Source organism: Thermococcus atlanticus, assembly GCF_054657855.1.
The window spans coordinates 502,827-560,497 of the sequence record NZ_BAAHXX010000001.1 but is presented as its reverse complement, the minus strand read 5'-3'; the positions used below and the strand labels follow the sequence as shown (position 1 = coordinate 560,497).

45 protein-coding genes and 1 tRNA gene (2 of these 46 cut by a window edge) are annotated in these 57,671 nt (G+C 51.5%); 30 read left to right on the top strand and 16 right to left on the bottom strand.

Going from position 1 to position 57,671, the window contains the following annotated elements; genetic code table 11:
- On the bottom strand, positions 1 to 2,030 hold the 5' portion of the coding sequence (locus tag ACYQ27_RS02905; protein ID WP_460040970.1) for a tRNA(Met) cytidine acetyltransferase TmcA. Its footprint begins 403 nt before the window's first position; 2,030 of the gene's 2,433 nt are visible here — the first part of the coding sequence; the start codon lies at positions 2,028 to 2,030; its stop codon lies beyond the left edge, outside the window.
- A 126-nt stretch (positions 2,031 to 2,156) separates the two neighbouring features.
- Between ACYQ27_RS02905 and ACYQ27_RS02900 the strand changes: the two genes are divergently transcribed.
- Complete coding sequence (locus tag ACYQ27_RS02900) at positions 2,157 to 4,052, top strand: dipeptidyl-peptidase 5 (RefSeq protein ID WP_460041772.1); 1,896 nt, start codon at positions 2,157 to 2,159, stop codon at positions 4,050 to 4,052.
- 69 nt (positions 4,053 to 4,121) lie between these two features.
- Positions 4,122 to 5,285 carry a hypothetical protein gene (locus ACYQ27_RS02895; protein WP_460040969.1) on the top strand — a complete coding sequence of 388 codons (1,164 nt, stop codon included), beginning with the start codon at positions 4,122 to 4,124 and terminating at the stop codon, positions 5,283 to 5,285.
- Positions 5,286 to 5,422: 137 nt separating this feature from the next.
- Here the strand turns inward: ACYQ27_RS02895 and ACYQ27_RS02890 are convergent, their stop codons facing one another.
- From ACYQ27_RS02890 to ACYQ27_RS02880, 3 genes are all read right to left on the bottom strand, one after another.
- On the bottom strand, positions 5,423 to 5,746 hold the full coding sequence (locus ACYQ27_RS02890; protein ID WP_460040968.1) for a hypothetical protein: 324 nt from the start codon (positions 5,744 to 5,746) through the stop codon (positions 5,423 to 5,425).
- Positions 5,747 to 5,793: 47 nt separating this feature from the next.
- Positions 5,794 to 7,224 carry a phosphoenolpyruvate carboxylase gene (ppcA, locus tag ACYQ27_RS02885; protein ID WP_460040967.1) on the bottom strand — a complete coding sequence of 477 codons (1,431 nt, stop codon included), beginning with the start codon at positions 7,222 to 7,224 and terminating at the stop codon, positions 5,794 to 5,796.
- A gap of 113 nt (positions 7,225 to 7,337) precedes the next feature.
- Positions 7,338 to 19,760: a PKD domain-containing protein gene (locus tag ACYQ27_RS02880; protein ID WP_460040966.1), complete on the bottom strand. Its 12,423-nt coding sequence runs from the start codon at positions 19,758 to 19,760 to the stop codon at positions 7,338 to 7,340.
- Between the two features lie 471 nt (positions 19,761 to 20,231).
- Between ACYQ27_RS02880 and mobA the strand changes: the two genes are divergently transcribed.
- A complete protein-coding gene (gene mobA / locus ACYQ27_RS02875) occupies positions 20,232 to 20,822 on the top strand; it encodes a molybdenum cofactor guanylyltransferase (protein ID WP_456452058.1) in 591 nt (196 codons plus the stop codon).
- On the opposite strand, the gene ACYQ27_RS02870 is transcribed toward mobA, so the two are convergent.
- Positions 20,815 to 21,336, bottom strand: a complete 522-nt coding sequence (locus ACYQ27_RS02870; protein WP_456452056.1) for a biotin transporter BioY — start codon at positions 21,334 to 21,336, stop codon at positions 20,815 to 20,817. The two genes, mobA and ACYQ27_RS02870, sit on opposite strands and share 8 nt — an antisense overlap.
- 65 nt (positions 21,337 to 21,401) lie before the next feature.
- Here ACYQ27_RS02870 and ACYQ27_RS02865 point away from each other — a divergent pair, with 65 nt between their 5' ends.
- Genes ACYQ27_RS02865 through ACYQ27_RS02855 form a run of 3 tightly spaced genes read left to right on the top strand, consistent with a single transcriptional unit; the run spans position 21,402 to position 23,687 of the window.
- The gene (locus ACYQ27_RS02865) at positions 21,402 to 22,184 is read left to right on the top strand and encodes a biotin--[acetyl-CoA-carboxylase] ligase (protein WP_456452072.1); all 783 of its coding nucleotides are present in this window, start codon (positions 21,402 to 21,404) and stop codon (positions 22,182 to 22,184) included.
- Entirely contained in the window at positions 22,150 to 22,932 is a 783-nt protein-coding gene (locus ACYQ27_RS02860) for an energy-coupling factor ABC transporter ATP-binding protein (protein WP_456452054.1), read from the top strand. The genes ACYQ27_RS02865 and ACYQ27_RS02860 overlap by 35 nt, the downstream gene beginning before the upstream one ends.
- Positions 22,929 to 23,687, top strand: a complete 759-nt coding sequence (locus ACYQ27_RS02855; RefSeq protein WP_456394422.1) for an energy-coupling factor transporter transmembrane component T family protein — start codon at positions 22,929 to 22,931, stop codon at positions 23,685 to 23,687. Before ACYQ27_RS02860 ends, ACYQ27_RS02855 begins: the two co-directional genes overlap by 4 nt.
- A 6-nt stretch (positions 23,688 to 23,693) precedes the next feature.
- Here the strand turns inward: ACYQ27_RS02855 and ACYQ27_RS02850 are convergent, their stop codons facing one another.
- Positions 23,694 to 24,341, bottom strand: coding sequence for a hypothetical protein (locus ACYQ27_RS02850; RefSeq protein ID WP_456452052.1), 648 nt, complete (start codon positions 24,339 to 24,341; stop codon positions 23,694 to 23,696).
- Between the two features lie 245 nt (positions 24,342 to 24,586).
- Here ACYQ27_RS02850 and ACYQ27_RS02845 point away from each other — a divergent pair.
- A tRNA-Arg gene (locus ACYQ27_RS02845) sits at positions 24,587 to 24,663 on the top strand.
- A 1,028-nt stretch (positions 24,664 to 25,691) separates the two neighbouring features.
- On the opposite strand, the gene asnS is transcribed toward ACYQ27_RS02845, so the two are convergent.
- Complete coding sequence (asnS, locus tag ACYQ27_RS02840; protein WP_460040965.1) at positions 25,692 to 26,984, bottom strand: asparagine--tRNA ligase; 1,293 nt, start codon at positions 26,982 to 26,984, stop codon at positions 25,692 to 25,694.
- Between the two features lie 227 nt (positions 26,985 to 27,211).
- On the opposite strand from asnS, the gene ACYQ27_RS02835 reads away from it, so the two are divergent.
- From ACYQ27_RS02835 to ndk, 21 genes are all read left to right on the top strand, one after another.
- Positions 27,212 to 28,441 carry an amidohydrolase gene (locus ACYQ27_RS02835; protein WP_460041771.1) on the top strand — a complete coding sequence of 410 codons (1,230 nt, stop codon included), beginning with the start codon at positions 27,212 to 27,214 and terminating at the stop codon, positions 28,439 to 28,441.
- 113 nt (positions 28,442 to 28,554) lie between these two features.
- The gene (locus ACYQ27_RS02830; protein ID WP_456453598.1) at positions 28,555 to 28,875 is read left to right on the top strand and encodes a helix-turn-helix domain-containing protein; all 321 of its coding nucleotides are present in this window, start codon (positions 28,555 to 28,557) and stop codon (positions 28,873 to 28,875) included.
- Positions 28,876 to 28,884: 9 nt separating this feature from the next.
- On the top strand, positions 28,885 to 29,844 hold the full coding sequence (locus ACYQ27_RS02825; RefSeq protein ID WP_456453599.1) for a class I SAM-dependent methyltransferase: 960 nt from the start codon (positions 28,885 to 28,887) through the stop codon (positions 29,842 to 29,844).
- A 152-nt stretch (positions 29,845 to 29,996) separates the two neighbouring features.
- On the top strand, positions 29,997 to 30,653 hold the full coding sequence (locus ACYQ27_RS02820; protein ID WP_456453600.1) for a flagellin: 657 nt from the start codon (positions 29,997 to 29,999) through the stop codon (positions 30,651 to 30,653).
- Positions 30,654 to 30,716: 63 nt separating this feature from the next.
- The gene (locus tag ACYQ27_RS02815) at positions 30,717 to 31,223 is read left to right on the top strand and encodes a flagella accessory protein C (protein ID WP_456396414.1); all 507 of its coding nucleotides are present in this window, start codon (positions 30,717 to 30,719) and stop codon (positions 31,221 to 31,223) included.
- Positions 31,220 to 31,996, top strand: coding sequence for a FlaD/FlaE family flagellar protein (locus tag ACYQ27_RS02810; RefSeq protein WP_460040964.1), 777 nt, complete (start codon positions 31,220 to 31,222; stop codon positions 31,994 to 31,996). Before ACYQ27_RS02815 ends, ACYQ27_RS02810 begins: the two co-directional genes overlap by 4 nt.
- An 18-nt stretch (positions 31,997 to 32,014) precedes the next feature.
- Complete coding sequence (locus ACYQ27_RS02805) at positions 32,015 to 32,527, top strand: hypothetical protein (RefSeq protein ID WP_456396418.1); 513 nt, start codon at positions 32,015 to 32,017, stop codon at positions 32,525 to 32,527.
- Between the two features lie 2 nt (positions 32,528 to 32,529).
- Positions 32,530 to 32,988, top strand: a complete 459-nt coding sequence (gene arlG / locus ACYQ27_RS02800; protein WP_456453602.1) for an archaellum stator protein ArlG — start codon at positions 32,530 to 32,532, stop codon at positions 32,986 to 32,988.
- Positions 32,989 to 32,993: 5 nt separating this feature from the next.
- Positions 32,994 to 33,689 carry an archaellum protein ArlH gene (gene arlH, locus ACYQ27_RS02795; RefSeq protein ID WP_456453603.1) on the top strand — a complete coding sequence of 232 codons (696 nt, stop codon included), beginning with the start codon at positions 32,994 to 32,996 and terminating at the stop codon, positions 33,687 to 33,689.
- 1 nt (position 33,690) lies between these two features.
- Positions 33,691 to 35,313, top strand: coding sequence for a type II/IV secretion system ATPase subunit (locus ACYQ27_RS02790; protein WP_456453604.1), 1,623 nt, complete (start codon positions 33,691 to 33,693; stop codon positions 35,311 to 35,313).
- 9 nt (positions 35,314 to 35,322) lie between these two features.
- Entirely contained in the window at positions 35,323 to 37,032 is a 1,710-nt protein-coding gene (flaJ, locus tag ACYQ27_RS02785; RefSeq protein ID WP_456453605.1) for an archaellar assembly protein FlaJ, read from the top strand.
- Positions 37,029 to 38,948: a COG1470 family protein gene (locus ACYQ27_RS02780; RefSeq protein ID WP_456453606.1), complete on the top strand. Its 1,920-nt coding sequence runs from the start codon at positions 37,029 to 37,031 to the stop codon at positions 38,946 to 38,948. Before flaJ ends, ACYQ27_RS02780 begins: the two co-directional genes overlap by 4 nt.
- 116 nt (positions 38,949 to 39,064) lie before the next feature.
- A complete protein-coding gene (locus ACYQ27_RS02775; RefSeq protein ID WP_456453607.1) occupies positions 39,065 to 40,951 on the top strand; it encodes a phosphoadenosine phosphosulfate reductase domain-containing protein in 1,887 nt (628 codons plus the stop codon).
- Between the two features lie 14 nt (positions 40,952 to 40,965).
- Positions 40,966 to 41,862: a helix-turn-helix transcriptional regulator gene (locus ACYQ27_RS02770; RefSeq protein ID WP_456453608.1), complete on the top strand. Its 897-nt coding sequence runs from the start codon at positions 40,966 to 40,968 to the stop codon at positions 41,860 to 41,862.
- 134 nt (positions 41,863 to 41,996) lie between these two features.
- Complete coding sequence (locus tag ACYQ27_RS02765) at positions 41,997 to 42,599, top strand: HVO_0476 family zinc finger protein (RefSeq protein WP_456453615.1); 603 nt, start codon at positions 41,997 to 41,999, stop codon at positions 42,597 to 42,599.
- A gap of 199 nt (positions 42,600 to 42,798) precedes the next feature.
- On the top strand, positions 42,799 to 43,170 hold the full coding sequence (gene rpl7ae, locus ACYQ27_RS02760) for a 50S ribosomal protein L7Ae (RefSeq protein ID WP_456396438.1): 372 nt from the start codon (positions 42,799 to 42,801) through the stop codon (positions 43,168 to 43,170).
- A 70-nt stretch (positions 43,171 to 43,240) separates the two neighbouring features.
- Positions 43,241 to 43,456, top strand: a complete 216-nt coding sequence (locus ACYQ27_RS02755; protein WP_456396440.1) for a 30S ribosomal protein S28e — start codon at positions 43,241 to 43,243, stop codon at positions 43,454 to 43,456.
- 5 nt (positions 43,457 to 43,461) lie between these two features.
- Complete coding sequence (locus ACYQ27_RS02750) at positions 43,462 to 43,668, top strand: 50S ribosomal protein L24e (protein WP_456396442.1); 207 nt, start codon at positions 43,462 to 43,464, stop codon at positions 43,666 to 43,668.
- A gap of 129 nt (positions 43,669 to 43,797) precedes the next feature.
- Entirely contained in the window at positions 43,798 to 44,223 is a 426-nt protein-coding gene (locus ACYQ27_RS02745; RefSeq protein WP_456453609.1) for a hypothetical protein, read from the top strand.
- Positions 44,223 to 44,942 (top strand): hypothetical protein, encoded by a 720-nt coding sequence (locus tag ACYQ27_RS02740; RefSeq protein WP_456453610.1) that lies wholly within the window; start codon positions 44,223 to 44,225, stop codon positions 44,940 to 44,942. The genes ACYQ27_RS02745 and ACYQ27_RS02740 overlap by 1 nt, the downstream gene beginning before the upstream one ends.
- A 101-nt stretch (positions 44,943 to 45,043) precedes the next feature.
- Complete coding sequence (gene ndk / locus ACYQ27_RS02735) at positions 45,044 to 45,556, top strand: nucleoside-diphosphate kinase (RefSeq protein WP_460041770.1); 513 nt, start codon at positions 45,044 to 45,046, stop codon at positions 45,554 to 45,556.
- 3 nt (positions 45,557 to 45,559) lie between these two features.
- Here ndk and ACYQ27_RS02730 read toward each other — a convergent pair whose 3' ends face one another.
- Positions 45,560 to 46,390: a hypothetical protein gene (locus ACYQ27_RS02730; RefSeq protein WP_456453612.1), complete on the bottom strand. Its 831-nt coding sequence runs from the start codon at positions 46,388 to 46,390 to the stop codon at positions 45,560 to 45,562.
- Between the two features lie 93 nt (positions 46,391 to 46,483).
- On the opposite strand from ACYQ27_RS02730, the gene infB reads away from it, so the two are divergent.
- Positions 46,484 to 48,277, top strand: coding sequence for a translation initiation factor IF-2 (infB, locus tag ACYQ27_RS02725; RefSeq protein ID WP_456453613.1), 1,794 nt, complete (start codon positions 46,484 to 46,486; stop codon positions 48,275 to 48,277).
- Here infB and ACYQ27_RS02720 read toward each other — a convergent pair.
- The 3 genes from ACYQ27_RS02720 to ACYQ27_RS02710 form a co-directional block, all read right to left on the bottom strand.
- Complete coding sequence (locus ACYQ27_RS02720) at positions 48,240 to 49,664, bottom strand: ATP-binding protein (RefSeq protein ID WP_460040963.1); 1,425 nt, start codon at positions 49,662 to 49,664, stop codon at positions 48,240 to 48,242. The two genes, infB and ACYQ27_RS02720, sit on opposite strands and share 38 nt — an antisense overlap.
- 26 nt (positions 49,665 to 49,690) lie before the next feature.
- The gene (rlmD, locus tag ACYQ27_RS02715; RefSeq protein ID WP_460040962.1) at positions 49,691 to 50,950 is read right to left on the bottom strand and encodes a 23S rRNA (uracil(1939)-C(5))-methyltransferase RlmD; all 1,260 of its coding nucleotides are present in this window, start codon (positions 50,948 to 50,950) and stop codon (positions 49,691 to 49,693) included.
- A gap of 71 nt (positions 50,951 to 51,021) precedes the next feature.
- On the bottom strand, positions 51,022 to 52,236 hold the full coding sequence (locus ACYQ27_RS02710; protein ID WP_460040961.1) for an aminotransferase-like domain-containing protein: 1,215 nt from the start codon (positions 52,234 to 52,236) through the stop codon (positions 51,022 to 51,024).
- 74 nt (positions 52,237 to 52,310) lie between these two features.
- Here ACYQ27_RS02710 and gyaR point away from each other — a divergent pair, with 74 nt between their 5' ends.
- The gene (gene gyaR / locus ACYQ27_RS02705) at positions 52,311 to 53,315 is read left to right on the top strand and encodes a glyoxylate reductase (RefSeq protein WP_460040960.1); all 1,005 of its coding nucleotides are present in this window, start codon (positions 52,311 to 52,313) and stop codon (positions 53,313 to 53,315) included.
- Here the strand turns inward: gyaR and ACYQ27_RS02700 are convergent.
- From ACYQ27_RS02700 to ACYQ27_RS02680, 5 genes are all read right to left on the bottom strand, one after another.
- On the bottom strand, positions 53,312 to 53,725 hold the full coding sequence (locus ACYQ27_RS02700; protein ID WP_460040959.1) for a type II toxin-antitoxin system VapC family toxin: 414 nt from the start codon (positions 53,723 to 53,725) through the stop codon (positions 53,312 to 53,314). The genes gyaR and ACYQ27_RS02700 overlap by 4 nt on opposite strands.
- The gene (vapB, locus tag ACYQ27_RS02695) at positions 53,712 to 53,939 is read right to left on the bottom strand and encodes a type II toxin-antitoxin system VapB family antitoxin (RefSeq protein WP_460041769.1); all 228 of its coding nucleotides are present in this window, start codon (positions 53,937 to 53,939) and stop codon (positions 53,712 to 53,714) included. The genes ACYQ27_RS02700 and vapB overlap by 14 nt, the downstream gene beginning before the upstream one ends.
- Positions 53,940 to 54,011: 72 nt before the next feature.
- The gene (locus tag ACYQ27_RS02690) at positions 54,012 to 54,740 is read right to left on the bottom strand and encodes a hypothetical protein (protein ID WP_460040958.1); all 729 of its coding nucleotides are present in this window, start codon (positions 54,738 to 54,740) and stop codon (positions 54,012 to 54,014) included.
- A 4-nt stretch (positions 54,741 to 54,744) separates the two neighbouring features.
- The gene (locus tag ACYQ27_RS02685) at positions 54,745 to 56,772 is read right to left on the bottom strand and encodes a hypothetical protein (protein WP_460040957.1); all 2,028 of its coding nucleotides are present in this window, start codon (positions 56,770 to 56,772) and stop codon (positions 54,745 to 54,747) included.
- On the bottom strand, positions 56,769 to 57,671 hold the 3' portion of the coding sequence (locus ACYQ27_RS02680) for a hypothetical protein (RefSeq protein WP_460040956.1). Its footprint extends 498 nt past the window's final position; 903 of the gene's 1,401 nt are visible here — the last part of the coding sequence; the start codon falls outside the window, past its right edge; it ends in the stop codon at positions 56,769 to 56,771. Before ACYQ27_RS02680 ends, ACYQ27_RS02685 begins: the two co-directional genes overlap by 4 nt.

Genomic DNA, 57,671 nt, shown 5'->3' with positions numbered 1-57,671 from the left:
TCGTCGTTGGCCTTCTTGATGATCTTTTTCGCCCTCTCGCTTATCGGCTTGAGGACTATAGCGGTGAATTCGCCGCTAACAGGGTTTCTGGCTGGACTGAGATGAACTACCGCAAAGCCGTTCCTGACCCAGAAGCGCACGAGCTCTTCACTCGCCCCAAAGCCCGAGCCGATCCAGTCGAGGCCTTTCTCCCTCGCTTCCTTCTCAAGGAGCTCCAGCGCCTTGCTTCCAAGTCCCATATCCATCGCGTCCGGGTGCGTCGCTATCCTCACGATGCGGTAGCCTTTCAGCTTCGCGAACTCCTTCGCCATGTGGTGCTTGACCATCATGTCCGGGATTATGTTGCCGCGCGGCTTGTAGCCCTTCGCCATCTTCTCGATTACCTTCTTGGGTATGTTGCCCTCCTCCGCTATCTGAATCGCCGTAACTATCTTGCCGTTCTTCAGGCGAAGGACGCGGGCCCGATGGTGGGGGGCATCTGCCAGCAGGGCAACGTCGCTGGGCCTGTTGCGGTAGTGGGCAAGGATGTAGATGCCGACGAAGTTTCTGAGGTCTTCCCTGTCGTTCTCGAACCAGTCGTCGAGGTCGGGCTCCTCGAAGTAGACCTCCTTGTTCTTTATCAGCTCGAAGTCTTTCTCCCTCAGCTCGACAGGCTCGGCGTCGAGGAGGAGGACGTCAAAGAGCCACTTCTCTATCGGGTCGCCCTCGGCGTAGCGTATCGGCTCCTCCATGTGGAGCTCCTTAAACTGCCTCTTCTCCCTGGCCCTCTTCAGGAACTTGACCGAGAAGCCTCTGCCAGCACCCTCATAGCCGTGGATTGTTGAAGAATAAACGACACGTGGTTTGCTGAGGTATCTGTGGAGTATAGGCACGTGGATTCCAGCTGCTTCATCGAGGATGTACAAATCGGCGCTCTTTTTGAACCCTTCGGCCGGAGGGTAATATCTAAGCCCGATCTTCCTCGCGTAGAGCTCCTTGATGAGGCCCCTCTCCTCGACGACGTGGGGCTTAAAGCCAAGTCTTTCTAAGGCTCTCTTGGCGAAGCGGAATAAGCTTTGGACGTTCTCCGGCTCGGGAGCGGTAACGACTACCCTCGTGCGCTTCTTCAGGGCAAGAGCGAGGCCTATCGCGGCTATTCCAACGGAGACGCTTTTGCCCCTTCCCCTGTCGGCGGTGAGGACGAGCATGCCCTCCTCCTCAACCAGCTCCTCGAAGGCCTTGAGGACCTCAACCTGCCCCTCGGTGAGGGCCATCTCGTAGAGCTCGCGCGGGAAAAGGGTATCTTCTGGAATCTCAACGCCCTTTCTGGATCTAATCTTTGCCTGACTCTTGTTTCTCTTCGGCTTCTTTTTGGCCTTTCCGTTCTCGGTGATTATGTAGATGCCGTCGTGCTCGGTGAACTTCCTGATGAGGCGCCTGTTGAAGCGCTTTTTGACGTCGTCTATGGTGTAGGGCGGCGTGACGAGGCTCTTGTGGAAGCCCGTCCACATGTTCTTCCACTTCTCGAATGGGTGGGCGAGGATGAATATCAGCCCGCCACCCCTTACCGTCTCGATGATTCTACCGAGGTCGTTTGGAGAATAATCGTAGCTCATGTCCAGGACGAGCAGGTCGTACGTCCTGCCAAGAATATCGCGGGTGTGCTTGAAGGTAACCGCCTTAACCTCAGCCCCTCCAGCCAGAAGGTCGAAGTGCTTCCTGAAAGCCTCGTAGCGCTTCCTTCCAAAGGTGTCCTCGCCGAGTGCATCTGTGGCGTAGAGAACCTCTATTTTATCCTCACTTTCATCCCTTAACCTTTTCTCTTTAAGCTCTTCTATGACCTCACTCAGAACCTTGGCGGAGGCTCCCGCGAGAATTCCGGCTAATTCCGCCTTCCTCAGCGTGTCCCCTTCTATGATTATCATTCTCCTGTGGAACTTCTCAAGCGCCTGAGCTAAAGCCGTCTCGGTGAGCCTGAGAACCGAGTCCTTAACCTTCTCACCCTTTGCGTAGTCTCTCACTTCCCTGTCAAAACGAATCTTAACGGTCATGGCGACCCCCCCATAGGAGAGAGGTTGGGGGGGCTTAAAAAGGTTAGGCGGTTTTTAAAGCTTCTCGATAACCATCGAAACGCTAAGCTTTTATACGAAATGCATCCAGTTTATTCGGTGATTCTTATGCCTAAGGGATTGGACATTAAAGACCTCGGGAAGTTCAAGTTCGTGGGAAACATTGACGCCTTCAGGAAAAGGCTCGTCTTCCAGGTGACGGAGATAAGCGTTGAGAAGGACGACTACTTCTCAAGGCTCTACATCTACGACGGCAGGAAGGTTAGGCCCTTCACCGCAGGAAAGAAGGACGGAAACCCGAGATTCTCCCCTGACGGGAAGCTCATAGCATTCACATCAAAGCGAGATAAGGAGAGCAAGGAGGCCGAGCTGTACGTAATCCCGACCGACGGCGGCGAGGCGAGGCTTTTAGCGAAGTTCAAGTACGGGATTAAGAACCTCCGCTTCACCGAGGACGGAAAGGGCATAGCGGTCGTCACGCCAGTGGACATCGAGAAGAAGCCGAAGGACGACGTCCACGTCATCAAGGAGATTCCCTTCTGGTTCAACGGTGTCGGCTGGGTCTACGGAAAGAGGAGCGTCGTCTATCTGGTGGACATCGAGACGGGCAGAAAAAGGCGCTTAACCCCCAAGAACCTCGACGTCTCGCAGGTTCGCTTCCACAAGGGCAGGCTCTACTTCATTGCCCAGGAAGACCGCGAGAGGAAGCCGATGGTGAGCGACCTCTATCTCTTGGACGGCAGGAAGGCGAAGCGCCTAACACCCGGAGAGTGGAGCGTTCAGGACTTCATTCCCCTCGACGACGGCACGTTCATCCTCAAGGCAAACACGCGCGAGAGGGGCATTCCAACAAACACCCACATCTACCACTACAACCCGGAGACGGGTGAGATGAGGAAGCTCACAGCTAAGCTTGATCGCTCGGCATACAACTCCCTCAACTGCGACGTCCGCGGAAGCCAGAGGGCCGAGCTGGTTTTCAGAGACGGTTGGGTTTATTACGTGGCAACGGATGGCCCGAGGGCAAACCTCTTCAGGGTAAACCTTGAGGGGAAGATTGAGAGGGTTGTAGGTGGCAATAGGGGCGTCGAGAGCTTTGCCATCGGGGACTACATAGCCTTCACCGCCCAGGACGCGGTCACTCCAACGGAGCTCTACGTTCTCCGTGGCGGGAAGGAAAAGAAGGTCACGGACTTCAACGGCTGGATAAGGGAGTACAAGCTCTCGAAGCCGGAGCACTTCACCGTCAGGGCCAGCGACGGTGCTGAGATAGACGCCTGGATCATGAAGCCCGTTGGTTTTAAGCCGGGCAAAAAGTATCCGGCCGTTCTGGAAATCCACGGCGGGCCTAAGACAGCCTACGGCTACTCCTTCATGCACGAGTTCCACGTTTTAACAGCGAAAGGCTTCGTTGTAATTTTCTCCAACCCACGCGGGAGCGACGGCTACGGCGAGGACTTCGCGGACATAAGAGGGCACTACGGTGAGAGGGACTACCAGGATCTAATGGAAGTCGTCGACAAAGCCGTTAAGCGCTTCGACTTCATCGATGCGGAGGGGATTGGCGTCACCGGCGGCTCCTACGGCGGCTTCATGACCAACTGGATAGTGGGGCACACAAACAGATTTAAGGCCGCTGTAACCCAGCGTTCAATCTCCAACTGGGTGAGCTTCTTTGGTACAACTGACATCGGCTACTTCTTCGCGCCCGATCAGATAGGCGGCGACCCGTGGAGCAACACCGACGGCTACTGGGAGAAGAGCCCGCTGAAGTATGCTCCAAACGTGGAAACTCCGCTCCTCATAATCCACTCGATGGAGGACTACCGCTGCTGGCTTCCCGAGGCTCTCCAGTTCTACACGGCGCTCAAATACCTAGGCAAGACCGTTGAGCTGGCCATCTTCCCCGGCGAGAACCACGACCTCAGCAGGGGCGGAAAGCCGAAGCACAGGGTTAGGAGGCTTGAGCTGATAGCCGGATGGATGGAGAGGTGGCTGAAGTGAGGAACTCCCTCTTTTTATTTTGAGCATTGTTCTGCAAATTTTTTAAACTGAGAGTGCATAATTAGATTTATGAACAACAGCCTGATAAAAACAATAAAAAGTTATGAACCTCTTCCCTCTTATCTCCTTGCTGTTGTAATAAGCATAGAGATTATGTTAGTCTTCCTAAAACTTGGATCATTTCAGGATTTTAACATTGAGGATTTAAGGTACCTTTTAAGCGCATTATCTCAAATAGAAGGAACGATTATGGCTATTTATGTGACTATCACTCTCGTAGCTATTCAACTTACTCCAAAGGAGTATTTTGAAGTTGTATTTGAAGATTTCCGTTCTAAGCGTGAGTTCTGGGCAGTTATTATTTCATATGCTGCCTCGATTATATTTACACTTTTAATGCTTCAAAATGTTAGTTTTATTGTCGAAAGAAACACCTCCAGAAACTTTAGCTGGCCATTCTTAATTTGTATCTTTTGGGGGATATTTAATCTTGTAATTCTTCCGCTTTTTTTATGGAATTCCTTCCTAATGCTAAACCTCAAAAGAAGTGTTATATATAACCTTCTCAGAAGTATTATGAACCCTAGAGAAAGAAAGAAGCTTTTTAACATTGCGTATAACGCTATTCAAATACCAACGGTGCAGACTACAACGTATATCTTAAGCGAAATCTGGATCTATATGATATCCGATTTCTTGGAGAAGCTAAAGGAGCTAAAAGACAATGTCAAAAATGCTGTCAGACCACACCTGACAGAAAAAGATAGCCAAAAGGTTAAGGAGGATATAAGATTTATCAGAGACATAGCTTCCAACTTAAAAGCCATTGCATTAAAAACCATTGATCAAGCTAAGTCAGGAAAGATAACTACAAACAATGCGTTGTGGGTGCTTAATATTATATCCGGTATATTTGAAGCCTTGTTGAGTGCACTTGTTGTATTGTTAGAATTGTTAGATTTCATTAATTCTGTCCCAGACGTTAGAAAAGATCTTGAACAAACATTAAGTAAGTGTATCTCAGAGTTAGAGTCAATAATGGAAGAGCTCAAAAAGAGTCCCAAAGAGATAAGAGAAGTAGAACTGCGGAGATTCGTTAATTCTGTGCCATACAACTTCAGTAACAAATTAGAAAAAATGGGTCATGATGACATCGCAAAGCGGGTCATAAAATTAAAAAATATGGCAGGAGAAGATAAACCCAAAGACTCTGTTAATGCCATTAACTTATAGCTCTTAGATCAAAACTCATCTTGCGTTTAACCCTACCTCACACGTTCCATCCCTCTTGGATATGGTCTTCTATCCAGGGAAATATCGCACAAATCTTTCCTTCTATGGAAGGCAATATTTGTAAGTTTCCATGGGTCTCAGAGAAACAGGATGGCTATGAGGACGACCGCGAAGATGAGCGGGCCAAGGAGGAAGAGAGCCACCAAAGACTCCTCGCTGGGTTTTTCCGGTCCAACTTTCTGGACGAGCCATAGACCAGAAGGAAAGCCCGTGATGAGGCCGAGGAGCCACCCAAAAGGCTCACCAAGGTGCCATTTAAGGTAGTTTATCGCGCCCATAGCGGTGAATAAAAGAAAAACGCCCAGCGACGCTTTCACTATGCTCTTCTGTCGCCCAGTCAAAATAAACAATCCCGCCCACGCGAGGGTGAATGAAAAGCCCAGTATGAACTCCGCGAGCATTAATGCTCACCGTATGCTTTTCCGGTGTGAGGCTATTAAAACCTAACTCAGCCCAGAAACCCCCTCAAGCCCGCTGCCTCCACTATTAAGCCCTCATCAAACTCCCCTCTCAGGATCCTCGTGGTTATCGCCCCGTACTCCCCGACGGGCTCGACTCCAAGCTCCCTTTGAAGGCCGGCTATGGGCTTTAGGAACCTGAACTTCTCCACCGCTCCCGGGTTGAAGTAGCGGAGGGCAAACTCGATATCCCTGTAAAGGCCTTTATAATACTCGCTAATCTGGTCTAATTCACTTTCACTCAAAGCACTCAGTCCAAGGAGCTCAGGCGGGACTCCAAGGGAGTAGAGGGATGCGGTGAACTTTATGGCCCTGGGTAAAGCCATGCCGTTGACCTCCCTTGAGTACCCAAAAAGGCCGATGTGGAGCTTTCTTCTCCTCCTTGAGGGGACGTATTTCGCCACCTCCCTTATAAACGGCGCCAGAGCCCTGAGCTCCGCTGAATAGGCCCTCTCATATTTTGGAAGGAGTTCAAACATCTCCTCCCCTATTGCCTCCGCTTTTCCCCTCTTCGAGGATTTTATCTTCTCCACGGCCTTTATGACATCTTTTGGGGTGTTGTCATACTTAAATGAGCTCTGGACTGTGAATGTCTGGGCGCCTGCATACTCCTCCAGAACCCCTTTAACGTTCCCCGGTGTGAAGTGCCCCCTGAAGGGAGCGCCCCCAACCCCGATTATGGGATATATCTCAACCCCCATCTCCTCTTCGAGCTCCCGGAGCTTGAATAAAGCGTATTTGTCATAAAGGACTGCACTTATCAGACCGTAGTTCATTGCAGGGTCGCTCCTGGCCAGGAAAACGCGCTGGTGTTCAATGTCCTTTCCCGTCATGTACTCCTCAAGGATTTCGTGGGCGTTTAGGATGGCCTCCTTCGTCTCGAATAGGGGAATCACGCTTATCTCTCTGGGGAAAAACTCCCCTATCCATTCGTATATCTTTACGTCGTGGACCCTCTTGTATTGCTTTCCAGCGATGTAGCGCCTGTAGAGCTCATAAACCCGCTCGATCTCCTCGGAGGAAGTGGTCATGGGCAGAATGACCTCAAATATCGGGATTACCTCTTCACCGTAGAATATCTTGGCATAATCGGCTGAACGCGGGATGCTCTCCAGCGTCTCCAGAAGAAGCTTTGCCTCTGTCTTTTCAACACTCGGGTTTGGAACTCTCGGCGTCAGTCTAAACTCCTTCCCCAGCCTGCGTTCCTTAAAAAAGTAGCCGTACCTCTCAAAGAGCTTTTTGATGACGAACTCATCCACCTCTTTGCCCTCAAAGTCCCACATCTGCTCCTCTATTCCGAGGACGCTGAAGGCATAAAAGGCCTCCGTTACCTCATCCTCCCCACCGAGGGTGGGCTCCTGGGCAAAGAAGGGAATAAACACGTTGTCAGGATGTTGGGTGCTCATCGTTCTTGGTATCATTTAACCCGCTTAATACTGAGTTAGCTGGCATGATTTAAGTTTTTTGGATAAATTTTTGAACAAATGACAGCACATTGTTAGAGGATGAAAACCGTGGCAAAAAATAAAGGGGCTTAAAGCCCCAGGAGGTCTTTAAGTCGCTTTACAGCCTCTTTTTCAAGCAGGTAAGCTCTTCTAACTTTTATTATGTTTGGAATCCTGCTTCCAAGGGTCCATATCCTGAGAACCTCAGCCACGTCCTTTGCCCGCCATCCTGCCACAATCAGCATCTCAGCCTCCTCGTGAATCATCATTATCGCCGCCAGGCTCTCGTTGTCGACCTCAAGCTCCCTCGCCCTTGCAATGAGTTCCTCATATTCGGTTCTGTAATAGAGGTACCTGAATGTCCATACCTGAGCCACCATCGTGAGCTTTCTGAACGCCCCTTCCCTTGACACCACCGTCACGTTCCTGGGAGCCCCTGCTGCGGATATCTCAAGCACAATAAGCGCCATATCTGTGCCGCCCTCTCCATCGCTCACGACCAGCGTAACCGTGTAGTTGCCCTCTGCCGTGTATACGTGCGAGACCGTCGGTGATGAAGACGTTAAAGCCGTCCCGTCACCGAAGTCCCATGAATAGGTGAGGGAATCGTTGCCGGGGTCTGTGCTCAGGGATGCATCGAAGAGGAGTGTGGAATTGACGCTCACGTTGCCCCTGACCTCGAAGTAAGCTGACGGGGGCAGGTTGGTCACCTCCACCCTGATCTGCCTTGAGGTCGAGTAGTTGCCCATAAGCAGCTCGGCCACAATTTTGTTGTCAAAGAGCCTCGCAGGCAGGGCCAGGCTTATCTCTTCAGTCCCGTTTATCGTCACGTTCCTCTCCAGCACCTCTTCAATTCCGCTTATCCTTAGCATATAGGTTCCGGGGGTTCCGGTTATCACAAGCGTCAGGTTAATTTTCTCCGCCTCAGTGTATCTCTCCCTGTCAGTTGTCATTGAAGTTATCAGCGCCCCCGTGGTCTGGAGGCTCTGGCTCCCCGAGGCTATAACCGTCGAGTTAAGGCCGCGGTAGAACGCATAGACCAGCGTGTACGTCCCCACGTTCGGAACGGTGATGTCAGTGGTTACGTCTACGCGGTTGTCCCCTGCCGTGAGGTTGAGGGGCTGCGAGTAGTAGTCAACGAGCGACGTCTCCCTGTAGAGCCACACCACAACTTTGCCGACGACGTCCTCCTCCGCATGCACCAGGGCGGAGAAGCTAACGTTCTCACCGGGCTCAAAGAGCTGCTTCTCCAGCTCAAAGGAGAGTATCTTCGCGCCGGGTGAAACGACATCAAACTCCCTCGTAAGGGTCTCGTTGCCGTAGGAGTAGTATATCCTGTAGGTGCCACTCTCAACGTCCGGAACCCTGAAGCTGACGGTCGCGTTCTTCGTCACGTTCACAACCGTCGCGTTGTTGAAGACCGCAAGGCTAACCTGAACCGGCTTCGTGGATGTTATGTATATGGTCATCTCGTCCCCGACGTGGTAGCGCTCCTTGTCGGTTATCAGGGTTACCACGGCATCCTTTTCCTTTATCTGGATGAGCCTTGAGTCTATGTGAATCAGCCTGCCCGTGCTCAGCGCGACCTGATAGAAGACCCTTGGACATGCCGGGAACGTGAAGTTCAGCATTTCCATCCCCGTTCCGAGCTCAAAGTCCTCGGCCGTGCTGAATGCCCCGCAGGAGAGTGTGACGTTGCCCCTAAGCGTAACGTTCTCATGGTTTGTCAGCGTTAGGGTCATGGTAACGTTCTCATCCTCGTAGTACCATTCCCTATCCGTGCTCAGCGCGACGCTCAGGTTAACCCCCCTGAGGTAGAACCTCTTTTCTACGGTAACATTTCCGAGAACTGCCTTTAAGCTGAGTCCCATGCTGGGCAAGTCCTCCGGCAGCTCAAAGGTGATGTTGTAAATCTTCTCCCCGTTGAGTCCTATCCTCAGGGGCATCTCTTCCCTGTGTATCCCCGGGACTTCAACAACCAGCAGTGACTCCTCCCCCGCAGTCCCGGTGTTCCTCACCCTAACGGTGGCGTTGAGGGTCTCCCCGATTCTGTACTCATCCTTAACCCCCCCAATGCTGAGCGATATCACCGGCTCGGCTCTTACCTCCAGAATCCTCTCCAGGACTCTCCTGCCGTCCCTCTCGATCTCCGCCCTTATGCTGTAGTTCCCCCTGCGAAGCTCGCCAACCGGGAAGCTTAGGAGTCTCCACGAACTTGCAGGCACTGTGAGGTTGGTGACGTTCGAGATAAGCCGGGATTCAAGTTTCAGCGTTCCGAAGAAGTCAAGGGGAGCGTGGTTGCTTACGTTCAGCGTTAAGTTTTGCCCATCGAACGAATGGGTTATCGATAGCCTCTCCCCGATGACCTCCACCCGGAAGCTCCCGCTGCCGAATTTGGTTTCGTAGGTGTACGTGTAGTTTCCTTCCGTTAGCTCAAGGGGCAGCGTCATGTTTATCTCGGCTCTGGCAGGAACCGATACGTCCATCGAGGAGCTCCAGTTCCCCCGCCTGAATGTGAGCGTAAAGTGCGAGTCGAGTATCCCCGAGTTCCTGACCGTGAAGGGAACCTCAACGAGACCGGGAACCGCGGTTATATTGCTGAACCTCAGCTCGACCCTCTCGCCCATCCTCACATCCTTCTCCAGGGTCACGTTAAGGTCTCCGGATATCCTCGCGATAATCCTCATGTCATCCGTTGTCCTAAGCTCCCTTGCAATGATCACAGAATCGCCCGGCATAACCGTGATGTTTCTGCTTCCCTCAAACTCCACAGAGAGCTCAAGCGGCACCTCCCCAGTGTTGGTTATCCTCAGGGTGGCATTGAACGGCTCATCGTATCCCACGACATCAGGGGCATCAAGGGTAACCTCTCCCTCCGGCTCCACAACGCTTATACTTATACTTTTGGACTCTCCGTTTACCGTCAGCGTTGTGTTGAAGCTCTCCTCTGCCCTCACTGTGAAACTCAGATGAACCTCTTCCGCCGCCCCAACGGAGACGTTTCCTCTGTAAAGCTCATTTCCGAGGGAGAGGACATAACTAACCGTATCGTCGAGTGAAGCATCGTTCCTTATCGTCACGTCAAGCGTGACGTTCTCCCCTCTCTTGTACAGGCGTTTGGGCGTGGTGAGGTCAAAGGAGATGGCGTGCTCATAGGTCTTCACCCTCAGAAGCTTCTCATCGAGCACCTGCTTTCCGAGCATCAGCTTAAAAGCATACACGTGTTCTCCCGGCTTCTCGATATCGATGCTCAGCTCGTTCCTGCCAGGGACAACCGGGAACTCAAAGCTCTCCTTTGAGTACACGGCAAAGAGGGCTCCTCCGAACAGAACTCCCTCCCCCGAGGACTCGACAGACGACACCGGCAGTTTAATGACGTCCCAGCTGCTCCCATCGAAGACAGACACCACATTCCCGTAGCTGTAGGTGACGAAGAGCAGCCCTCCTGACCTCGCCATGTCGCTTATGTAGTCCCCGGTAAGACCGTCTGTTGAGTTGTAGACCTCGGCCGTTCCCGAGCTTCTGTCGTAGTGCCACAGGGCGTATTCTCCCCCCTGCTGGAACGCCACCCACACCTCATCGTCGTATGCCCTGACGAGCGACGCGGTTTCTCCCTCAAGATAAGGCTCGTAGGTTCCGGAGGTTACGTTGTATATGCCCGCCCCTCCGTTCCATGCGATCCAGACTTCGTCCCCGCTGACCCACACATCGTTTATCCCGTTTCCATTGAAATCATAGACCGCAAAGCTTCCTGAGGTCGTGTTCAGAACGACGAGTCCGTTCGATGTTCCGACATAGAGCATCTCCCCCCTGCCCGCCATGCTCGTGGGGCTCCTCTCATAGCTGAACGGCGAGTTGGAGGAGTCATACAGGGTAACTGTGCCGCTGGATGGGTCATATTCAGCGATGCCCGACCACGTCGCGACGAACAGCCTGCCCCCTGCATAAGCTATGCTACCACCCCAGGCCAGCTTGTCGCTGATGACATCCTCCCATGAACCGTTCTCCATGTCATAGATGGATATTCCATTTTCCGTGAGGAGGTATGCCTTTCCATCATGGTAGGCTATGTCAATGACGGTTCCCCTCGGCCCAAATCTGTGGAGCTCACCGCCGACCATCAGCCCGTAGCTCGATGCATACACTCCATCCTCTATCTCAACCAGGTTTCCCCAGAAGGTGTCTCCTGAATAGTCAAGGAGCGTCCCGTTCGACGGGAAGTACCTGCTCGCCGTTACGTCACCCCACGGCGGGTAGATGAACCACACCGAAATGTTATCGTGCTCGATGTTTGCTATCCTCCATGCGGGCACCTCAACGCATTCCCCTCCCATGACGCAGGCAAACGTCCCTGAATCGCTTCCACCACCGACCCAGACCTGATCCCCGAAGACCTCAACGGCATCTATGTGCGTCATGCCAAACGTCTCTGGTGAGTATTTCTCCCATCCGTTTCCTATCTTCCAGAGGTTTGCCCCGATGGCCCACAGGTCGCTCCCGTTGACCTTCAGCATCGTTATGTAATCCGACTCCAGCGGGCTGTTCGTTGAGTTATACACCCTGATAACGCTCATGTTCCCCGGGTCTATTACAACAATCCCCGCATTGTCCGTCCCGACCCAGAGGGAGCCGTTGTAGTATGCCATGGTGAATATGTTCACCTGCTCCTCGCCCCAGAAGCTCGTAACGTATGCCGGGAAGCCCTCTATGCCTGAGGTGTTGTATGTCCTCCACACATGGCTCTCCTTGTCGAACTGGAGTATTCTGTTAGACGATGCCACCCATATTTTCTCCCCGCTACTCGCTATCGGCACCGAACCTCCTTCATAGCCACCCTCTACCACGGTTCCATTGGGATATCCAAAGAGCTCCATGCTTCCGTCACTGTAGTGGCCGAGGTGCGTGGAAAATGCAACCCAGATTCCTCCATCCATCTCAATTCCGAGTATCCTCGTGGGATAAGCATCAATGCTGGCGTTTCCTGTTATCCTCAGCGTCCCGTTGGTGTTGCCGGACACGTTGACGATAAGCGGGATGCTGCCAATGAATGCATGTCTCGGAATTTCAACGTAAAGCTCGCCCCAGAGCCCCTCGATGTGTATCAGCTTGGTGACAGTGAATCTCTCCCCGGTGCTCCTCTCGACCATCCTGAGGGTGAGGGTGTAGTTGCCGAGTGCAACCCTTGGAATCTCAGCCGTGATGCTGCTCCTCCCGCCGGCCGGGAGTGTAAGGGTGCCCGCCTTGAGGAGGAAGGAGTTCCCCTCCATGTCCTCCATGGCCAGCACGTAGTCGAGAACGGCATCCGCTCCGCTTCCGCTGGTGAGCTCCACCGTCAGCGTATCGCCAACGGCAAAGCTCGTTCCGCTCACAGTGGCGTTTATTCTGAAGCCGCTTACGGAGATCCTGAAGCTCTCTGAGAACCTCCGTCCGCTGTTGCCATCTAAAGCACTCAAAATGACGTCATGCTCCCCTTTTGTGAGCGGGGGCAGTGTGAATGTGTAGTCCACGCTGCCGCCCTTTGGCACTGCAACCGCTCCATTCACCTGCACCCCTGAGACGCTCAGAGTCATGGTGAGGTTGAGCTCGATACCGCCGGTGTTTATGAGCCTCACGGGCAGGTTCTCATTGGGTTCGAGGTCGGTCTTGAGGGGTATCACCTCAAGCCCGGCACCCCTAACGGTTATCTCGAAAGTCCTTGTGAGGTAAAGGTTCGTGAACCTGTCATGGATCAAAACGCGCAGCTCATAGGGCCCGTCCGGCAGCCAGTTCGGTATCTCCAGCGTTACAGTTCTTGATGTTCCTGAGGCCACGGTGATGTTCAGGGAGCCGGAGTAGGAGGACAGGCGGTACTGAATCTCAAGGTCGGCTGTTGTCCCCCCGGTGTTGTTGATTTTGAGTTCAATGTCCTCATCCACATCGTAGCTTTCCTTTGCGATGGAGACGTTCAGTTCAAGCCCCCTGACCGTGATGTTCTTTGTATAAACCCCTCCGTAGTAGAGCACGAGGGTATAGCTGCCGCTCGAAAGGCTCCTCGGTATGGGGAAGGTCACGTTTTTGCTTTCGAGCTTCCCTATTTCAATCCATCTCTCGCCGAGGTACCACTCGGAATGACCCTTTCTGAGAACGCCCGTTATCCTCAGATTCCTGTAGCCCCCACCGCTGTTCCTTATCTCGGCTGTGATGTTGTCGCCCGCTGAATAAACGTCGCCGGCAACGCTGACGCTCAGGTTGGGGCCGATTACGTGGAGGTAGTCCCAGTAGGTTGAGGAGGAAAGCTTTCCACGCGTCTCCACGAGGAAAACGTACTCTCCCGTGGGCAGATTGGGAACCTCAAACGTGACGTTCAGGCTCTCGCCGGGTGCGAGCGATACGCTGTAGTTCCGTGCCCCCATGTCGCTTCCCCAGAGAGAGTACCTGAGGGAGAGGGTTACGCTGGCTGTGTCGGACATTCCTCCATCGTTCCTCAGGGTTACGGTGATGTTGTCCAGGGCGTATGCCCGGGCCGGATGAACGGCGACTATTTTCATCCCCATGAGGTTCAGTGGCCTCACCACAGATTCCGTTCTGTTGGCTGTGAGATCCGTGAAGTTCAGGACTATGAGGGCTCCAGGGGTCATGTTGTCCGGTATCCTCACGCTTACCGTTGAGTTCTCTCCGGGGTTCAGCGGGAATCCAAACGTGCTAACAGCCACAGCCCTGTCGTTCTTAACTATCGAGATGTTCCCCCTGATGTTTGCGGGGATGCCACCTCTGTTCTCAAGCACTGCATAGGCCTCATCCCCCGCAGAGTACGGCCCTTCATGGATCCTCCCCCTTACGTCCGATTCGAGAACCCTGAAATATTCACTCTTCTCTATGCTCCCCTTATTCTTCCATGCCCTAATGGATATCCTGTAGGTTCCCGGCTGGATGAGAGGCACGCGGACGGTGAGGTTAACGGTTCTGTTCCCTTTCGGAGGCAGGTGAACGGGAGTGGTTGATGTGTAGTTTATCGAGGGGATATCGACCGTGAGGTTGAAGTCTTCATCGAGGAAGCCCGGGTTGATGAGGCTGACGAGCAGCGTCAAATTGCTGAAAACCCTGCCGGAGAACCTTACCTCCGGAATCACTCTGACATTCCTCACAAGCCGGGCCGAGCCTGAGGATACGAGCCAGTTTCCATCGTAGAGCTCATAGAATACCGAGTACTTTCCGAAGATGTCCTCCCTGAGGGGTATGCGCACTTCTGCCTCCCAGTTGGTGAAGTTCAGGTTGAATCTGTCCCATCTATCCTCAAATCTGCCATTCCAGCTGTAGACCTCTCTGATGAGAAGCCTCGGTTCGGCCATTGAGACGTTGTTCGTTATCCTCGCATTTATTGTGATGCCCAGAGGGGCGGTGAATTCGGAGCTCAGTTCCACAGTTGGTACGCTCCTGTAAATGGAGAGGGTGTCTCTCGGGAGCATCAATGAACCAAGGAGCTTTCCATATCTGTCTGCAAGCTCAACGACCATGTAATGATAGCCGGGAGAGGCGTTTTGGGGCATCTTCAGCTTTATTGGAATGGTAATCGTCGAGCTCCTTGGAATTGTGGTGATGTTTGAGATGCTGGCGATAACATTCCTGTCCTCGTACAGACGGACGGCAAGCAGTAGCTCCCAGTCCAGATCATTGCTGTTCGTTACGGTAACGTTTATGTTCATGGTCTCGTTCGGTGCGTAGTGGGATTTATCTGCCTTTGCCGTGATGTGCACGTTTGGATAGATTACATGAACACCCTTCTCAGCCTTGAGGAACGCGTCGTAGAAATTCCCGCCTCCTTCATAGGGAGACTTTGACGTGTATAGGCCGAAGTAATATGTCAGACCTCCGAAATCCTTTTCAGCATCGATGTATGGATACACCTCGAACGTGTATTTCCTGTATTCACCGGGAGCTACGCTAACGTTCTTGACCTCAAGCACGTGCCAGCCGTTTATGTGGTGGCCGATTCCAAGCCCTCCGCTCAGGGTTTTATCGGCCTTGTTTATTATATGAACCGTGAAGCGGGCTTTCTCCCCGAAGGGAACCCTCTCCCTATCCGAGGTTACCCAGAACAGATATTTGTTTCCGCCCCTGTAGTTGAAGAGGGCGTCGTTGTCGGTGTAAGCGTTAATCGAGATTCCTTTGACATCGTAGGCAGTGTATATCTCCCTGCCGGCTGAGAGGAGGGAGTAATCGACCGTCCATATGCCGTGGATCACGGAGCCGAAGTCCCTGCTGGAAACCTCAAGCACGACCGTTTTGCTCTCTCCCGGAGCCAGGGACTCATTGACCTCTATCCCTGACCTCATCTCCCCCTGCGGGGTAAGTATCATGAATTTAATCCCGTCAGCGGCAACATCCGTCGGGTTTGTGACGTTTATGGGAATCAGGTAGGTGTCATTTCTGAAGCCCCATCCCCACCAGCTTTTCTTTGTGCCCACCTCGTAGACGTCTCCGTTGAACTCCATGTATCTGATGGCGTCCCTCAGAATGTTTACTATGAACCCTGAGGGGCGATCCTGACTCTTCCAGTCGGAGTAAAGCGTCGTCGCAAATACATAGCCCTTCCCGTAGCGATACATCAGCATGGCCGGGAAGTCGTTCTTCGTCCTCCTCAGCAGAACCACCGCATCCGGCGGGTATTTCTCAAAGTATCCGTCAACATCCTCGGTTACCACGTTCCACAGAACGCTCGACAGTATCGGGTGATCCTGAGCAGCGTAGAGGGCGTTTCTATGGCACATCTGGTCCTCGGCCCATCCGTAGCCTCCAAGCCCTCCGGGGATTATGGAGAAGTGGCTCCCGTACTGCTGGTCGAATACTATAAGGCTCCCCCCATTCTCAAGGTAAAGCCTGAGCTTTTCCCTGAAGGCAGGGGTATTCATTCCGAACAGCGAACCGCTGGGCAGTATGAGGAACCTCTGGTATCTGGCGAGCTTCACGGGGTCAAAATCACCATAAACAAGCCTGTATGGTATTCTCGCCTCCCTCAATATGTTCTCCATTCCCTGATAGAATCCCTTTGCATACACCGCCACGCTGGGCGCCTTCTCCTCAAGGTCATCGAGGAAGCTTACGTCGGATGAAAGCTTTATGTAGAGCTTTGCCATCTCCGCGGCCACATCTCTATATGTGCTCGCATTTTCGGCGGTCAGTCCGTGGAGAACCGCATGGTAACTGGCGAGTTCAAGGAGGTCTGAGGCCTCGGTTATGTTCTTCTTAAGGCCCTCCCTGAGCAGTGAATACAGGTCTTTTTCCCTCGTGAGCGTTAGCCTCGGAACGTCAAAGTTGTCATCCGGATGGTCCCCTCCCGGGTTCGTCCATCCGGAATCGCTGTCTTCTTCGCCTCCGGGCTGCTTGCCTTCCTTATCCCTGACATCAATGATTATGTCAATATAGGTCTTCGGGTAGTATTTTATGCGTTCTTCCTCGGTCTTCAGGTCCGTGATGAGCGTTATGGTTTCAAGGTAGTGACCCGGTGGGAGGCCGGAGGATGTTACCCTGAGCGTGAAGACGGAATTCGGGCCCACCGTACTGGGGTACTCAAGATTAAGGCCTTTAATCATAGTTGCCCCGCGTTCTACCCGTATCTCCACGGTTCTGTTTGCAAGATTTTTAATCCGGAGCTCCCTGGAACCGCTTTCTCCCTCGGTGTAGGATATCCATATTTCCCCGTAAGGTATGGGTTTGAGGAGCTTCTTTTTCTCTATGCTGTATGAATACCATATGTATGCCGTTTCCCTCATTATCTTTATTCCCTCGAACGCCTGCATTCTGATGAGCACGGTGACGGGAACTTCAACGGTTCCTCCGAGGGACTTGATTTTTTCGGGAATGTACTTCGGGTCTATCTCGAATTTCACGCGCTGGCACTGTTTGGCGTCGGAGGCACGAATGATGCCTTTCTCCGTCTTTGTCCTTATGCCGTATCTCATCAGGGCTGCCCGCTGATCAGGGAGTATCTCCCACTTCACCCGCGTGTATGCCCTCAGACCATTTTCAGATACAACGCAAACGGCAAAAGGCGACACCGAGATGGATTTCCTTAAATCCTCGATGAAGATGAACGGATTAAGGGGGCGGATCTCGACATCGGGTGCGGGACAGTGTCTCAGGCTGTTGTTAAATCCAAGGAACCACTTTATGAGGCTCTTCACTATGTCCCCGATAACGTAAGTTACAGTGCTCATTCCGGCGTTTGCCAGGAGGGAAAGACCAAAACTCAGGCCCCCGGTAACTGCGGAAAGCCCGATTGATATCGTGAGAACAACCATAACACCGTCCACCGAGACCTCCACAATCTGTTCCTGTATGACGCTGCCGCACTGGCATGGATGCAGCTCAAGGCATTTAGCCACGGCCTTCACGGTCGCTATCACAGCACTCACCAGGACGGAAACTGCACCCGTTACCCTCTCCGCAAGCTTTTCTCCAAGTCTTGCAACGAATCCCAGCTTTTCAAAAAGATTCATTGTGGCGTCCTGCACAACCGCGGTTATCCAGTCCAAGAACGACAGACCGCCCCTTATGCCGCTGCTTATCATATACCCCATTGCACCGGTTTCAGGGTCAACAATGTAGTAGCCGGTTCCGTTCCATCCGTTTATCAGGACGTTGCTTCCGGGGACATAGACCTCGTAGCCCTGGCTCACATACTCGCGGATTCTGTCCCTGTCCTCCTGGCTTATACTGAGCATCGGAATGATGGAGTCGGCGTTCGTTGAATTTACGCGGTATATCGGAATTCCGCTCTCGTATGCGAGCCTGAATATTGTCGCGGTTGAAATCGCCGGTGCATTGAAGTACTCCCTCAGAACCTCCGCCTCAAGCTCCGAGCCCCTCACACCCGTTGCCAGCATGAAAGTCCTTTCCTTCGCCGGATCCCCATCCATGGCAATCGGCATATAGAGATCCTTCTGAACATCCACGAACATCCCCAGCAGCTGAAGCCTGCCATTCTTAACCCTGTATGATGTCCCGATGACGGCAACTGAAGGAACTCTGAGCCAGCGTATTCCAAGGCGGGAAGCGACCCTATCGGCGTATTCATCGAGCCTGCTCCAGTATCTCAGACCTGCGAGGTTGAGCATCTCCCCGAGAATTTCGTCGGTTGTTATGTTGGTGAATCCGTTTTTCAGCATGAAGCCCGTAATCCTTAGCCTGTTTGCCCTGTAGCTTAAGAACTGCTGGGTAACCCTGAAGGAGTTGACGCTGATTGCATAATAGCCCCCGAGGGTAACCACCGTGCTCCCGTTGTAGAGGGTGGTGTTTCCGAAGACCATGGCCACCGTGAGGTTTGTTTTGACGCCGAGATGGGAGGTTCTGCCGAATGAAACCGGAACCCCATCGACCATCAGCACAGGGGTTATGTTCACGGAATCCACGGGTATCTCAGAGATGCTTTCATACCTTTCAAGCTCTGAGGCATCTTCCTCGGTCGATGGCAGCCAGCTCAGCGTCACCCTCTTCGTGCTGATGTTGCTCAGGGAAAGCAGTGCCCTCATGCTGTATCCCTCAAGGTTCACCTCAATCCTGTACCTGAACTCCTCCGGAATCTGTGAGAACTCTCCAACAACGTTCCTCACCCTGAATGGGAGCTCCCCAAAGCCCTCATGACTTTCGATTATCTCCCATGTTCCGAACACTGCTTTCTCATACTCCGAGAGCCCCTTGAGGGTTCTGTAGATGCTCTGATTCGAGGTGTTGCCTATGTACTTCACGCCGATTTCCCTGACTATCCTTCCGGCAATGTCCTCCATGCGGTCTCCTGAGAGGGCAGGGGATGCTTCAATGCTTTCCTTCAGGAAGAAGCTGTCCCCATAACTTACCGAGCTGTTAAGAACATCTCCGGCGAATTCGTTCCCCAGAGAGGTGAGGTTCAGCTCCGGGGGCTTGTATTCATACTCCTTAAAAGAGGGGTCAAGCGGAACCCATTTCCCATCGAGATAAGCTTCAACCCAGAAATGCTCGATGATATATCCACCGGATGTTTTTTCATAGGGTATCATTCCGGTCCTGAGAACCCGCTCCACATCATCCGTCCCGAACCATCTCTGCAGCTGCTCTCCGGAGAGGATTATGTTTCCCCGCACGTATCTCGCGGGAATCCCGAGCTGTCGGTATATCTCGATGAGCAGGCTGGCCAGATCAAGGTCGTTGCCGCCCCTCTGGAGGAAAGTCCCCAGAGGCCCCTTCAGGCTTCCATAATACGGCTCGTAGTCAAAGTTGTTGCGTATATACCAGAAGATTTCGACGGGATCGCTTTTGAGGAGTGCTATGAAATCATCAAGGTTGTAGGAGTACTTAAGCTCTATCTCCTTCCTGAGGTCTTCCTCGCTGTATTTTATCTGAGAAATGTAGGCCGGTACTATGTTGGTCTCGTCATCAATCGCCTGCTTTTCCCCGTAGAAAATCGAATGGGGCAGAGATAGGGCAAAGGCCATGGGAAACTGGAACATCAAGAGCGACAGGGCCAGGACAACAAGCTTTTTCGCGAAGGAGCCCGACATACCACTCCCCCCACACCTGCGTATATTCATGACGTTCCATTCATGTTACATGTTGAGGACAAACTCCTAAATATACTTTTCTAAATTCAACATCTTTCCAAGAGTATGTGAAAATCTTTCAGAAATGTCTATTTCTATATAAAAAGAGGTTGGACATATTCCCAAATATGGGGCTAGAGTATGGCACATGTACGTCTTTGAATCCGGGGCTTGGAGATTCCCTATCATTCCCCGGAAAACGTGGGATTTTTCCATTATTATCCGTATGAAGCGGAAAATTCCGGAAGGTTATCGGAGGGCGTGTCTAAAACTGTTGGTGTTTGTATGATGGAGGAGTAAAGTCTTCTGGAAGATGCACTACCAAATATGCAAAAACTTCAAGCATGATGCCCGTAAAATGAAGCAATCTTAACTTTCAGACACGCCCATCATCGGGGAAAAACTTATCAGCTCCCCAGCGTCCTGTAATTCATGCACGCATACATCCTGGCCTTTCCTGAGAGGAGATGGGAAAACTACCTCCTGCCCCTAAATGAAGAGCCGATGGTGGGCATAGTCGAGAGGAGGCTTCTGGAAGCAAAGCGTATAGATGATGTTTTCACGATAATCAGGAGGGGCCGGCTGAGAGAATATTCCCTCCACATCTCGAACCCCGTTGAGGTCAGGGCAAGAAACAGGCTTGAAGCTCTCTACAAAGCCCTTCCAGGCTCCGGTGAGGTCTTTCTGGTGGAAGGTAACATGCCCCTTGTGATGCCCTTCCTTGTGAATTACCTCTCGACCCTGTTTCTGGAGGGCGATAGCGAGGCGCTCATACCTTCGTGGCACGACGGAACCCTTGAGGTGACACACGCCTTTTATGAGGCAAAGCCCTTAAAGAGAGCGCTGGAAACCTGTTTGGCCGAGAACGAGAGGAAGCTCGGCTGCATAGCGAGGCACCTCGACTGCGAAACGGTTAGCATCGAAGTCCTCTCCTCCCGGAACCCAAAGGTGACGCTGAGCTTTTTTAAAGTTAGAAGCTCCTTCGATACAAAATTTGTGGAGAGGACGCTGAGGATCATATAGCCACGACCCCGCTACCCTTAACCCTCTCCGCGATTGCAACGGCAACGCCTGCCTTTATCAGGTCGACCCCAATGAATGGCAGAACCCCCATCATAAACGCCTTTCTGAAGTCCCCTCCGATGAAAAAACCGAGCCTCAGCCATCCTAACAGGTATATTACCCCAATTCCCCCCAGCGCGGCGATAAAATACAGCCACATGTTTCTGCTTCTCTCACCCGCGCACCCTGCTATGAAGGCAGCCAGGGGAAATGCCAGCAGATAGCCCCCCGTTGGGCCATATATGACCTCTATCCCCCCGCTGAAATTGGCAAAAACCGGAAAGCCCACCGCACCCATTACCACATAGAGAAACTGGGTGATGAACCCGAGCCTTGACCCGAGGAGGAAACCGCTCAGCAGAACCATGAGCACCTGAAGGGTTACTGGAACGCTCCCGATGGGAATCGCTATCTGGGCGCTGACAGCGGTTAAAGCCACGAAGAGAGCCGCATATGCAACTTCCCTAGCCTTCATTTAATCACCGAAATCCCTCTTCCGTTAATCTTTAAAACCCTTTAGTTAACGAAATTCGGGTGGCGATGAAGAGCATCTTAAAGGACAGCAGAATAAAAAGGCACCTCCTCTCCTCCCTGAGGGAAAGAGAAGTCGTCTCGGGAGATGAAATAGCGGGGGAGCTCGGGGTTTCAAGGGTCGCGGTCTGGAAGCATGTGAGAGAGCTTATTGAGCTCGGTTACGGGATAAAAGCAACCCCGAAAGGGTACAGGCTTTTATCTGAGCCCGGAAAGCCGTATCCATGGGAGCTTGAGGTAAGGAGCTATTATCTGACGGAGACAGGGTCAACCATGAATGTTGCCAGACGGCTTGCGGAGAGGGGAGAGAGGAGCTGGACGTTTGTGATAGCAGAAAAGCAGAGAGCGGGGCGGGGCAGGCTTATGCGGAGGTGGGTCTCCAGGGAAGGCGGCCTTTATTTCTCACTCATATTAAGACCAAAGCTCAGGCTGGCAGATGCTGGGAGGCTTTTACCCCCCGTCTGTTCGGCCATCATGAGGACACTTGGGACATACGGGCTTTCATCGGAGGCTATTGAAAACGGCGTTTATATAAGAGGCAGAAAGATAGCCGGAGTCCTTGTGGAAGTTGCGGGTGAGCTTGACATGGTGCGCTACGCAATAGTGGGTGTGGGCCTCAACGTGGCCAATCCTGTTCCGGAGAATGCAACATCACTCATGATAGAACTCGGTGATGCCCCGGCGTTACTGGAGGTTTCGAGGAGGCTCTTCAACAACCTCGGAACGTTTTTAAAAGAAACCCTGGAAGTGGGGAGTGATGATTCAGGTCAAGAGGCTGTGGCACATCTATGAGGGCGGGAAGGAAGCGCTCAGAGGGATAGACTTTGAGATGGGGAACGAGATCGTTGCGTTAGTGGGCCCCAACGGGAGCGGAAAGACGACCCTCGCAAAGCATCTCAACGGCCTGCTAAAGCCCACAAAGGGCGAGGTAATAGTTGATGGTCTGAACACGAAGGAGCACAGCGTGGCCGAGCTTTCCCGCATTGTGGGTTACGTCTTCCAGAACCCGGAACACATGTTCTTTGAGGAGAGCGTTTTCAGGGAGGTGGCGTTCGGGCCACGGAATCTGGGACTCGGCGGGGATGAGGTAGAGGAGCGCGTGAGGTGGGCTCTCGAAAAGGTCAATCTGGAGGGATACGAGGACAGGACTCCCTACTCACTCAGCGGCGGGGAGAAGCAGAGGTTAGCCATAGCCTGTGTTCTCTCAATGAAGCCGAAATACCTTGTTCTCGATGAGCCAACAACAGGCCTGGATGAAAAAAGCGCTGAGAGCGTAAGGGATATCATCAGGAGCCTGCACAGGGAGGGCCACGGAATACTCCTCATAACACATGAAATGGACCTCGTCCTGGAGCTTGCCCGGAGAGTCGTTCTCCTCCATGGAGGAAAGAAGATATTTGATGGGCCGGTTGATGAGTTTTTCTCCATTGAGCTGAGAGATTACGGTCTCGACAGGCCGGAACTGCTCAGGATAAGCTTCTCCATCGGAACCGGCTTTGTGAGAACCGTGGAGGAATTTGTGGGGAGGCTTGCGAGATGATGTATAACTTCTACGTTGAGCGGGACTCCGTGCTTCACAGCCTCGACCCGAGGGTCAAGCTCGCAGGCAGCGCTTCAGCGGTAATCATGCTCCTCCTGTTCAACTCTCCGGAGGTTCTGATACCCCTCTTTTTTCTGACTGTTCTCCTCGTTTATATGCTGGGAAAAATAACCCCCCGCGAGCAGTACAGGGTTCTGAAGCCGCTCTTCCCGATTCTCATTATAACAATTGTCGTGTGGGCCTTTGTATATGACCCGTGGTACAGGGGGGCGCTGATAGGTGTTGCCTACGGTCTGAGGCTCCTGACCTTCGGCCTCATCGCCTTCTCCCTGCTGATGACCACAACCCAGAGGGAGCTTATTCTGGGCTTTATAAAACTGAAAATGCCCTATGAATACGGACTGACGATGACAATCGCCCTCCGCTACATCCCGACTCTGTACATGCTCGCCCTCAACATAATGGATGCCCAGAAGGCAAGAGGGTGGGAGATGGAGAAGGGAAACATCCTGGTGAGGATGCGGAAGATGAGTGCCGTTCTCGTGCCGCTCCTGATAGCCTCAATAAAAACCGCCCACGAGCTCAGCATTGCGCTCGAAAGCAGAGCGTTTGGGGCCAGGAAGGAGAGGACATTTCTATACACGATTGAGATGAAGAGGAGGGATTACGCGGCTCTGCTCATGACGGGCGTGATCCTGGGAATCGCCCTTTACGTGCGCTACGGCCTTGGCTTTGGCCACATAAAGCTGTATTAAGACCTATCATCCCAAAAACAGCTTGGCCCTGCTGTCTATCGGGATGCTGTGTTCTCCTATGTTTCTTATGAAGTCGGGAGGGGCTTTTATTATGCTCAGGTTCAGTCTGTAGTGGCCACGGTAGGAGTTTGTCCTCATGACCATCAGCAGCTCAAAGAGTCCCGGAATTATAAACAGGCGCCTGAACTCACCGGTTAAATCCAGCTCGTTCAGCTCCAGCGTGCTGTGAGAGAGAACCAGCATCAGATTTCTGTCATCCACAATCCTTCTTAATGCAAGCATCCCTTCGGCTGATCTGTCCATGAGAACGGAGAAGCCGGCGACAAAAACCAGGGAGTCATCCTCAACACGTTTCAGCGCGCCCAGCAGATCATCCATGCTGTAAATCCTGCCCAGAAGGACATCCCTCTTCTCCGTCAGCTTTGAAAGGAGCTTCAGAGAAAAGCTGTTTGCCGGGGACAGATAATAGGCCGGGACTTCAGAATTCAGGGCGTTTGCAATTGCCGAATACTGAAGAATCGCCTGGGATAGGGCATCGGTGGTTATGATGCCGGACACGCTCCCCCCTTCAAGGGAGCCAACTAACTCCGTGAGCTCTTCAACAAGCTCTACCCTTCTGGTTTCAGCGTCGTCTGGTTTGAAAAACATCGGCATCAGAGGAAATACGCTTTTCGGATATTTATATTTTTGCCCGGAGAGGAGTGTGTCTAAAAGTTGAGTTGGTGTAGTGGCACACTTGGAATTTTTGCATCGTTAGAGTGCATCTTTTGAAAAGTTTACCCCCCAACCATACAAACATCAACAATCTTAGACACGCCCGCCCGGAGAGGAGCGTCCACAGGATAGGTTTAACAGCGACCACAACTTTTTTAAACGGCTCATGAAGAGTAAAGTCCGATGGGCCCGTAGCCTAGCAGGATAGGGCGCCGGCCTTCTAAGCCGGAGGTCGCGGGTTCGAATCCCGCCGGGCCCGCCAGTAATACAAACTTTTGCAGGGCAAAAGTTTGATCAAAAGATTGTGATTTCTTCTTGAATGGTATTCTTCTTAGGGTGCACGTCATCAAATAACGCTACTAATTCTATTTTGGGTTTCCTCTTTCTTGGACAGTTCATGTTGAGTCCCTTTAATACGACGCCCTACGGGCGTCAGAAATAAAAAACGGACTCAAAGCTTAACGGTAAATTTCGAATGAAATCACTCTCTAAATGCTAAATTTGAATGTGCACCATTTAAACGGCCAATTCAAATAGCAATCACAAACTTTGGTCATGCTTGGCAAGGCAAAGGTTGCTGTACTCTCAAACCCCCGAAGTTGATTAACGCACGCTGTAAGCTCCAGCCACTCCAACAGCATCCCTTTGGTCAGGCTTTTCCCAAAAGCTTGTGAGCCTGCGCGACGTCGGGCTCTGCCCGACGCAAGGGACAACACTCCCGCAGAGTTTGATCAAGGTTGATAACTCCTTCTTGAAGTGTAAATTTTGAGTGTATTTTCCTGCTTGAAACTGTCGCTTGAATTGAGAACTCTTTGAGGAGTTTTTATGAGGGATTACTGCAAAGAGACGCCCGTAGGGCGCCGGAAGGGACGTAAACCCTCAAGTTAGAAGCGTTTTAACGTGTTCCCATCTGATTGTGAGCACTTGGGAAAGTGAAACCCTCACTTCAACCCAGTAAAACGAGCTACAAACCTTTGCTCAAGCTTTATTAAAGCTTGCTGGCAAAAAGTTTGATCAAGGCTCGTGATTCTTCTTAAGTGGAGCTTTTGTAAGGGGTTTTTACTTAACTCGCAATTTTGGTCTTGGAATGCATTCTCTTCTGACCTTTTTTCAGAGGGTTCACTGCACATGCGCTCCAAAGGAGCGCTAAACAAAAGCAAACCCTGCTAATCGGCCGAATTAAACCCACATTCCTGACCACGAGTCCAAAACTCAAATGCAAAACCCTTGTAACAAGAAGAATTGAGAAGGAATCACAAACTTTGATCAACCTTTGCCCCGCAAAGGTTGCTACGGATACAGCCTGCTCGGTGTCCTCGGGAAGAGCGTTGCCCAGCGGACGTGGTCGAGCTTCATAACCCATGCAACGAGCCTCTCAAGTCCGAGGCCAAAGCCGCTGTGCGGAACGCTGCCGTACTTCCTGAGGTCGAGGTACCACTCATAGTCCTTCGGATCCATGCCCTCCTCAAGGATGCGCTGAACGAGCTTCTCATAGCTGTCCTCACGCTGGGAACCTCCGATGACCTCGCCGTAGCCCTCAGGCGCAAGCATGTCGGCTGCCAGTGCCTTTCTAGGGTCTTCAGGGTCTTCCTTCATGTAGAACGCCTTGATGTGCTTCGGATAGCCGTAGACGAAGAACGGGGCCTCGAACTCTTGGGTTAAAATGCGCTCCTCGTCCGCGCCCATGTCCTCGCCCCACTCTATCTGAACGCCCTTGCTCTGGAGTATATCTATCGCTTCGTCGTAGCTTATCCTCGGGAACGGCGGAACCGCATTCCTGAGCGTTGTGAAGTCCTTCCTGAATGTCTCTATCTCCTTCTTCCTGAGCTCCAGCGTGCGCTGCACCATGTAGCTTACGAGCTCCTCCTCAACCTTCAGGATGTCCCAGAGGTCCATCCAGGCGGCCTCAAGTTCAAGGTGCCAGAACTCCGTCAGATGCCTTCTCGTCCTGCTCTTCTCGGCCCTGAAGCTTGGGGTTAGGCTCCAGACCTTTTCGAGGCCGAATATCGCTGCCTCAAGGTAGAGCTGGGCGGACTGGCTGAGGTAGGCAGTCCTGTCGAAGTACTTGAGCTTGAAGAGTGTTGAACCCCCTTCAACTGCCCCTGTAACGAGTATCGGCGGAAAGACCTCGTACCATCCATCTTGCAGGAGCCATTCCCTCGCTGCCTGCATCATCGTCGCCTTGACCTTCATCACTGAAGCAACCTTGGGCGAGTGGATGTGGAGATGCCTCACATCGAGCAGGAACTCGTCGCTTGCATCCTTCGTTATCGGGAAGAAGTCAACATTCTGGATGATTTGAATCTTATCCGCCTGAATCTCGACCCCTGTGGGAGCGCGGGGGTCTGCCTTCACGGTGCCCTCAATGATGACGCTCGACTCTATCCCGGCTTTCTTTGCCTCGGTATAGGCCTCTTCGCTCAGCTCCTTTTTGAATATCGTCTGGACTATCCCGCTTGAGTCGCGGAGGACTATGAACACCTTTTTTCCAACTTCCCTCTTCCTGTAAACCCATCCGGCGAGTTTAACGCGCTTACCTTCCATATCGGGCCGAACATCGGAACAGTAAACCTTATCAATCATCATAAACACCTCCTTGAAGTTAAACGCTCAGCTTATTAATCTATCCACTATGTCAGAAGAGCCTATTCATCCAGAGTGAGAGGGCTTTAAACCGCTCGGCTTTGGGCTGCAGTAACAGGGGCATGATAGGCATGGCGGTTGAATGGTATTTAAATCATTCGCTTTTGTGATTGGCATTCTGACAACATTTAAATACAGAAGCTGGCAATCCCTAACCGGTGGGTGGGATGAAGGCTGTCACTGGAACCGTCATGGATATAAGGGGAGTTGTGGAAGATGCCGCAGTCCTGATTGAAGGGGAGCTGATTTACGACGTCATCCCCCGGGATAGAATAGGGGAGTATGACGTGGATGAGGTTTTCGGCGGAAGGGATTACCTCATAATCCCCGGACTGATAAACGCCCACACCCACGTGGCAATGACACGATTCAGGGGGCTAGGGGATGACCTGCCGTTAAGCACATGGCTGAATGACCTGATATGGCCGATGGAGAGGGAATGGAGCCGGAAGGAGCTGAGAAGATGGGCCCTTCTTGGCCTGATGGAGGCCGTTTCCAATGGCTCAACGACGGTAAATGACCATTACTTTTTTGCCGATGAGATAGCCCGGGCTGCCCGGGAAATTGGAGTTAGGGCGTTTATAGGTCAGACGGTTATGGACCTTGTTGATTTCCCGCTTGCAGAACCAGAAGAAGGCTTCAAGTTTTTCAAACGGTGGAAGGATGAGGAGCTCATAACCCCCACACTTGCTCCTCACGCAACGGACACGGTATCCCGTGACCTGCTGGAGGAGATTGGAGATTTTGCAAAAAGGGAAAATGCACTGATACATATACACCTCTCCCAGAGCAGGGAGGAGGTTAGAGAGGTTAAGGAACGGGAGGGGCTTTATCCCGTGGAATATCTCCAGAAAGCCGGTGTTCTGGGCAGGAACCTGATAGCCGCTCACGGAGTCTATCTTAATGAGAAGGAGGTCGGACTGTTCGCCAAGAGGGGGGCAACGCTGGCGCACTGCCCCACGAGTCTGGCAAAGCTGGAGGGCTCAATCGCCCCAACGGTGGAGCTCTGGAAGCTCGGGGCGAATGTGGCGCTGGGGAACGACTGTGCCGCCTCCAATAATTCCCTTGACATGGTTGTGGAGATGAAGATGGCCGCCATTTTAAACAAGGTGAAGGCAGGGCCCGATAAAATCGGGGCAAAGGAGGTGTTTCACTGGGCAACGGCCGGAGGGGCAAAGGCCTTGGGAATTAAGGCAGGCATCCTTGAGAAGGGCTATCTCGCGGATCTGGTGCTTATAAACACCCGGAAGCTCCACTTCCTGCCCGAAGGTCATCATCTGTCGCACCTCGTCTATGCTGCAAATGGTTCAGACGTTGAGATGGTTTTCATCAACGGGGAGCTGATTTACTCTTTTGGAGAATTTCCCAAAATTGGTGAATCTTTTTTTGGCTTGTAGTTTTTTGTATTTAATTTCAAACAGTAACGCTTATATACGATAATTTCCAACAAAACGATGGACTAAATCACTATATACTAAAATTATCTTTTATTTTATGGGGGGATTGCAACATGTATATAGACCCCTTTGTGATAAGAGCCATCAACCGGAGTGAACTTAGGAAACGAATTCTGCTCTATTTGAACGAAATTTATCCATCCCCCATATATCTTGCTGAAATTGCAAGGGTTGTTAAATCGGATCCCTCAAATGTTAAGGGTGCCCTCGTGGGGCTTGGAAATCGCTACAACGGGAGCAGCTCCCTCGTGAGCCTCGGCCTCGTGGAGATTGTTGAACAGGATGGATTCAAATATTACCGGCTCACAGATTATGGAAAAAAGGTTGTTGAGCTTCTCAAATCATATAATCTGTATTACAACAGGTTCATGTGAGGTGATAGGATGGATGCTTTAATCAAAAAGCTCGATAAAAATATCTTCGCTATGGTTCGCATTTCGATGCTGCACCTGCTCCAGCTCGGCCTGAAATACGGCATCTTTGTGGAGCTTGCCGCTGATCAAAGCTGCGGTGATATTTTAACCTCCGTTCCGGTGGGGAATAAAGCCCTGCTGAGAAACCTGATAAACACCTATGTGAAGATGGGCATCATAAAGGAAAGCGGCGGGAGGCTTATCCTTGACGAATTTTCCTACACCCTCAACATCTCCCCCGAAAATATTCCGTACATAACCCCCGGCTGGGTCTCCATTTTCGAGGAGATTTACAGGATGGTCGACTATGCCTCCATAACCCCCGAACACCCGAAGGTTCTGATGGACTTCGATAAGGATGCGGATTTCTGGGATATGCGGCTGTCCCTGGAGTTCAACAGTCTCTACAGGGAGATAATAGTAAAAGCCGGGGGACTGAAGGACGAGATGAAGGTTCTTGATCTGGGCTGTGGTTCGGTCTCCCCTGTTGAAATAGGACAGCATGTGGGGCCCAACGGGGAATATGTGGGTGTTGATTTCTCTCCCGGCATTTTAAGCATTGCCGAGAGCAGGATAAGAAGCTCCGGGATGGACTGGGTTACCCTTAGAGAACTCGACATCAGAAAAATCATTCCCAAGCGGAGGTATGATGCCGTCATAATGAGCTTCATTCTCGAGTACGTTGACAGCATAAACCGGGTTGTCAAAACCGCAATGGATGCCCTTGAGAGCGGTGGAAAACTTATAATCGTCGAGCCCTTCAGGGAGAATTATCCAAACATATGCGCATGGGAGTTCTTTGAGAGACTCACGAAGGACTTTGTCGGTTTCCCAAGCAGGAGTGCCGTATTAAATGCCCTTGAAGCCAGCGGAGAGGAGTTCAGGATTAAAGAGCTCGGCAGCTCTGTGCTCCTCATAACCAAAATGTGAATGCATGCCCATTCAAAGCCCTTACCAGCCTTCTTAGTCAGAACCTACATATGTAGCTACATTACTACATACATATATAAGAACAAAAAACCGATTTATATCCAAAGGTAACTATTCTATATTGCAAAACCCCTATGGGAGGTGCTTGAAGGATGAGAATTTTACAAAGAAGGAAGAGGGGTGCCATTGGGATTGGCACCTTGATTGTGTTTATAGCCATGGTGTTAGTGGCGGCAGTGGCGGCAGCAGTCCTCATCAACACGAGCGGTTACCTCCAGCAGAGAGCTATGGCCACGGGCAGGCAGACAACACAGGAGGTTTCAACGGGAATAAAGATTGATGCGGTGACAGGCTATGCACCCAGTGCAAACAACCTGACCATGATGACAATTCAGGTTTCACTTCAGGCCGGCAGCAGTCCAATCGACCTGACCCAGACAAAAGTTTACCTTGACGATGGTCAGAAGCAGGTTGTCCTCGCCTACGGAAACGCCAAAGCTACCCTCAGTGGCAGTATGTTTGATACCACCCTCGCTGCATGGAACTCAACCGAGGTGGACAGCAGCCACTTCGGTATATTAATCGTTCAGGATGCGGATAACTCTTTGAACGCCAACATTCCAACCCTCACAGCAGGAGACATAGCACTTCTCACGGTCAACCTGACAGCAGTCTTCGGCGGTGTTGAGCCGAGAACCCCGATAACAATCAAAATTGTGCCTGAGAAAGGTGCTCCGGGCTACGCCAAGGTCGTTACCCCAACAGCATACGGTCTCAGTACCACAGATAAGATAGTGGAGCTCCAGTAATTCTGAAAACGCTTTGATTTTTTGAATCTTTCTTTTCCTCTTAATTTCCCAGGAGGGAGCAGAATGTCATTCTCATACCTGAAGGATAAGTTCAGGAAAAAGAATGGGGAAGAGGTGAAGGAAAGAGAAAAAGAGGACAACCGTGAGATAATCAAGCTGGAGGAGCTGAATGAGCCAGAGGAAGAGCCGGAAGAGAGGAAAAAGGAAGATGAGCTTCTGACACAGGTCATGACCCGGATCAACGAGATAGAAAATGACATCCCGAGAATAAAGGTGAGCATTGATACACTGAAGTCCCAGATTCAGGAGCTCAAGGAGGAGATGGAGAAGCTCAACAGGACGATAAAGGATGTCATGATGCTTTATGAGGTTGTATCCCAGGAGGTGAATCCCTTCAAGGATCAGGAAAAGGAAAATCCGCTGGTGAATGAAATCCACAATCTCTCGAAGCAGGTGGAGGAGCTCAGAACAGAGATAACTCAGATAAAATCCGATTTAAGGCTGCTCGCAACCCATGGAATCAACGTCGACGAGTTGATATATGACGTGCTGAAGGAGGGGGAGGTATGATAACAGAGATAGAGATCGAGGAGAGGCTCAGGAAACTGAGAGGGAAAGTGCCGAATCTGCTCATAGATGACCTCAGGAAAAAGCTCCTCAGCAAGAAGGACATCCTGAGTCCGGAACAGGTTGATAAAATCATCGAGAGGGTTGTACAGACGTACTCGGGTCAGGTTAGCCGTCTCATCAACCTCGACAAACGGGTGGAAGAAATAGGCAGGTACTTAGAAGAGATACGCGAGCTGCTGCTTGAGAGGCCTCAAACAGCGGAATACTCCAGCGTTCAGAGTATTGAGGTGGATAAGGGTGTAACCCCCCCTGATGTCCAGCATGTGAGTAAGGAGGAGGTTGGTATGGAAAAGGAATTTGAAATCCCCCGTGAGGTTAGGGAAGCTCTAATGGTTTACTCAAATGGAAAGGCCAGGCTGGAGAAGATCCCCCAGGATATGACATCCACCATGATAGCACTCAAGTGGCTCGGCTTCCTCATAGACAGGGCAGGCATGCAGAACCTTGAGAACGTGCTCGAATTTTACTATGAGATAGGCTGGATATCGGAGGAGGTCCTCAACACCATGCTCAAGTATGCGAACGGGACAAAACCCCACCACAGGGAACCCAACTGGAGGCCGGAGGACAAGCTCACGATTCAGGATCACCTGATTTCGCTGCTCTTCATCGAGAGGCTGAGAGGAGTCAGGATAAGCCGCGAAATCCTCGACTCAATTGAAAGAGAGATGAAGGTGATCAACAGGGTGCTGGAGGAAGTCTACGGCGTTTAATCCTTTAAGGGGATTGCTATGGGGTTCAGTGTTTCAGCGGCCTTTGCACTGCTGCTAACAGCGGCACTTGTTTCGGCGGGGACGCTCTATCTGGCTGCGGAGAATGCATACAGCCAGATCAGTGCGGCGAGTTCAGACCACAACAGTGCCCTCCTCATGGCCAGAACATCGCTACTGGAAGCGGGGCTCTACAACTACTCCACAATTTCAGGAATCTCACTCTACAATATCACATTTAACATCACCAACAGGGGGAGCACCCTATCCCCTGGGAGGTGGAGTTTTATCTATGACGGCACCCTCGTGACGACATCAGGAACCGTGAGTGTGCAGAACACCCCGTATCTCCTTCCGGGAGAAACAACTCTGGTAACCGTCCAGAACGTGCCCAAGGACACCGTGGTACACTCTCTCGTCATAAGCACCGAAACAGGATGCAGCCTCAAAATCAAGTGGGAGTGGGTGGGAAACACAACGGTGGGATCACCGCAGCTCATAACAACCGCATGGTACTGCCCGGTGGAGGGATAATCATGGCAAGCTCAGCGGCAACAGAACTCGTGCTCTTCATAGCCTCACTGCTGGTTGCGGGCATGGTTGCAGGGGGATTGTACGTGGTAACCCAGGATCTCTCCAGCGGAATCAGCGTCCGGGGAAAAGACCTGGCCTACAATCTGAGGGTGAATTTTGAGATAATAAATGACCCCGAGAACATTCCCGTGAATGGGAGTGCATACGTATTTTATGTCAGGAACACCGGGAAGGTTCCATTCATGTTTGATAATACTTCGGTGGTCGTGTTTATAGATGGGAACCTTATGCCCTCCTCAAACCTGACATTCACCAATATAGACAACTCCGGTTCAAATCAGCTTTACCCCTATGACGTGGGAGAGATTCAGGTTAACACCACCCTTTCATCGGGTTATCATAAAATAACGGTTGTAATTTCCACAGGAAAGCAGAGGAGCATGATATTCAGAATTGGGTGACTGAAATGGGAGAGCTCCTTAAAATACAGATCCCAAATGATGAGCTTCACAGGAGGCTTGGAGGGGGGATACCTTCCGGGAGCATAATCCTGATAGAGGGAGACAGGGGTACGGGTAAGTCCATATTCTGTCAGAGACTCCTGTATGGGCTCTTAAAAAATGATCATACCGCCGCGTATATATCGAGCCAGTATACAACCCCTGAATTTATAAATCAGATGGAATCCCTCGGATACAGCATAATAAGGGATTTAATCAAACACCGGCTGCTTTTTGTCTCGCTTTATCCCCTGCTTGTGGGTGTTTCCAGGAGGGAAAAGTTTCTGCTCAGGTTTCTCGGAGAGTCGAGGATATGGGAGAAGGAGGTAATCATAATAGATTCAATCTCCTCCATACTGCCGGAGGATATGGGAGAAACCGAACTCAGGCTTTTAACCATCCACCTAAAAAAGCTCAGTTCTCTGGGAAAGGTAGTGATGATGACGATTAATCCTGAGGATGTGGACAAGAGAACGCTTCGAGTTCTTGAGGAAATCTCAAGCATGCTGATAAGGCTCAGCGTGAAGGTCTTCGGTGGAGATCTCAAAAATTCTGCCACGATTGTGAAGTATAACAATGCACGGGGCATATTTCAGAAAATAATTCCCTTCAGGGTTGAGCCAAAGGTGGGCTTCATCGTGGAGATTGCAGCGGTGGTGTAGCATGGCGGAGAGAATTAGCGACACACTGGACGTTGCAATGGCACGCAACCCTCACCTCAGGAGATACGTGGATAGCTTTGTCAAGAAAACGGGCAAATTTCCAGAATTTCACCCACAGCTCAGCAGAAGTATGAAGGATATAAAGTATCCAAATATAATCTACCCCGTGGGGGATCCGATTTTCATACACATATACGGCGATATTCATGCTGAGAGGAAGTATATAGTAATAGAGCCGAGGATTGCGGACAGAAAAGAGGAGGAGAAGTATGAGGCCATAAAGGACAAACTCCTCGAACTCGCCCCGACCAAGAGAATACCTGAAGACAAGGAGGAGTTTGAGCTTTTTCTTGATGAACTGTTTAATGAGGCCATGAATAAACTTTCAGGAGGTCTTTTCGGAAGAAACAGGCTGAGGATTACAAGGGAGGAGGCAGAGAAGTTCAGATATCTGCTGAAGAGGGATATAGTTGGAATTGGGCCTCTGGAGCCCCTGATGAGAGACCCCTATATCGAGGATATACACATAATCGGAGCAAACTACGTGTCCCTGATTCACAAAATATTCGAGGCACTCCCGACCAACATAGATTTTGGCGACAACATAAGGCTGGCTGACTATTTCAAGAACCTGAGCGAGAGGATGGGGCGGCCTGTAAGCGACAAAAACCCCGTTGTCGATGGAACACTCCCTGATGGCTCAAGAATCAACATCATATACAGCCCCGATGTGAGCATAAAGGGGCCAAGCGCCACGATAAGAAAGTTCTCGGCAACCCCGCTCAGCGTTACACAGCTCGTCAACTGGAACACCTTCTCAGCCGAAGTTGCCGCATACCTGTGGCTGGCTCTGGAATACGGCATGAGCATATTCGTGTGTGGCGAGACGGCCAGCGGGAAAACAACCACCCTCAACTCCATCATACCCTTCATCAAGCCGGATGCAAAGATATACACAGCCGAGGATACCCCCGAGGTCATAGTCCCTCACAAGACATGGCAGAGGCTAACCACCAGAGAAAGGGGACCCGAGGAGTCAAGGGTTACACTGTTCGATCTGCTCAAGGCCGCCCTGAGATCGAGGCCGAACTACATAATAGTCGGTGAGATTAGAGGAGCCGAGGGTGCGATAGCATTTCAGGCCATGCAGACGGGACATCCGGTTATGTCCACCTTCCACGCAGGGGACATCAAAAAGATGATCCAGCGTTTCACGGGCTCGCCCATCAACGTTCCGGTGACGTTCATAGACAACCTCAACATAGCACTTTTCCAGCAGGCTGTTTATGTCAGGGGCAGGTTTCTAAGGAGAGTTGTGAGCGTGGTTGAGATTGAGGGCTACTATGAGGAGCTTGGAGGGGTTGCCACGAGAAACGTCTTTGAATGGGATCCCGTCTCCGACAGGCACATATTCAGAGGCATGAACAACTCATACATCCTTGAGAGGAAAATAGCGGAGGTTGCGGGTTATGAAGACCCCAAGGATATCTACAACGAGCTTTTCCTGAGAGCCAGAATAATAAAGAGAATGGTGGAGCTCGGGATAATGGATTACCATGCTGTGCACAGGGAAATCAAAAACTTCTACGAGCGCGGCATTGAGGGGCTCAGCTTCAGACTGTGAGGTGGGAGCATGGTAAAGAATAAGGCGGGAATCTTCGTGCAGTCTGACCTGACGATAAGGGACTACCTGAGGAAGGTGCTGCTTCCCAGCTTAGTTCTCTCCATAGTGCTGTTCATCCTGATGCTGATAGTGAAGAGGTTCGTAGCGCTATCAAAAATAGTGCTCATTATTCTCTATGCCATTCCGATGCTTCCCCTGATCTATGGAATGCTCTACCCCTACGCAACAGCGAGCAGCAGAAAGGTCAAGATAAACTCAAGGATACCCTATTTTGCCACCTATTTCGCAGTCCTGTCCACGAGTGATGTTGGCAGGAGTGATCTCGTGTGGAATCTCTCAACCGAGAAATTCCTGGAACCAATAGCAAGCGACATGAAAAAAGCATACTACCTCGTCGCCAAACTGCACAGGGGCATGCCGGAAGCTTTGAGATTTCTGGCCAAGAGAACCCCGAGCAAGGTCTTCTCGGATTTTCTTGAAAGACTCGCATATTCCCTCGACAGCGGTGTGGAGCTCAAAGACTATCTCCTTCAGGAGCAGAAAACCGTAATGGATGACTACGAGACCTTCTATGAGGGTGCCCTTTATGACCTCGATGTCTTTAAGGAGATTTACTCATCCCTCATAATATCCGTCGTCTTCATGGTCACGTTTATCATCATTGGCCCGATAATAACCGGTCAGGATATCGTGAGTTTGAGCGTATTCATGTTTGTGCTCGTGCTCGCCACGGAAATCGGGGTTCTGGTCATAATAAAACAGAGGATGCCGGAGGATCGGGTCTGGTCTGACAACGCAATGACATCTGAAAGGAAATCCAAGATTATAAGAGCAGCCCTTCTATCTGTCTCCGGCGTATTTGTGGCCGCCATGGTTTACCTGATGGTGGTGAGACCTCGTTTCAGCCTGCCCCTGATGATGGAGGTTGCCCTTGTTCTGACACCCCTGGCATATATCGGAAGAACAATAGAACACGAAGAACATAGCATTCTGATAAAGGATGAAAATTTTCCGGCGTTTATAAGAAGTCTGAGCTCTTCACTGGCGGCCAGCGGGGCCTCCCTCCATCTCGTACTCAAATACCTCAGCTCTCACGACTTCGGAACTCTAACAGGAGACATAAAGAACCTCTACCGCAGAATCGCTATGAGAATCGACGACAGCAAATCCTGGGACTACTTCGCCTCCGATACCGGCAGCTGGCTCATAGGAATTTTCTCCGAGATATTCAAGAAGAGCATAAAGCTCGGGGCGGAGCCGGACTACGTGGGGGTTGTTATCTCAAGAAATTTCGAGAGGCTGGTCAGACTGAGGAGGAAAAGACAGCAGAACGTGGCAAGCTTTAAAGGGGTGGTCTATGGCATCACAGGAGCATTTGCATTCTCTGTTGCAGCGGCATTTCAGGTAACCGTCTACATGAACCATCTCTTCTCAAATATAAACATACCCGGGGAATTTCTGCAGAATGTTATCTCAATTCCCTCTTCAAGCGGCCTTCAGACGACAGGCTACATTCTCACTGCAATCCTCCTCCTGCATGCATTTCTCTCGTCCTTCTCAATAAAACTCGCCGATGGGGGGCACTTAGGGGTTTCAATCTATCACTTTGTAATCCTCACATGGATAGCCGCACTCGGCCTTTACATAGGTGAGGTGGTCATGGGCAAGATGATGAGCTTTGCCGGGATTGTATGGCCTCTGCTGGGGGTGTTGGTATGAGGAGAGCCCTGTTTGTGATTTTTATTCTGGTGCTGATCCTTCCGTATGCTCAGGCGGGTTCCGTTCTGAGTGGCTGGTTCAGGATTCCGGGGAGGATAACGGCGGGAAGCTCCACAATTTCCATTGAGGACATTTCCATAGGGGACAAAACCCTTCTCATAAGCCTGAACAACAGCACCGAGATACTCCACCTTGGCTCCGTGTTTAGGCTTGGAGATTACAACCTGAGTTTCAGTCATGTCCTGCTTGACAGCAGGGGATACGCAAACATGGAGTTTCACTTCCCGTATCTGCTCGAAGGTCAGTCGGTAAAGTTCGGGGAGTACAGGATCCTTCTGAATTCAGTCTCGGAGAAAGAGGCGGCCTTGCGGATCACCTATAAGAACATCACAAAGGACATCGCCTATAAAGGCGGAACCGTGAGCTTTGAAAACCTGAGGATTTCCATGAAGCTAATGCCCCTTATCTTCGACGGCTACCTCTACAGGGGAGACATGCAGAAAATCGGGGGCTGGAACGTAACGTTTGAGGGCTACAACATCACGAACGAAACAGGGGGCCTCACGGAGATCATCAGGCTCAGGATAAACGGAAGGGAATACTTCGGTGAAGTCGGGAAAACCCTCGAAGCTGGGGGACTGCAGATTGAGGTTAAAGACCTCGTGGGTTCGGAATATCTGAGGGTAAGGACGAGGCTGAAGGGGGCATACGTGAGCATTCAGGTTCTCCCGTATTTTGATGGATGGATAGCCGAGGGGAAAACGACAAAGCTCGGCCCGTACATCGTGAGGATTGATGGCATATACATGAATCGGGTGTATATCTCGATCAGAAATTCCTGCGGGGTTCCGCTGAGAAGCGCCTTCATAACCGCCGGGAACTTTACCTCGATGCTCTCCTACGGGGGACTTTCGGTAGGGGCGCTTGAGGTGAGAAGGCACGGAAGTGAAAAGCAGGTCAGGATTGTGGCAATGCTGGATGAGAGCAAAGTCCCGAAGATTGAGGATGTTGCATTCCTCAATGTGTCCTTCAGGATTCCGGAGGAAATTAAGGAGTATGTTCCTTTTAAAGCTACTGTGGTGCTGAAAAACACCGGAAAAACGGATTTGAGGTATCTGGAGATAATCCCGAACATCTCCAGAGAGTTTGAAATTGTAGGGGATTATCCCAAGTATGTTCCACTTCTGAAAAGAGGAGGGGAGATTGAATTTCCTCTCATGCTCAAGGCCACCTCGGGTGGAAATCTAACCGTGGGGAACATCGAGGTCACTGCCCATGCTCCCTATTTCCTCTCCTGCAACGGGCTTGTCAACCTAACATTTTCCTCGGAAGTCAGAAGGACACGGGTCAAAAGGGCAGTTTTTAACTATAAGGTGGAGATCAGGGGCAGGAATGGAGAGGTAGGAGAGGTTATACCTGTTAATATAAGCGTTGAAAACCTGGGAAACTCGGAGCTCCCCTTCGCCCTTACAGTTGCAGTCCCTGAGGGATTCGGTGTGATGGCCAAAAACTTCACGATGTACGGGGAGTGGCTTAAGCTGAGGGATTCAATGCCCCCAAATCAGACGAAGGTATACCTGCTTTCCCTTATACCCTCCAGAAAGGGAAAATATGAGATTATGGCAGTGGTGAGTGCAGGCAGCGAAATATTCAAGAATTCAACGATAATAACCGTGTCAGGAGTTCAGGAGCCTCCCCGCAGTGAGCAGACCCGGAATGTAACGAATAGCACATGCAAACCCAAGGTAATTACCCAGATCATCAAGGTGCCGGTTCCCCAGAATACAACGGTCGCAGCAGAGGGGATGGGCCTAAAGCAGAAGCTGCTCTATTTCGGGGGCTCCTTCTTTGGAGGAATGGCTTTCATACTGCTGCTGGCATGGATTGCCGCAAAGATGGAGGAGAGGAGAAGCTAACGGTATTGGGTACGGCAGGGATAAGCCCAATAATGGCTCAGGAGGGCCGGCACACATCCGGCATGAGAACCCAAGCGTTATAAACCCTCCACCTTTCTCATTCCTTGGGTGAGAGCATGGGAAGACCGGTGTTTCTGGGGAAGGCACACATTAACTGGTGCGAGAGATGCAACGTTCCTCTAATCGGTGATGAATGCGACATTCACGGAAAGGAGGGTGTATTCAGGGTTAACCTGACGCCTCCAGCGGATGTAAGGTTTGCCTTTCAGAGCGATATCGATTTCATCAGGCGTGAGTTTGAGAAGCACTACGGTGTTGACGTGGGCGAACTGCTGGATGGGAAGATAGTCCTCCTGAACAAGACCCCCGGAGAGGATGACGTCTATGAGATTATCGTGGATGGATATATCTTCGGCTGGCTCCGCTTCGACCCTCTGGAGCTCAGATGGAAGCCCGGGCTTAAGGTGGAGGGTGCCACGGCGCTGTGGAGGCGTTTCGGGAGGGCTATGAAAAAGTGGGTAATAATAGATGAAGGCGCTGTTGAGCCCGTGAAAAAGGGCTCAAATGTCCTGGCTGTTGGAATTCTGGAAGCTGAAGCATCGATCCGGGTGGGAGATGACGTTGTCGTAATATCGCCCGACGACGGGGTGGTTGCGACCGGAATAGCCAAGAAGGATTATGCCGCCCTGATGAAGAGGGAAAGAGGGACGGGAATAAAAACCAGAAGACAGAGAAGCGTGCACTATCGCGAGGGCAGAAAGGCGGGAATTGAGGATGTTCTGAAGGCAAATCGCCACGCCTTGGAGGAGAGGGTCAAAGAAGCGCGCAGATTCATGAGAAAAACCGCCGAGAGGATATCCCGTCCTATGGCCGTCGCCTTTTCCGGCGGAAAGGACAGCCTGGCGGTTCTTGGCCTTGCCATGGAGGAGTTTGGAACAGGTTTCTCGGTGTTTTTCAACAACACGGGTATAGAGTTCCCAGAAACCCTCGAATACGTTGATGAAATCAGGAGGGAGCTTGAAAGCAGGGGCATTGAGTTCATAGTGGCGGATGCCGGGGATGCCTTCTGGAGGGCGTTGCATGTATTCTCACCTCCGGGTAGGGACTACCGCTGGTGCTGCAAGGTTACAAAGCTCGGCCCGATAACGCTCTCGATAAAGGAGCACTATCCTGAAGGCGTCCTCATGTTCGTTGGCCAGAGGAAGTATGAGAGCATACAGAGATACAAACAGCCGAGGGTCTGGAAAAACCCCTGGGTTCCGAATGAGATAGGGGCATCGCCGATATTCCACTGGAACGCCCTCGAAGTATGGCTGTACATATTCTCCCGCGGGCTCAAATACAACCCGCTCTATGAGGACAGGCTCGACAGAATAGGATGCTTCCTGTGCCCCAGCTCGTCCCTGGCGGAAATCTACACCCTCAGGGAGGAGAAACCGGAGTTGTGGGGGAGATGGGAGGGGGAGCTTGAGAGATGGAGAAAGCGCTTTAACCTCCCCGAAGAATGGGTATCCCACGGGTTCTGGCGCTGGAAAAAGCCGAGCAGAGGGCAGAGAGCCTTGGCTGAAAGGCTCGGCATCGGGCTTCCGGAGAAGAGAATATGGGAACCCGTGCAGTACTCCCTGAAAGAGGAGAACGGAACCCTTGTCGTAAGGTTCAACACGCTCATAAACCTGAAAAGAATAGGGGAGGTCGCTCCGATTCTCGGGGAGGTGGAGAGGGGCGAAAACTACATAAAAGCAGGCGGCGTAAAATTCACAGAGGAGTTTGCATTCGCCGGGGAGCCCGGGGATGCCATTCAGGCATACCACCTCGTAAAGAGGGCGTATGAGTGTGTTGGCTGCGGCGTGTGCGTGGGCAGGTGCCCCGAGGGAGCCATTGCCATAAACCCGAAAAGCAGAAAGATAGTTGTAGATCCAATCAGATGCACCCACTGCATGGAGTGTATGAACGTATGTCCCCTGTTGAAAATAAAGAACCCCGAAGAGGGAAGCCAGCTCTAATCGGTGCTGCTCTCGTGTTCGTGCTACTCCTCATGATGCTCCCCCTCGCATCCTCCCAGACCGAGGAGGAGTACAGCATAGAGAGCTATTCCCTGTATTTTGACCTGCTCAGTCAGAATTCCGTTAGGGAGACTATCGAGGTGGTTCTTAAAGCCAACCAGCCCTTCAACAGGTATGTGTTCTACACGGAGTATCCGGTTGAAAACCTCGACGCAATCGTCTCGATCAACGGCAACACGCTGGCCAGCAATATAACCGCGGAAAAGATAACAGGCGGCGTAAATGCGGTATATGTGAGCTTTCCGGAGGTAAACAAAGACGACATAGTGAGGATAAGAATCAGCTTTCTGACGAGCGGCATGGTTCAGGAGGTTGGAGGAAAGCAGCAGTTTGCCTATTACGTGCGCTTTAATCAGCCGGTCGGCGTTTTTTACGCCCGTCTCTTCGTCCCCAAGGGCTATGCAGTTCTCTCTCCCATAATTCCCTCCCCCAGCAAAGTTGAGAGCTCGGCCAGCAGGATGGTTCTGGAGTGGAAGAAGATTCAGGTTAATGCAGGGGACGAGTTCTACTTCATAGTCGGATTCTCTGAAGAGATCAAGCCCCCAAAAAGAACATCTCCCTTATGGATGGTGGTGATATTCATCTCTGCATTTGTCGGCGGTTTCTTTGGCGGAATCCTCTACAGGGAGCGCAGGGAGAGGAAAAGAACAAGAAGGGAGATACTTAAGAGCGACGAGGAGAGAATCATTGAGATTTTGAAGGAAGGGCCGGTTCTCCAGAGCGAGCTCGTCAAGCGCCTCGGTGTCTCAAAGGCAAAGGTTAGCATTCTCCTGAGGGAGATGGAGGAGAAAGGCCTCATAGAGAGAACAAGAGAAGGCAGGAGCTACAGGATTCAGCTCAGGGAAGGGTAGGTTTTTAGGGGATTCATTCGATATGGTCGAGGTTTAACAACACTCCCAGCCGGTCGTTATAGAGCGCCCGCAGGTTACCAACAGAGGAGGGTAGGTTTATAAAGTGAGGGGGAAAGCATCGAGGGGTGAGAAAAATGGAGGAGTATTTCATCTGTCCCGAATGCGGGAGTGAAGACGTTGAGGTTATCAAGGAGAGAGGGAGAGAGCTAACGCTGAAATGCCGGGAATGCGGCAGCGTCTGGCATACAACCCTTCCAAAGCTCGTCAGGGTTCCCCTCGTTATCAGCAGGCATGAGAGGAGCTTCAAGGGCGAAGCTGAGCTTCCGAAGGGCGAGGAGATAGCAATCGGTGATATAGTCGAGATTGAAGGGGATGAAGTCAGAATAACCGGCATTGAGCTTGAGGGCGACAGAAGGGTTGAGAGAGGGAAGATAGGAGAGATAAAAACCCTGTGGGGAGAGAGCCTCACATATCCGAAGGTCATAGGGGTTTCAATATATCTGCCCGGGGGAGTTACCCAGTCCTTCAAAGTCAAGGTGCCGAGGGATGAGGAGTTCGTCGTCGGCGAGGTTCTTGAGGTCGGCGGCTACACCTTCAGGATTGAGAAGATAAAGACGGAGAACAAGATGTTGAGGCACGGCAAAGCAAAGGCCGACGAGATCACCCGGCTCATGGGCAGGCCCATCAGGGGGAGGGCGAGCAGAAGCCTTGAGATATACAGGGGTTACAGGGATTGAAAGGCCAGTGAGATCAGGGAGCAGGCCGGCAATCCCGCTCAAAACAGACTCTTCTCCCTGCTTAATAATGGCCCAACAGTTACCGGCACGCTGCAGTCATACCGACAGCATGCTCCGGATAACGAAAGCCTTTTAAACGTCCCAATGAAATTGAACCCGTCAAAACTCGATGAACGATGAGGTTTCGGAGGGATGTGAAATGGCAAAACCAAGTTACGTCAGGTTTGAGGTTCCGGGAGAGCTTGCCGAGAAAGCTCTCGAAGCTGTTGAGATTGCAAGAGACACCGGACGGATAAGGAAGGGAACAAACGAGACAACGAAGGCGGTTGAGAGGGGCAGGGCAAAGCTCGTTGTTATAGCCGAGGATGTTGACCCCGAGGAGATAGTTGCCCACCTTCCACCGCTCTGTGAGGAGAAGGAGATACCTTACATTTACGTTCCAAGCAAGAAGGAGCTCGGTGCCGCTGCCGGTATTGAGGTTCCATCGGCCAGCGTTGCCATCCTTGAGCCCGGCAAGGGCAGGGAGCTCGTTGAGGAAATCGCCATGAAGGTCAGGGAGCTCATGAAGTGAGCTCCTTCTCAATTACCTTTAATTAGCCGGTGAGATTTTTACAATCATCAGGAATCGAGAGGTGTGAGAAATGGCTGAAGATGATGGATACCCAGCTGAGGTTATAGAAATCGTCGCGAGGACCGGAGTCACGGGCGGCGTTACACAGGTCAAGGTGCGCGTTCTTGAAGGCAGGGATAAGGGCAGGGTCATCAGGAGAAACGTCAAGGGGCCAGTTAAGGTTGGCGACATAGTCATACTCAGGGAGACTGAAAGAGAGGCGAGGGAGATCAGGGCAAGAAGGTGATTCGGATGGCAAGGTGGAACGTGTGCTCATACTGCGGGAAGGAGTTCGAGCCGGGAACAGGCAAGATGTACGTCAGGAACGACGGCAGAGTTCTGTTCTTCTGCTCTGGCAAGTGCGAAAAGCTCTACTTCATGGGCAGGAACCCGAGGAAGCTCAAGTGGACCAAGGCCTTCCAGGAAGCGAGGCTTCAGAGGGCAAAGAGGAAGAGGTGATTTCTTTCTTTTCTTAGTAATTTTAATTCAATGAGCGTTTTTGTCATTCTGTAATTTTGAGAGGGCGGAACACTTAAATACTACAAATTCATTAATTGTATTTGACAACCCGTTTGGGGGACAAATGAAATGAAAAAGTGGTTGATTTTGTTTGTAACAGGGTTGCTGATGCTGAGTATTTTTGAAAGTGTAGCAGCATATTCCCCCACATACGATGTTGTTTTATGGGATAATGGTCCATCATTCTATGACACAAGAACTGTGGGTTTTTGGCCTGCAAAATGCACATATACAATTGATGGAGAGCTTTTAACTTATCAAACATCCTACTATGAAGGAGAAGGATGCATTGAGCTATTCATACCTTTCTTGGGGTACTTTATTTTCACTCAAGCAATAGGAATTATAGAAAACAGCGATGGATTTAAAGATACCACATACTTTGACAGGGTATCTTTTACAAAATATTTCTATTATCCTGCTCCAAGGGATGGTCCGAGCTCCACACTAACAGTAGGATGGCATTATAGACACTATGAGGAAAGTGGAGGGTGATGAAGATGAGAAAGATGCTTCTTATACTGGTGATTACCATTTTAGCAATCTCAGGGACTATCGCAATGGCACTGGCATACAACCCCATGCCTGCTTCAAGGAGAGTAGTGGAAAGAATCAACACAATCGAAAAGTACTCATTTGTGGAAACCGTCCAGAGCAACCAGTATTTTGGCAAGATCAAGGATATAAACGGCTCGAAAAAAGCTGTTGTGGAGTTTGCATACAAGAGCAAGGGAAAAAGATGGGGATGGATAGACCTGAGAACAATGTCCGCTGAGATATTTGAGGAGTACTACATAAACGGCACGCTTGTTATGAAAACACATGCAAAAGTGCAAAACGGTAAATTAAGCGGATATGTCGAGTTAAAAGATGGTGAAAAGCTTCCTCTAACCCAGGTGCTTGAGGATGATTATAATATCTCACCCAAAAATGCGGTTGACATGTTCATGCACACTCACCCATTGGCAGTTCTCAAGTCTAAACTCAAAGACAGCACGCTGATACCAGTGAAACCATCCCTTGCAGACAAGCTACTGACGGTGGTGGGTGTAAAGGGAGCAGCTTACACATATAAGCTGCCTTTGGAGGGCAATAAAGAGTGGAAAATCACGGTTAGGGAAGACGGCACTCCCGAGAAAATTGAGCTTATCTCCTCTGACCCTGACTCCCCAGGTGTTGTAAAAGCAATTATTGAAATCAAGCCTTTGAACTAGCGTATTTTCCAGTTTTAACTCTTCTTCCTTACTTTAAAAATCCCAGACCAACAATCCAAAAAACCTATTAACCGCGATGCCAACTAACTTCGGTGTTGCCAATGGCCGAGAAAAAGATCGAAAGAACCCTTGTTATTCTGAAGCCCGACGCCGTAGTCAGGGGGCTGATGGGCGAAATAATCAGCCGTTTTGAAAAGAGGGGACTTAAAATCGTCGGGATGAAGATGATATGGATTACCCGCGAGCTCGCTGAAAAGCACTACGAGGAGCACAGGGGAAAGCACTTCTTCGAGCCGCTGATAGACTACATCACCAAGGCTCCCAGCGTCGTCATGGTCGTCGAGGGGCGCTATGCAATAAGCGTCGTGAGGAAGATGTGCGGTGCCACCGACCCGAAGGACGCCGAGCCGGGGAGCATAAGGGGCGACTACGGCCTCGACGTTGGTGATGCCATATACAACGTCATCCACGCCTCAGACAGCCCGGAGAGCGCCGAGAGGGAGATAAACCTTTACTTCGAGCCCGAGGAGCTCTTCGAGTACTGGAAGGCCGCGGACTGGTTCTACCACACGCATGCGAAGGCAAAGAAGGAGTACATGGACAGGATGGGCTGAGAGTTAGCTCACAATGATTTCCCGTTTTCGTTTTGTCTTTCTCATAAACCCAGCATATTCCTCAAGCACCTCCCTACATTCGGCAGGAACCCTTCTTCTGGATAGGACAACCATGCTCAGCGCCCACAGGTAATAACACAGGAAAGTCACAGCCAGTGCGAGGATTAGCGCGCTCAGAAAGTCCCACGAGAGAAGTGGTACAATGAGAGCGGGAGCCAAAAGGCATGTGTAACCCAGAACCCTGGCAGCCCTCTTGGTTTTCTCCGCTGCTCTGAGCAGACACGCGATAAGCTTTTCCACGCTGGAGAAGTTCTGCAGCGTGAAACCGCCCACAAATACCCTGTTTGCGATGACATATGCCGAGCGGCTCTCATCATCGGTGATACAGGGTACGCCAAAGCCCTCAAATGGCTGGCAGCGCATCCACCTTTCAGGATTCTTCTCCGGGAAAAACATCAGCAGCAGGAGAATGATCACAGACAGGAGATACCACATGCGGGAGAGTGTCCCGACCAGTCCCGCACCGGCAGAGAGTACAAACGAGGAGAGGGGGGCGACTTGGATGTATTCATCTATGCTGAGGGCCTCTCTTGCCCTTACCTCTATGAGTGCTATGGCCAGAATAAGGGAAGCAAACACCTCAAAGCCCGCAAATCCTCTGAGATTAAATCCGACGACGTCGCCCGCTATATTCCACAGGGGTGCACCTATGGCATAGGTGAAGAAAGGAACCGCCGTTGCAAATCCCACAATTTCCGCACCTTTTCCCTTCACTTTCCCAGCTATGAACGCCATTCCGGTTCCAATCAATGCGGATAGTAGCAGGGCTATCATCCCACCACCATCAGGGATTACTACAGTGGTTTTTAAATCTTGCCCCGAACCCTTTAAAAGGCCATGCCGGATTTAACCTCAGAGGTGAGATAAATGAGGAGGATACGGCAACCGATCATAGCGGTTCTCGGTCATGTTGACCACGGAAAGACCACTTTGCTTGATAGGATAAGAAATACTAATGTTGCAGGTAAAGAAGCCGGCGGGATAACCCAGCACATCGGGGCAACAGAGGTTCCCATCGAGGTTGTGAGGGAACTGGCCGGTCCGCTCATAAAGCTCTGGAAGGGTGAGATAAAGCTTCCCGGCCTGCTCTTCATCGATACACCGGGGCACGAGGCCTTCACAAGTTTGAGGGCGAGGGGAGGAAGCCTGGCTGATCTGGCAATCCTGATCGTGGACATCAACGAGGGCTTCCAGCCTCAGACGATAGAGAGCATTGAGATACTCAGGAGGAACAGGACGCCCTTCATAGTTGCTGCCAACAAGATAGACAGGATAAAGGGCTGGAAGGTCGAGGATGACGAGCCGTTCCTCGTGAACATTAAGAAGCAGGATCAGAGGGCACAGGGTGAGCTTGAGACCAAGCTCTGGGAGCTGATAGGCAAGTTCTACGAGATGGGCTTCCAGGCAAACCGCTTTGACCGCGTCCAGAACTTCACGAGGGAGCTTGCAATAGTCCCGATATCGGCAAAATACGGCATAGGCGTTCCCGAGCTGCTCGTCCTCATAGCAGGTCTCAGCCAGAAGTACCTTGAGGAGAAGCTCAAGATAGAGGTCGAAGGCCCGGCACGCGGTACAATTCTCGAAGTTCGCGAGGAGCTCGGTCTGGGAACGACTATTGATGTTATCATCTACGACGGAACCCTCCGCAGGGACGACACCATCGTCGTCGGCGGTAAGGACAAGGCGATAGTCACTAAAATCCGCGCGCTCCTCAAGCCCAAGCCCCTCGATGAGATACGCGACCCGAGGTTCCGCTTCGACCAGGTTGAAGAGGTGGCAGCGGCCGCGGGTATAAAGATAGCCGCTCCCGGCCTTGAGGAAGCTTTAGCAGGCTCGCCGGTTATAGCGGCCCGCTCGGAGGAAGAAGTTGAGAGGGCGAGACAGGAGATACTGGGCCAGATACAGAGCGTTGTCATAAGCACCGGCAAGGTGGGCGTTATAGTCAAGGCAGACACCATAGGGTCTCTTGAGGCCCTCAGCAAGGAGCTGCAGGAGAAGAACATCCCCATAAGGAAGGCCGACGTCGGGAACATCAGCAAGACCGACGTTATGGAGGCCTTGAGCGTCCGTGAGGAGGAGCCGAAGTACGGCGTCGTTCTGGGCTTCAACGTTAAGGTGAACGAGGATGCTGAAGAGGTCGCCAAGGCCAAGGGAGTTCAGATATTCACCGGCAACATCATCTACAAGCTCATCGAGGACTACGAGGCGTGGATAAAGGCGGAGGAGGAGAAGAAGAAGCACGAGCTCCTCAGCAGGGTAACCTTCCCGGGCGTCATCAGGCTCTATCCGGATGAGAGGTACGTCTTCAGGCGCAGCCACCCCGCGATAGTCGGCATCGAGGTGGTTGAGGGCAGGATCAGGCCGGGCGTAACACTAATCAAGCAGAACGGCCAGAAGGTTGGGACGATAAAGTCCATCAAGAGCAAGAGCGACTTCGTCCAGGAGGCCAAGAAGGGCGATGCCGTTGCGGTTGCAATCGAGGGGCCCATCGTCGGCAGGCACATACACCCCGGCGAGACGCTCTACGTTGACCTGAGCAAAAACGACGTGGTAATCCTCGCCAAGCAGCTCAAGAACGAGCTGGACGAGACGGACATAAAGGCCCTCAAGATGACGGCGAAGGTTAAAGCGCAGCAGGATCCGTTCTGGAAGGCGGTCTGAGTTTTCGAATTTCTTTATCCTTCCCTTTGAACCTTGGCCCATCGAGATCCTCCAAGTCCCATACAAGATATCCTTCAGCTCTAAGCCCTTCTTTTCCATCAACGCTTTTGGCAACCAACCCATAGCTCTTCTCCAAATCGTCCAGCCCAACTAGCCCACTTTTTCGCTCCAAATCCCTCAAAATCCCCCTAGCTTCCCTCCCGTTAAGGTCTTTCCACTTGACCTCTACAAATAACGCCCTCTTTTCTCGCTCATTCAACGCAACAAGGTCAATCTCCTCATTCTTACGCCACCACTTCCCGATCTTCGTGAACCTAAAGGGAAGCTTGCCCGCTTTGTTCAGTTCCCTGAGAAACTGCTCCGCTATTTTCTCAAAGACGAAGCCAAGATAGCGGTTGTATCCCTCCTCAAAGTTCTCGATGTAGCCAAAGTCAAAGAGCTGGGAGCGGTTTGGGTAGACAAAGCGGAACCAGAAGGTAAAGTAGAGGTCACTCAGATAGTAGCGCGCGTTCCTCCTTCTTTCAGGCTCTCCGACAGGATGCCTTTCCTCAACTATGTGAAGCGTCTGAAGGTTGCTGAGGTACTGGGAAACGGTTGAACTTGGAAGTCCAGTAAAGCTCACTATCTCACCGAACTTTGTCTTTCCAAAGGCTATGGCCTTGAGGATGGAGAAGTAGCGCGCCGGCTCTCTCAGCTCGGTTTTAAGTAGGAACTCCGCCTCGTCGAATAGGGGTTTATTCGGCTGAAACACTTCTTCGAGCTTCTCTCCAGCCTTCAGCCTGAACTGAACCTCCTTTATGTATGCGGGAATGCCGTCGGTTATGCCGTAAATCCTTACAAGCTCCTCCCAGTCCCTCTCAGGGAAAAACTCCCTCAGATGAAAAAAGCTCAGGGGCTCAAGCTTTATGGAAAGCGTCCTCCTCCCGTAGAGCGGGCTTCTATAGCCAAGGACGTGACTCTCTATGACGCTTATCGAAGAGCCAGTGAGGACGAGCTTGATATCCTTTAAACCATCCCAAATCTTCTGGAACTTCGAGATTATTGCCCTGTTGGACTTTATCAGGTTGGGGAACTCATCTATTACCAGAACTATTCCCGAGCCATCGAGCAGCTCAAAGAGTTCCTCCCATGAGAGTTCGGCCTTTGCTATGACCGGGTTTTCCAGTGCCCTGGCTATCAGACTTCGGAAGGCGCGCAGGTTTTCCTCCTCCAGGGTTTCCTCGGCGAAGAAATATATGTGCTTGAGCCCCTCCAGAGATTTTTTAACGAGGGCGGTCTTTCCTATCCTTCTCCGGCCATAGATTATTACGAGCTCCTTTCTCCCGCTGGTGTACGCTTTTCTCAACGCTTCGAGCTCATTCTTACGATTCACAAATTGTTCGTACATAATTATGATAATCAGATTTGAACTATTTAAAACTTTCTAACCAGCTCCACAACGGCCTCAACGTGCGGCGTGTGCGGGAACATATCCACCAAAACCGCACCTTCAACCCTGTAGGCCTTCCTCAGGTGGTTCTCATAGTCGAGTTTAAACGCCTTGGGATTGCAGGAGATGTAAACGACCCTCTCAGAGCCGCTCTTAACCAATAGCTCTCCAGCCTCTCTAAGCCCCTTCCTCGGCGGGTCAACTATTACGGTATCGTAGTCGCCTATTGGCGTTTCCTCGGCCCGACCGACACGGAAAATGGCGCTAACACCGTTCAGCTCGGCGTTTTTTCTCGCCATCTCCACCGCGAAGGGGTTGAGCTCGACTCCCTCCACGCTGAAGCCCCTCTTAGCCAGCCAGACGCCAAAGGTTCCGACGCCGGAGTATAGGTCGAGGACTTTTTCGCCATCGGTGAAGTCCTCGACGGCCTTCAGCAGGAGAACTAAGGCGTAGCTGTTGGTCTGGAAGAAGCTGTCGGGGTGGATGAGGTAAATGACATCCTTTATCCTCTCCCGTGTGAAGGGCTCGCCGGCTATGAGTTGAGGCTCTCCCCTCGGGTCATCCCGCTCATCGGCCTTGATGCTCCAGTAGAGGGACTCTACCTTAAAGTAGTCCCTGAAGGCCTCTATAATATCCTCCGATGGCTTCCTGTGGGCGATGAGGTTCACCATCACCTCCCCCGTGAGCTTGCCCTCTCTGACCTGCAGGTAGTGGACGTCGCCAGCTTTCCGCTTTAAGTTCCAGGGCTTAAGCCCCATCTCGGAGAGAAAATCTCTGAGGGCACGGAGATATTCAGCCGTTCTCTTCGAGAAAACCGGGCATTCCGAAAGGTTCACCACCCCCGACGGGCTTCCGTACTCCTTGAGGCCGATTCCGGCGGTTGTAATGATGAAGTTGCTGATGTTGCGAAACCCCCATATCCTGGGCGAACCTTTGATCTCCGCCTCTATCTCCGTAATCCGTTCAAAAACCTCCGCCTTAAGCCTGAGCTGCTCCCCATACCTTAACCCCTGCCAGAGACAGCCGCCGCAGGTTCCAAAGTGGGGGCATCTCGCCCTCTCCCTGAGTGGCGAGGGTTCGATGAGCTCAAAATCCTTTGCAAGAAGTCTGCCGAATCGCCTTTTGGTCCTTCTAACTCTCACCACGTCGCCTGGATACGAGAACGGCACGTAGATCAGCCTTCCGCCCGTTTCCAGTATTCCCAGACCGTCGTCACTTATCCCCTCTATCCTCCCTCCTATCATGGAGCCCATTTGGATTTTATGGCTTAAGAACGTTCTTCCCAGATAGCGTCGGAAAGGAAAAGAATGGAGCGTCAGAACTTCCTGCGATAGAACTCCGCAAGCCTTTTGACACCCTCCCGTATCTCTTCCTCGCTCGGCCGTGAGAAGTTGAGGCGGAGTGCGTTTCCTCCGCTCTCGTCGGTGTAGAAGGGTTTTCCCGGCACAGTTACGACCCCGGTTTCCTCCATGAGCTCCGAGGCAAAGGCCATTCCATCTGCTCCCTTCGGCAGGAAGAGCATCACGAACATTCCCGCTATCGGCCGCGTGAATTCCACCTCCGGGAGGCCCTCTTCGAGGGCTTTAAGCATAGCGTCCCGTTTTCTTCTGTACCCGGGCAGTGCCTCTTTTAGGTGGTATTCCTCGAAGTAGCCGCGCCTTATGTATTCCAGGGCTATGTACTGGGAAATCGTGGGGGCGCAGAAGTCTATGGGGGACTTCTCCATGAGAACCTTCTTCCCTATGGCACCCCCTGCTATGAGCCAGCCGATCCTGAAGCCCGTCCCCATGACCTTGCTCAACGTCCCGACCACGATGACCCTTCCGGCGCCGTCCATGGCCTTCAGCGGCTTTGTTTCTCCCTCGTAGCGCATGAAGTTGTATGCAGAGTCTTCCACTATGAGGAGGTCGTGCTCCTCGGCCACCTCCAGCAGGGCCTTTCTCCGTTCCGTGCTCATGGTGATCCCCATGGGGTTCTGCCCGGTGGGGATGGTGTAGATGAACTTAACTTTCTCCCCCCTGCTTTCAAGCTCCCTAAGCTTCTCTTCGAGGAGGTCTACCCTCATGCCCTCCCCGTCCATTGGGATTCCCACTATTCTGGCCCCAAGCTGCTCGAAGGCCAGGAGGCTGTTGATGTAGCTCGGGTTCTCGGTTATGACTATGTCTCCGGGGTCTATGAGAACCCTTCCCAGGAGGTCTATGGCCCCGGTTCCGCCCACCGTGATGATTATCTCTGACGGATCCACCGTGTAGCCCTCGTATTTTTTGAGGAACCCTGAGAGCTCTTCCCTCAGCTCGGGAATGCCGTTTGCGGGGGTGTACATGACGGATTGGGGAATCTCCCTGAGAATTTCCCCGGCGAGCTCGCCGAGGACTTTCCGGGGTATGAGACCGGGGTCCGGGTCGCCCGCCGAGAGACTTATGAGCCTTCTCCCCCCGGCCCTGAGCTCCGCGGCCTTTTTCATAACCTCCGCCAGTGCCGACCCTTTAATCCAGTTGGCCCTTCCGGCCAGAAACTTTATCTGCTCCATATCACTCACCTCAACATGGGTGACAGCATTTAGATTTCCGTCGAAATGGTATATAAGCGTATCCGGGTGATATCATGAGGCCGAAGGTCTTCATAACGAGGGCAATTCCGGAGAACGGTATCGAACTCCTGAGGGAGCACTTTGAGCTCGAGGTCTGGGAGGACGAGCACGAGATTCCGAGGGATGTTCTGCTTGAAAGGGTTCGCGACGTGGATGCCCTTGTCCCAATGCTCAGCGAGAGGATAGACGGTGAACTGTTCGATGCGGCACCGAGGTTGAAAATAGTCGCCAACTACGCCGTCGGCTACGACAACATTGACGTCGGAGAGGCGACCAAAAGGGGAATCTACGTCACCAACACCCCGGACGTTCTCACCAACGCCACTGCAGACTTCGCGTGGACTCTTCTCTTAGCTACGGCGAGGCACTTGGTTGAGGCCGACAGATTCACGCGCTCCGGCGAGTGGAAGAGGAAAGGTGTTGCCTGGCACCCGCTGATGTTTTTGGGTTATGACGTCTACGGCAAGACGATAGGAATAGTCGGCTTCGGAAGGATCGGCCAGGCGGTGGCGAAAAGAGCCAGGGGCTTCGGGATGAGGATACTCTACAACTCGCGCACGAGGAAGCCGGAAGCTGAGAAGGAACTCGGCGCCGAGTTCAGACCGCTTGAAGAGCTTTTGAGGGAGAGCGACTTCATTGTTTTAGCCGTCCCGCTGACAAAGAAGACTTACCACATGATAAACGAAGAGAGGCTTAAGCTGATGAAGCCCACCGCGATACTCGTCAACATCGCAAGGGGCAAGGTGGTTGATACAGAGGCGCTCATCAGGGCACTCAAGGAAGGCTGGATCGCTGGCGCCGGTCTGGACGTCTACGAGGAGGAGCCCTACTATAACGGCGAGCTCTTCAGCCTCGACAACGTCGTCTTAGCCCCCCATATAGGGAGCGCCACCCACGGTGCGAGGGAGGGAATGGCGGAGCTTGTGGCTAAAAACCTCATGGCCTTCAGGAACGGCCAAATCCCGCCGACGCTCGTGAATAGGGAAGTGGTGAATGTCAGGAAGCCGGGGTTTGATTAGAGGAGAACGACGCTTATGCCCAGTTTCTCCGCCACTTTTCCTTGTTTTTCGTCGCAGGTGACGAGCGTGGCGTTAAGCTTTTGTGCCTGAGCTATGAAGAGGGCATCGTATATTGCGATATTATGTTCAACGCTCAGCTCAAAGGCCCGTCTAAGATATTTCCGGTTCTCCTTGATCGTTATTACGCCCTTATCAACAAGGAGTTCCAGAGCCGAGAGGAGCTTCTCCCCGTCCTCCCTGCGGAGGTTTCTGTATATCCGCACGTTCTTCCAGATTACGTTGGTGGTCTCGGTGAGGAGCATCTCAACCGCGTGGGCGTTGCTTTCCGGCTGGAGGTAGGGAACTACTTCCATCCAGCCCTCTTCCTTCAGGAGGAACTTGCAGAGGGCCGATGTGTCAATGACTATCACGGTCCTCCCTCACGATCCGTTTTGCCGTGCCCTCCGGAACTCCGGGGAGAGACCCAACGAGCTGGATTACCTCTTGGAGGGCCTGTTTTTTCTCCTCCTCTTCAATACGCTTTTTGATGAACTCCCTTATCTCCTCGCTCCAGTTGATGTCATACTTCTTCATCTCACGCCTGAGCTCCGGTGGAACTCGAATGCTCACAACCGCCGAGTTCATGTATTTCACCATATCTGATTTAGGTATTACAAATCTTAAACTTTTCGTATTCCATTGGATTTGGAGTTTGAGCTATCCCAGATGGCTTAAAAGTACGTACATCATAAGCTGGGGGAACGCTATAAAAAGAAGAGCCGGCAGGATACCCGGTTTTCTTGAAACATAAACAAAGAGCAGAACCAGCCCGACCATGGCCGCCAGAGCGGAGGCCATTCCAACTACAGGAGCCGCTTTAAACGCGGCCGAGGCCATTACAGCTGGCAATGCAACATCCCCGGAGCCGAGGGAGTATCTATCGCTGGAAACGGGTCTTTCAGAAAAGCTGGGAGAAACGGCCCTGACGATGGTTTTCATATGACCTGTTATGAAGACGGCGATAAAGTCATAAACTGCAGTTATGGAAAGGAGCAGAGCGGCATCACCTGGATCCATACCCTTCCCAACGAGTCCGGCCAAAACACCAGCTATCGCCGCAACGGACGCATTTTCTGCCCTTTCTCCTGCAGTAATTCTTACAATGGGGGCAACGATTGAAAGGTACCACGGTAAACTGAGGGAGCTGAGGAGGTATGCAAACGCTAAGGTAAGAAAAGCGAGTTCGAGGGCAAATAGAAGCCTTCTAATCAGAATTGACCCGAAAAGTTTGATGACTAAGAGCATGAGCAGCGTGGAGATGAGTATAAGAAAAAAGAAGTGGAAGGGGTTCGCTGTTCCTCCCTCCCCTTTCACTGCGATGGACAGGAGGAGGGCAACGAAATACCATGCCGCTATTTCCTTCCTGTTCCCCCTTAGTGCCAGCATGCCCTCACCCGAGGAGCCTTTTCAGCGTTTCTCTGTTCCTCTCGAAGCCGTTGAGAGTTACCCTTTTCCTCCCCAGCAGCGATGGTGCCCCCGCCATGGTTCTGAGGATAGAGTCAGGGGGTATTTCCCTGGCGTGGAGGGTCTCTGCCAAGCGAGCCTCTAAGAGCAGGAGGTGTGAGGCCTTCGAATGGGCGTAGTCAAAAAGGAAATCCTCGGCGGTGCCGTATCTTTTGAGGAGCAGCCTTGCCCTGAAGGGAATCATGATGTTATTCACCAGCTCTTTGGCCTCTTTTTCGTCCAGGTAGTTCCTGAGGTACCTCCCCAGCTCCTCACCTCTCTCTTCGGCTTCCTCCTCGCTCAGGTTCCCCTCCATGAGGACTGCCACGAAATCCTCCACCTTTCTCCGCGGGGATTCGCGCTTGAAGAGTCCAATCTTCCTGGTCTCCGGGATCTTCGCCAATATCTGCGTTACTTCTTCCTCGATGGCTTCAATGTATGTTTCATCCTTCATGAGGGCCGTTACCTTTGATAAAACCTCCAACTCAGCCCTTATCTCATCAGTGATATCGGCACTCGGAACCATTACTTTGGCCCTTTCTAGGATGTCCATCATCCCTCTGGTGATGTCTCTCCCATTCCCCTGTAGGCCCCTTATCGCCAGCGATTCGTAGGCCGAAAAGACCATCCTGAGGAGTGTTGCCCTTTCTAAGGCCCTTTCAAGTTCTTCCTTGGGAGGTTTTCCATCCAACATCTTGAGCAGTGGAACCCACTCCACCGGAACCTCGTGTGAGGCGAGCTCGCTGAGGTTCTCCATGGATTCGATGAAAGCCCTTGTCAGCTCTGGATTCTTCCCGAGGAGCTCAATCAGTGAAAGGCCGAACTCATCCTTCCACCTCTCTGACAGCTCCTCGACTGAAATCAGACCAACAGACACGTGGAGCAGTTCCCTCACCGTGTGCTTGCTCTTCATGGCCTTTTCCAGCGCCTTAGCCAGCGCTGGATCCTCCTTCTTCGCCACCTGCCTGAACTCCTCCAGCGCTCCGAGGATCTTCGCCACGGGCTCCACGTGCTCTTTACTCACCCCTTCCTCCGCTGCCCATTTGATCATTGCCCCCGTTGCCTTGCCGTATCTCCCCACTATCCTGTTCAGCTCCTCCGTTGCCTTCACTACAGGCTTCCCGTTCTCCTCCTCCACCCTTATCAAACCGTTCTGCACCAGCCACGAGAAGATCTTCGATTTTCTTTCAGGAATATTGCCCGTCTCTAACTTCAGGTCAACGCCCATTCGTTTCAGTGATTCTATTGCAACGTCCTCGAGTGCCGGCTCCCTCTCGGTGATGATTTTGATGGCGGATGTTACAGTCCGTTTTTCTTTTCTTTTCTTCAATCGTTGCTTAATCTCATCGCCGTGCAACTTCTGGAACTCTTGCTTGATCTCTTCTGCCACCTTGTAGAATTGGCCTTTGTTGGGATGTTTCTCTAATAATTGTTTAAGGTCTCCCGTTTTCTCTAGCTCGTCGCCGATAAGTTTGAGTGTCTTTTCGTCGGGGATATATATTTCTGTCAGCCTTGCCAACTTTGTGGCAAGTGATGCTATTCTTTTAACATCTTCGTACGTCAGATACCCACTTTCTATGCCATCGTGTAGTAGCAATGAGAGGAATTCTTCCATGTGATCTTTGTCCATCTTTGGGTCGAAATATTCTAGAGAGTCTGGGTCTGCGATTAGGTCATACTTGCGTCTAGGAATATCTTTGATCTCCGATAGCGCCCAAAGTAGCAACTTGTGGAAAAGCGTTGCTCGTGCAGATGTCACCGCATCTAAGTCTTCTTTATATGCATCGATAACATCTGGGCCAAAGCTATCCTTATCCTCTGATTCGTCGAAGGCTTTTTCCGGCGAGGGAGCTGGATGTATTTTTTCAAGTAGTTGCGTAAAAAGTTTCCAACCGCCTTTTATGTTGTATCCGACGGCTCGACGCACAATTTCTCGCCTTTCAGGATCTTCTGGGTAGATCTCGAAAAGGATCATTCTCTGCTACCTCCCGATGTTATATTATTGGTAGCCACCATGATGTATTGTACAGTATTTGTGCTGAGATGTATTGTCAGAGCATCCGGTGACGGTAACGATCGTATGAACGTTGTTGCTCCTATAACGTTTGAGAGCGCGCTACAGAACAGACCTTTTGCATACTCTCTACCCATCTTTTTGATCCTACTCATTGCTTTTTCTACGTTCTCTATTTGTTGTCTCGCTTCGTTTGCTGCAGACACAATTTTTGATTTTTCTCCCATTCCAAGATCTTTAGTTATTGCCTCTTTGATGGCATTTTTTAATTCTTTTACTTGCTTCTCCTTTGAGAGTCCTCGCAAATCGACTTTTTTTGTCGATATCTTGTACTTTTCCCATAGGAATGTTTTGAGGTCCTTTAGTTTTTTAGGATCATCTATTTTGTCTAGATATGCAAGCTCTTTGAACAGCTTTATTGAATCATCTTGGAATGCACTGTTGATCATTTCAGCTTCAACAATGTGTCCTGTTTTCTGCAATTTTTGGATAAGTGGGCCCGTTGATTCTTCGAGGCGTGCAATCGATTTTCCAAAGTTTTGTATGTCTTTGAAACTACTTATTGTGTCCCCCGAGGTTATAGTGCTTTTAATTATTGGATCTAATCTTCTGGCATCCTTAAGGAATGTTATTGTTGTTCGCAGGCCTGTTCTGCTCGCCGCAACATCTATGCTTGTGCCTCTCAATATATGCTGTGTTGCTATACCTCCACCTGTTGCCCACAGGAGTATTGCACTTGTTTTTGCCGCAAAACCCATATTTTCGAACGAATTCTGTATCAGTTCTGTTCTGTAAGTGTATGCTGTTATGAATCCGCCTACGGTACAGCCTAGCACGTTTCCTGCAAAATCTGCTACACC

Excerpts from the sequence above, each read along its gene's own strand:
- ACYQ27_RS02900 (WP_460041772.1), top strand. The coding sequence starts at position 2,157 with ATGCCTAAGGGATTGGACATTAAAGACCTCGGGAAGTTCAAGTTCGTG.
- ACYQ27_RS02895 (WP_460040969.1), top strand. The coding sequence starts at position 4,122 with ATGAACAACAGCCTGATAAAAACAATAAAAAGTTATGAACCTCTTCCC.
- ACYQ27_RS02890 (WP_460040968.1), bottom strand. The coding sequence starts at position 5,746 with ATGCTCGCGGAGTTCATACTGGGCTTTTCATTCACCCTCGCGTGGGCG.
- ppcA (WP_460040967.1), bottom strand. The coding sequence starts at position 7,224 with ATGATACCAAGAACGATGAGCACCCAACATCCTGACAACGTGTTTATT.
- ACYQ27_RS02880 (WP_460040966.1), bottom strand. The coding sequence starts at position 19,760 with ATGTCGGGCTCCTTCGCGAAAAAGCTTGTTGTCCTGGCCCTGTCGCTC.
- mobA (WP_456452058.1), top strand. The coding sequence starts at position 20,232 with ATGCACGCATACATCCTGGCCTTTCCTGAGAGGAGATGGGAAAACTAC.
- ACYQ27_RS02870 (WP_456452056.1), bottom strand. The coding sequence starts at position 21,336 with ATGAAGGCTAGGGAAGTTGCATATGCGGCTCTCTTCGTGGCTTTAACC.
- ACYQ27_RS02865 (WP_456452072.1), top strand. The coding sequence starts at position 21,402 with ATGAAGAGCATCTTAAAGGACAGCAGAATAAAAAGGCACCTCCTCTCC.
- ACYQ27_RS02860 (WP_456452054.1), top strand. The coding sequence starts at position 22,150 with ATGATTCAGGTCAAGAGGCTGTGGCACATCTATGAGGGCGGGAAGGAA.
- ACYQ27_RS02855 (WP_456394422.1), top strand. The coding sequence starts at position 22,929 with ATGATGTATAACTTCTACGTTGAGCGGGACTCCGTGCTTCACAGCCTC.
- ACYQ27_RS02850 (WP_456452052.1), bottom strand. The coding sequence starts at position 24,341 with ATGCCGATGTTTTTCAAACCAGACGACGCTGAAACCAGAAGGGTAGAG.
- asnS (WP_460040965.1), bottom strand. The coding sequence starts at position 26,984 with ATGATTGATAAGGTTTACTGTTCCGATGTTCGGCCCGATATGGAAGGT.
- ACYQ27_RS02835 (WP_460041771.1), top strand. The coding sequence starts at position 27,212 with ATGAAGGCTGTCACTGGAACCGTCATGGATATAAGGGGAGTTGTGGAA.
- ACYQ27_RS02830 (WP_456453598.1), top strand. The coding sequence starts at position 28,555 with ATGTATATAGACCCCTTTGTGATAAGAGCCATCAACCGGAGTGAACTT.
- ACYQ27_RS02825 (WP_456453599.1), top strand. The coding sequence starts at position 28,885 with ATGGATGCTTTAATCAAAAAGCTCGATAAAAATATCTTCGCTATGGTT.
- ACYQ27_RS02820 (WP_456453600.1), top strand. The coding sequence starts at position 29,997 with ATGAGAATTTTACAAAGAAGGAAGAGGGGTGCCATTGGGATTGGCACC.
- ACYQ27_RS02815 (WP_456396414.1), top strand. The coding sequence starts at position 30,717 with ATGTCATTCTCATACCTGAAGGATAAGTTCAGGAAAAAGAATGGGGAA.
- ACYQ27_RS02810 (WP_460040964.1), top strand. The coding sequence starts at position 31,220 with ATGATAACAGAGATAGAGATCGAGGAGAGGCTCAGGAAACTGAGAGGG.
- ACYQ27_RS02805 (WP_456396418.1), top strand. The coding sequence starts at position 32,015 with ATGGGGTTCAGTGTTTCAGCGGCCTTTGCACTGCTGCTAACAGCGGCA.
- arlG (WP_456453602.1), top strand. The coding sequence starts at position 32,530 with ATGGCAAGCTCAGCGGCAACAGAACTCGTGCTCTTCATAGCCTCACTG.
- arlH (WP_456453603.1), top strand. The coding sequence starts at position 32,994 with ATGGGAGAGCTCCTTAAAATACAGATCCCAAATGATGAGCTTCACAGG.
- ACYQ27_RS02790 (WP_456453604.1), top strand. The coding sequence starts at position 33,691 with ATGGCGGAGAGAATTAGCGACACACTGGACGTTGCAATGGCACGCAAC.
- flaJ (WP_456453605.1), top strand. The coding sequence starts at position 35,323 with ATGGTAAAGAATAAGGCGGGAATCTTCGTGCAGTCTGACCTGACGATA.
- ACYQ27_RS02780 (WP_456453606.1), top strand. The coding sequence starts at position 37,029 with ATGAGGAGAGCCCTGTTTGTGATTTTTATTCTGGTGCTGATCCTTCCG.
- ACYQ27_RS02775 (WP_456453607.1), top strand. The coding sequence starts at position 39,065 with ATGGGAAGACCGGTGTTTCTGGGGAAGGCACACATTAACTGGTGCGAG.
- ACYQ27_RS02765 (WP_456453615.1), top strand. The coding sequence starts at position 41,997 with ATGGAGGAGTATTTCATCTGTCCCGAATGCGGGAGTGAAGACGTTGAG.
- rpl7ae (WP_456396438.1), top strand. The coding sequence starts at position 42,799 with ATGGCAAAACCAAGTTACGTCAGGTTTGAGGTTCCGGGAGAGCTTGCC.
- ACYQ27_RS02755 (WP_456396440.1), top strand. The coding sequence starts at position 43,241 with ATGGCTGAAGATGATGGATACCCAGCTGAGGTTATAGAAATCGTCGCG.
- ACYQ27_RS02750 (WP_456396442.1), top strand. The coding sequence starts at position 43,462 with ATGGCAAGGTGGAACGTGTGCTCATACTGCGGGAAGGAGTTCGAGCCG.
- ACYQ27_RS02745 (WP_456453609.1), top strand. The coding sequence starts at position 43,798 with ATGAAAAAGTGGTTGATTTTGTTTGTAACAGGGTTGCTGATGCTGAGT.
- ACYQ27_RS02740 (WP_456453610.1), top strand. The coding sequence starts at position 44,223 with ATGAAGATGAGAAAGATGCTTCTTATACTGGTGATTACCATTTTAGCA.
- ndk (WP_460041770.1), top strand. The coding sequence starts at position 45,044 with ATGGCCGAGAAAAAGATCGAAAGAACCCTTGTTATTCTGAAGCCCGAC.
- ACYQ27_RS02730 (WP_456453612.1), bottom strand. The coding sequence starts at position 46,390 with ATGATAGCCCTGCTACTATCCGCATTGATTGGAACCGGAATGGCGTTC.
- infB (WP_456453613.1), top strand. The coding sequence starts at position 46,484 with ATGAGGAGGATACGGCAACCGATCATAGCGGTTCTCGGTCATGTTGAC.
- ACYQ27_RS02720 (WP_460040963.1), bottom strand. The coding sequence starts at position 49,664 with ATGTACGAACAATTTGTGAATCGTAAGAATGAGCTCGAAGCGTTGAGA.
- rlmD (WP_460040962.1), bottom strand. The coding sequence starts at position 50,950 with ATGATAGGAGGGAGGATAGAGGGGATAAGTGACGACGGTCTGGGAATA.
- ACYQ27_RS02710 (WP_460040961.1), bottom strand. The coding sequence starts at position 52,236 with ATGGAGCAGATAAAGTTTCTGGCCGGAAGGGCCAACTGGATTAAAGGG.
- gyaR (WP_460040960.1), top strand. The coding sequence starts at position 52,311 with ATGAGGCCGAAGGTCTTCATAACGAGGGCAATTCCGGAGAACGGTATC.
- vapB (WP_460041769.1), bottom strand. The coding sequence starts at position 53,939 with ATGAACTCGGCGGTTGTGAGCATTCGAGTTCCACCGGAGCTCAGGCGT.
- ACYQ27_RS02690 (WP_460040958.1), bottom strand. The coding sequence starts at position 54,740 with ATGCTGGCACTAAGGGGGAACAGGAAGGAAATAGCGGCATGGTATTTC.
- ACYQ27_RS02685 (WP_460040957.1), bottom strand. The coding sequence starts at position 56,772 with ATGATCCTTTTCGAGATCTACCCAGAAGATCCTGAAAGGCGAGAAATT.